Annotated in this window: 55 protein-coding genes and 11 tRNA genes (1 of these 66 only partly in view); 18 read left to right on the top strand and 48 right to left on the bottom strand. The window is 41.9% G+C overall.

The window, feature by feature from the left end; all coding sequences use genetic code 11:
- Positions 1-1,028: 1,028 nt before the first annotated feature.
- The 15 genes from I6E70_RS14485 to I6E70_RS14415 form a co-directional block, all read right to left on the bottom strand.
- A tRNA-Leu gene (locus I6E70_RS14485) sits at positions 1,029-1,115 on the bottom strand.
- A 38-nt stretch (positions 1,116-1,153) separates the two neighbouring features.
- Positions 1,154-1,227, bottom strand: a tRNA-Cys gene (locus tag I6E70_RS14480).
- Between the two features lie 19 nt (positions 1,228-1,246).
- Positions 1,247-1,322: transfer RNA gene (locus tag I6E70_RS14475), tRNA-Gly, on the bottom strand.
- 49 nt (positions 1,323-1,371) lie between these two features.
- Positions 1,372-1,458: transfer RNA gene (locus tag I6E70_RS14470), tRNA-Leu, on the bottom strand.
- Between the two features lie 38 nt (positions 1,459-1,496).
- Positions 1,497-1,570: transfer RNA gene (locus tag I6E70_RS14465), tRNA-Cys, on the bottom strand.
- Positions 1,571-1,589: 19 nt separating this feature from the next.
- A tRNA-Gly gene (locus tag I6E70_RS14460) sits at positions 1,590-1,665 on the bottom strand.
- A 49-nt stretch (positions 1,666-1,714) separates the two neighbouring features.
- Positions 1,715-1,801 (bottom strand) — tRNA-Leu (locus tag I6E70_RS14455).
- 39 nt (positions 1,802-1,840) lie between these two features.
- Positions 1,841-1,916, bottom strand: a tRNA-Gly gene (locus I6E70_RS14450).
- 64 nt (positions 1,917-1,980) lie between these two features.
- A tRNA-Leu gene (locus I6E70_RS14445) sits at positions 1,981-2,067 on the bottom strand.
- Positions 2,068-2,104: 37 nt separating this feature from the next.
- Positions 2,105-2,178, bottom strand: a tRNA-Cys gene (locus I6E70_RS14440).
- Between the two features lie 32 nt (positions 2,179-2,210).
- Positions 2,211-2,286, bottom strand: a tRNA-Gly gene (locus I6E70_RS14435).
- Between the two features lie 212 nt (positions 2,287-2,498).
- Complete coding sequence (gene pgsA, locus I6E70_RS14430) at positions 2,499-3,044, bottom strand: CDP-diacylglycerol--glycerol-3-phosphate 3-phosphatidyltransferase (protein WP_032827134.1); 546 nt, start codon at positions 3,042-3,044, stop codon at positions 2,499-2,501.
- Between the two features lie 42 nt (positions 3,045-3,086).
- The gene (uvrC, locus tag I6E70_RS14425; protein WP_021032122.1) at positions 3,087-4,910 is read right to left on the bottom strand and encodes an excinuclease ABC subunit UvrC; all 1,824 of its coding nucleotides are present in this window, start codon (positions 4,908-4,910) and stop codon (positions 3,087-3,089) included.
- Positions 4,911-4,919: 9 nt separating this feature from the next.
- On the bottom strand, positions 4,920-5,570 hold the full coding sequence (uvrY, locus tag I6E70_RS14420) for a UvrY/SirA/GacA family response regulator transcription factor (RefSeq protein WP_002963136.1): 651 nt from the start codon (positions 5,568-5,570) through the stop codon (positions 4,920-4,922).
- A 108-nt stretch (positions 5,571-5,678) separates the two neighbouring features.
- Positions 5,679-6,830, bottom strand: coding sequence for a dicarboxylate/amino acid:cation symporter (locus I6E70_RS14415; RefSeq protein ID WP_007587010.1), 1,152 nt, complete (start codon positions 6,828-6,830; stop codon positions 5,679-5,681).
- A gap of 362 nt (positions 6,831-7,192) precedes the next feature.
- On the opposite strand from I6E70_RS14415, the gene cysK reads away from it, so the two are divergent.
- Both cysK and I6E70_RS14405 read left to right on the top strand, forming a co-directional pair.
- A complete protein-coding gene (gene cysK, locus I6E70_RS14410; protein ID WP_002963138.1) occupies positions 7,193-8,161 on the top strand; it encodes a cysteine synthase A in 969 nt (322 codons plus the stop codon).
- Positions 8,162-8,303: 142 nt separating this feature from the next.
- On the top strand, positions 8,304-8,738 hold the full coding sequence (locus I6E70_RS14405) for a hypothetical protein (protein ID WP_007587009.1): 435 nt from the start codon (positions 8,304-8,306) through the stop codon (positions 8,736-8,738).
- Positions 8,739-8,814: 76 nt separating this feature from the next.
- Here I6E70_RS14405 and I6E70_RS14400 read toward each other — a convergent pair whose 3' ends face one another.
- Positions 8,815-11,091, bottom strand: a complete 2,277-nt coding sequence (locus I6E70_RS14400; RefSeq protein WP_197189005.1) for an acyl-CoA dehydrogenase — start codon at positions 11,089-11,091, stop codon at positions 8,815-8,817.
- A gap of 167 nt (positions 11,092-11,258) precedes the next feature.
- Between I6E70_RS14400 and I6E70_RS14395 the strand changes: the two genes are divergently transcribed.
- Positions 11,259-13,106, top strand: coding sequence for a M2 family metallopeptidase (locus I6E70_RS14395; protein ID WP_197189004.1), 1,848 nt, complete (start codon positions 11,259-11,261; stop codon positions 13,104-13,106).
- 78 nt (positions 13,107-13,184) lie between these two features.
- Here I6E70_RS14395 and I6E70_RS14390 read toward each other — a convergent pair whose 3' ends face one another.
- From I6E70_RS14390 to I6E70_RS14360, 7 genes are all read right to left on the bottom strand, one after another.
- Positions 13,185-13,979: a putative porin gene (locus I6E70_RS14390; RefSeq protein WP_101217164.1), complete on the bottom strand. Its 795-nt coding sequence runs from the start codon at positions 13,977-13,979 to the stop codon at positions 13,185-13,187.
- Positions 13,980-14,180: 201 nt separating this feature from the next.
- Entirely contained in the window at positions 14,181-14,555 is a 375-nt protein-coding gene (locus I6E70_RS14385) for a PH domain-containing protein (RefSeq protein WP_007377979.1), read from the bottom strand.
- On the bottom strand, positions 14,555-15,463 hold the full coding sequence (locus I6E70_RS14380; RefSeq protein WP_197189003.1) for an ABC transporter ATP-binding protein: 909 nt from the start codon (positions 15,461-15,463) through the stop codon (positions 14,555-14,557). The genes I6E70_RS14385 and I6E70_RS14380 overlap by 1 nt, the downstream gene beginning before the upstream one ends.
- Complete coding sequence (locus I6E70_RS14375; protein ID WP_165740937.1) at positions 15,460-16,287, bottom strand: ABC transporter permease; 828 nt, start codon at positions 16,285-16,287, stop codon at positions 15,460-15,462. The genes I6E70_RS14380 and I6E70_RS14375 overlap by 4 nt, the downstream gene beginning before the upstream one ends.
- Positions 16,288-16,430: 143 nt before the next feature.
- A complete protein-coding gene (locus I6E70_RS14370; RefSeq protein ID WP_197189002.1) occupies positions 16,431-17,612 on the bottom strand; it encodes a cystathionine beta-lyase in 1,182 nt (393 codons plus the stop codon).
- A gap of 9 nt (positions 17,613-17,621) precedes the next feature.
- A complete protein-coding gene (gene nudC / locus I6E70_RS14365) occupies positions 17,622-18,542 on the bottom strand; it encodes an NAD(+) diphosphatase (RefSeq protein ID WP_007586996.1) in 921 nt (306 codons plus the stop codon).
- 174 nt (positions 18,543-18,716) lie between these two features.
- On the bottom strand, positions 18,717-19,220 hold the full coding sequence (locus I6E70_RS14360) for a LabA-like NYN domain-containing protein (RefSeq protein WP_024594121.1): 504 nt from the start codon (positions 19,218-19,220) through the stop codon (positions 18,717-18,719).
- Positions 19,221-19,370: 150 nt separating this feature from the next.
- On the opposite strand from I6E70_RS14360, the gene I6E70_RS14355 reads away from it, so the two are divergent.
- Positions 19,371-19,994 (top strand): hypothetical protein, encoded by a 624-nt coding sequence (locus tag I6E70_RS14355; protein WP_010555313.1) that lies wholly within the window; start codon positions 19,371-19,373, stop codon positions 19,992-19,994.
- Positions 19,994-20,737, top strand: coding sequence for a DUF3307 domain-containing protein (locus I6E70_RS14350; protein WP_197189001.1), 744 nt, complete (start codon positions 19,994-19,996; stop codon positions 20,735-20,737). The genes I6E70_RS14355 and I6E70_RS14350 overlap by 1 nt, the downstream gene beginning before the upstream one ends.
- Before the next feature lie 127 nt (positions 20,738-20,864).
- Here the strand turns inward: I6E70_RS14350 and I6E70_RS14345 are convergent, their stop codons facing one another.
- On the bottom strand, positions 20,865-22,259 hold the full coding sequence (locus tag I6E70_RS14345; protein WP_007586988.1) for a DEAD/DEAH box helicase: 1,395 nt from the start codon (positions 22,257-22,259) through the stop codon (positions 20,865-20,867).
- Positions 22,260-22,459: 200 nt separating this feature from the next.
- Complete coding sequence (locus I6E70_RS14340; RefSeq protein ID WP_197189000.1) at positions 22,460-23,299, bottom strand: isopenicillin N synthase family dioxygenase; 840 nt, start codon at positions 23,297-23,299, stop codon at positions 22,460-22,462.
- Positions 23,300-23,566: 267 nt separating this feature from the next.
- Here I6E70_RS14340 and I6E70_RS14335 point away from each other — a divergent pair, with 267 nt between their 5' ends.
- A complete protein-coding gene (locus tag I6E70_RS14335) occupies positions 23,567-24,769 on the top strand; it encodes a bifunctional alpha/beta hydrolase/OsmC family protein (protein WP_007586983.1) in 1,203 nt (400 codons plus the stop codon).
- A 58-nt stretch (positions 24,770-24,827) separates the two neighbouring features.
- Here the strand turns inward: I6E70_RS14335 and I6E70_RS14330 are convergent, their stop codons facing one another.
- A complete protein-coding gene (locus tag I6E70_RS14330; RefSeq protein WP_024591306.1) occupies positions 24,828-25,595 on the bottom strand; it encodes an alpha/beta hydrolase in 768 nt (255 codons plus the stop codon).
- 129 nt (positions 25,596-25,724) lie between these two features.
- On the opposite strand from I6E70_RS14330, the gene I6E70_RS14325 reads away from it, so the two are divergent.
- Positions 25,725-26,048 (top strand): hypothetical protein, encoded by a 324-nt coding sequence (locus tag I6E70_RS14325; RefSeq protein ID WP_010555318.1) that lies wholly within the window; start codon positions 25,725-25,727, stop codon positions 26,046-26,048.
- 72 nt (positions 26,049-26,120) lie between these two features.
- Here the strand turns inward: I6E70_RS14325 and I6E70_RS14320 are convergent, their stop codons facing one another.
- From I6E70_RS14320 to aspS, 3 genes are all read right to left on the bottom strand, one after another.
- Entirely contained in the window at positions 26,121-26,717 is a 597-nt protein-coding gene (locus I6E70_RS14320) for a pentapeptide repeat-containing protein (protein WP_024591307.1), read from the bottom strand.
- A gap of 16 nt (positions 26,718-26,733) precedes the next feature.
- Positions 26,734-26,964 carry a hypothetical protein gene (locus tag I6E70_RS14315; RefSeq protein ID WP_007586979.1) on the bottom strand — a complete coding sequence of 77 codons (231 nt, stop codon included), beginning with the start codon at positions 26,962-26,964 and terminating at the stop codon, positions 26,734-26,736.
- A 119-nt stretch (positions 26,965-27,083) separates the two neighbouring features.
- The gene (aspS, locus tag I6E70_RS14310; protein ID WP_024591308.1) at positions 27,084-28,862 is read right to left on the bottom strand and encodes an aspartate--tRNA ligase; all 1,779 of its coding nucleotides are present in this window, start codon (positions 28,860-28,862) and stop codon (positions 27,084-27,086) included.
- 247 nt (positions 28,863-29,109) lie between these two features.
- Between aspS and I6E70_RS14305 the strand changes: the two genes are divergently transcribed.
- From I6E70_RS14305 to I6E70_RS14280, 6 genes are all read left to right on the top strand, one after another.
- Entirely contained in the window at positions 29,110-29,958 is an 849-nt protein-coding gene (locus tag I6E70_RS14305) for a DUF72 domain-containing protein (protein WP_024608392.1), read from the top strand.
- A 24-nt stretch (positions 29,959-29,982) separates the two neighbouring features.
- The gene (locus I6E70_RS14300) at positions 29,983-30,483 is read left to right on the top strand and encodes a M48 metallopeptidase family protein (RefSeq protein WP_197188999.1); all 501 of its coding nucleotides are present in this window, start codon (positions 29,983-29,985) and stop codon (positions 30,481-30,483) included.
- A 234-nt stretch (positions 30,484-30,717) separates the two neighbouring features.
- Positions 30,718-32,901: a YHYH protein gene (locus tag I6E70_RS14295; protein ID WP_197188998.1), complete on the top strand. Its 2,184-nt coding sequence runs from the start codon at positions 30,718-30,720 to the stop codon at positions 32,899-32,901.
- A gap of 37 nt (positions 32,902-32,938) precedes the next feature.
- Positions 32,939-33,445: a hypothetical protein gene (locus I6E70_RS14290; protein WP_197188997.1), complete on the top strand. Its 507-nt coding sequence runs from the start codon at positions 32,939-32,941 to the stop codon at positions 33,443-33,445.
- A gap of 221 nt (positions 33,446-33,666) precedes the next feature.
- Positions 33,667-35,025 carry an ATP-binding protein gene (locus tag I6E70_RS14285; protein WP_231620117.1) on the top strand — a complete coding sequence of 453 codons (1,359 nt, stop codon included), beginning with the start codon at positions 33,667-33,669 and terminating at the stop codon, positions 35,023-35,025.
- 4 nt (positions 35,026-35,029) lie between these two features.
- A complete protein-coding gene (locus tag I6E70_RS14280; RefSeq protein WP_197188995.1) occupies positions 35,030-35,707 on the top strand; it encodes a response regulator in 678 nt (225 codons plus the stop codon).
- A 152-nt stretch (positions 35,708-35,859) separates the two neighbouring features.
- Here the strand turns inward: I6E70_RS14280 and I6E70_RS14275 are convergent, their stop codons facing one another.
- Entirely contained in the window at positions 35,860-36,546 is a 687-nt protein-coding gene (locus tag I6E70_RS14275) for a DUF3334 family protein (protein ID WP_007586957.1), read from the bottom strand.
- A gap of 116 nt (positions 36,547-36,662) precedes the next feature.
- Between I6E70_RS14275 and cmoA the strand changes: the two genes are divergently transcribed.
- The 5 genes from cmoA to I6E70_RS14250 all read left to right on the top strand — a co-directional run bounded on the left by cmoA (position 36,663) and on the right by I6E70_RS14250 (position 41,010).
- On the top strand, positions 36,663-37,388 hold the full coding sequence (gene cmoA / locus I6E70_RS14270) for a carboxy-S-adenosyl-L-methionine synthase CmoA (RefSeq protein ID WP_007378000.1): 726 nt from the start codon (positions 36,663-36,665) through the stop codon (positions 37,386-37,388).
- Between the two features lie 12 nt (positions 37,389-37,400).
- Entirely contained in the window at positions 37,401-38,369 is a 969-nt protein-coding gene (gene cmoB, locus I6E70_RS14265; RefSeq protein ID WP_007586955.1) for a tRNA 5-methoxyuridine(34)/uridine 5-oxyacetic acid(34) synthase CmoB, read from the top strand.
- A gap of 190 nt (positions 38,370-38,559) precedes the next feature.
- Complete coding sequence (gene purM, locus I6E70_RS14260) at positions 38,560-39,612, top strand: phosphoribosylformylglycinamidine cyclo-ligase (RefSeq protein ID WP_002959993.1); 1,053 nt, start codon at positions 38,560-38,562, stop codon at positions 39,610-39,612.
- Positions 39,612-40,259, top strand: a complete 648-nt coding sequence (purN, locus tag I6E70_RS14255; protein ID WP_121954352.1) for a phosphoribosylglycinamide formyltransferase — start codon at positions 39,612-39,614, stop codon at positions 40,257-40,259. Before purM ends, purN begins: the two co-directional genes overlap by 1 nt.
- Before the next feature lie 16 nt (positions 40,260-40,275).
- Positions 40,276-41,010: a DUF3108 domain-containing protein gene (locus tag I6E70_RS14250; RefSeq protein WP_197189006.1), complete on the top strand. Its 735-nt coding sequence runs from the start codon at positions 40,276-40,278 to the stop codon at positions 41,008-41,010.
- A 31-nt stretch (positions 41,011-41,041) separates the two neighbouring features.
- Here the strand turns inward: I6E70_RS14250 and I6E70_RS14245 are convergent, their stop codons facing one another.
- From I6E70_RS14245 to I6E70_RS14165, 18 genes are all read right to left on the bottom strand, one after another.
- Entirely contained in the window at positions 41,042-41,806 is a 765-nt protein-coding gene (locus I6E70_RS14245) for a class II glutamine amidotransferase (protein ID WP_024591316.1), read from the bottom strand.
- Positions 41,807-41,975: 169 nt separating this feature from the next.
- Positions 41,976-42,929, bottom strand: coding sequence for a hypothetical protein (locus I6E70_RS14240; RefSeq protein WP_197188994.1), 954 nt, complete (start codon positions 42,927-42,929; stop codon positions 41,976-41,978).
- Positions 42,902-43,606: a hypothetical protein gene (locus I6E70_RS14235; RefSeq protein WP_197188993.1), complete on the bottom strand. Its 705-nt coding sequence runs from the start codon at positions 43,604-43,606 to the stop codon at positions 42,902-42,904. Before I6E70_RS14235 ends, I6E70_RS14240 begins: the two co-directional genes overlap by 28 nt.
- On the bottom strand, positions 43,603-44,088 hold the full coding sequence (locus I6E70_RS14230; RefSeq protein WP_002960001.1) for a baseplate complex protein: 486 nt from the start codon (positions 44,086-44,088) through the stop codon (positions 43,603-43,605). The genes I6E70_RS14235 and I6E70_RS14230 overlap by 4 nt, the downstream gene beginning before the upstream one ends.
- Positions 44,085-44,714 (bottom strand): hypothetical protein, encoded by a 630-nt coding sequence (locus I6E70_RS14225; RefSeq protein WP_197188992.1) that lies wholly within the window; start codon positions 44,712-44,714, stop codon positions 44,085-44,087. Before I6E70_RS14225 ends, I6E70_RS14230 begins: the two co-directional genes overlap by 4 nt.
- Complete coding sequence (locus I6E70_RS14220) at positions 44,707-44,994, bottom strand: hypothetical protein (RefSeq protein ID WP_197188991.1); 288 nt, start codon at positions 44,992-44,994, stop codon at positions 44,707-44,709. The genes I6E70_RS14225 and I6E70_RS14220 overlap by 8 nt, the downstream gene beginning before the upstream one ends.
- Positions 44,995-44,998: 4 nt before the next feature.
- Entirely contained in the window at positions 44,999-46,264 is a 1,266-nt protein-coding gene (locus tag I6E70_RS14215) for a reverse transcriptase/maturase family protein (protein WP_197188990.1), read from the bottom strand.
- Positions 46,261-46,614 (bottom strand): diversity-generating retroelement protein Avd, encoded by a 354-nt coding sequence (gene avd / locus I6E70_RS14210; protein WP_197188989.1) that lies wholly within the window; start codon positions 46,612-46,614, stop codon positions 46,261-46,263. Before avd ends, I6E70_RS14215 begins: the two co-directional genes overlap by 4 nt.
- A 55-nt stretch (positions 46,615-46,669) precedes the next feature.
- Positions 46,670-47,887: an SUMF1/EgtB/PvdO family nonheme iron enzyme gene (locus tag I6E70_RS14205; protein WP_197188988.1), complete on the bottom strand. Its 1,218-nt coding sequence runs from the start codon at positions 47,885-47,887 to the stop codon at positions 46,670-46,672.
- Positions 47,884-48,462, bottom strand: a complete 579-nt coding sequence (locus tag I6E70_RS14200; protein WP_002960013.1) for a phage tail-collar fiber domain-containing protein — start codon at positions 48,460-48,462, stop codon at positions 47,884-47,886. Before I6E70_RS14200 ends, I6E70_RS14205 begins: the two co-directional genes overlap by 4 nt.
- The gene (locus I6E70_RS14195; protein ID WP_197188987.1) at positions 48,459-49,169 is read right to left on the bottom strand and encodes a hypothetical protein; all 711 of its coding nucleotides are present in this window, start codon (positions 49,167-49,169) and stop codon (positions 48,459-48,461) included. The genes I6E70_RS14200 and I6E70_RS14195 overlap by 4 nt, the downstream gene beginning before the upstream one ends.
- A 1-nt stretch (position 49,170) precedes the next feature.
- On the bottom strand, positions 49,171-50,310 hold the full coding sequence (locus tag I6E70_RS14190; RefSeq protein WP_197188986.1) for a baseplate J/gp47 family protein: 1,140 nt from the start codon (positions 50,308-50,310) through the stop codon (positions 49,171-49,173).
- Complete coding sequence (locus tag I6E70_RS14185; RefSeq protein ID WP_197188985.1) at positions 50,300-50,626, bottom strand: DUF2590 family protein; 327 nt, start codon at positions 50,624-50,626, stop codon at positions 50,300-50,302. The genes I6E70_RS14190 and I6E70_RS14185 overlap by 11 nt, the downstream gene beginning before the upstream one ends.
- On the bottom strand, positions 50,626-53,922 hold the full coding sequence (locus tag I6E70_RS14180; protein WP_197188984.1) for a phage tail tape measure protein: 3,297 nt from the start codon (positions 53,920-53,922) through the stop codon (positions 50,626-50,628). The genes I6E70_RS14185 and I6E70_RS14180 overlap by 1 nt, the downstream gene beginning before the upstream one ends.
- Positions 53,923-53,926: 4 nt before the next feature.
- Entirely contained in the window at positions 53,927-54,094 is a 168-nt protein-coding gene (locus I6E70_RS20945) for a DUF6890 family protein (RefSeq protein ID WP_373372465.1), read from the bottom strand.
- Positions 54,091-54,378 (bottom strand): putative phage tail assembly chaperone, encoded by a 288-nt coding sequence (locus tag I6E70_RS14175; RefSeq protein WP_010553474.1) that lies wholly within the window; start codon positions 54,376-54,378, stop codon positions 54,091-54,093. The genes I6E70_RS20945 and I6E70_RS14175 overlap by 4 nt, the downstream gene beginning before the upstream one ends.
- A gap of 2 nt (positions 54,379-54,380) precedes the next feature.
- A complete protein-coding gene (locus I6E70_RS14170) occupies positions 54,381-55,001 on the bottom strand; it encodes a hypothetical protein (RefSeq protein WP_197188983.1) in 621 nt (206 codons plus the stop codon).
- Positions 55,001-55,109: the end of a phage protein gene (locus I6E70_RS14165; protein WP_002960021.1), read on the bottom strand. It continues 341 nt past the right edge of the window; the window shows 109 of its 450 coding nt (coding positions 342-450); the start codon falls outside the window, past its right edge; its stop codon occupies positions 55,001-55,003. The genes I6E70_RS14170 and I6E70_RS14165 overlap by 1 nt, the downstream gene beginning before the upstream one ends.

Genomic DNA, 55,109 nt, shown 5'->3' with positions numbered 1-55,109 from the left:
CAGAAAGCCTCATTCTAGAGCCACGAAGGGGGCGAAGTTTTCCTCGTTCAGTCAACCCAAGACCACAGCGGTACGCTAGAAATAAAAAAGCCGTTCACCTTAAGTGAACGGCATTAGAGCTACGGCTCGCTTTTTTAGTTCTAAAAATAAAAAGTCCTGACACATAGCACTCGATCATTTATAAATAAAAGCTGTTACGGACGATAAGAACTGTATAGACATTATCTGATTATCAGCCTAGATAAGACAACCTACAAAAACAGATGTTTAATGCCCACAGCTCTGCATTATGTATAAGCACTTTATTGTTTACCTATTTGAAGTTTTCACCATAACTCTAGACTTACTCTTACCCGCGATTTTTAACTTCCAATGAGCATGTGTTAGCAACCAATTCGACAACTATACCAACCTGCATAAATCTCTGAGCAATTTAACGAATTAAATTGCACTATAACGTCGTTAAAAATTTTTATTTAGAACACTAGATACAAAAATTTTTGCCTAAATCTAGCGTAATTTCCTTAACCTTAAATAGACCCCATATATAAGCAGATTGGTATTACTTTATGCTACCAGCACATAGGTGTTTGAACTTTGCTTTCAAGGTTGTTTGCTCTCGAGGTGTAGATTGCTTTACTGTTTTGAATTTTTTAAAGCTAATGGCCTACTTTACTGGTTGGTATCATAAGTCTATGACGCTTAGTTCAGTTCAAAGTGTATTCATTAGCATTAAGTACTGTGTGTCGCTAAAGATTGCATGGCTGGTTTATTTGAGGCGCTATAGTATTGGGTTTGGGAATATTACATTATGCTTACTCATATATATCTTTAATACGATAGATATACAAACTCTTAATGAACTATCACACAACGCTATTATTGGGTAGACCATGCATAAAATAGTGCATATCAAGATAATATAAATCATAGAAAACATAAAAATGATAAATCAGGATTTTTACCGGATATTTTATAGATATTAGAAGATTTATTAGATTTTTTAAGCAGAGCGCTTAATAAAGAGATGGTGCCCGAGGCCGGACTTGAACCGGCACGACTTGTTAGTCGAGGGATTTTAAATCCCTTGTGTCTACCAATTCCACCACTCGGGCATCGAGTTTGCTAATTAAAGCGTGTGGAGTAAATTATATGGAGGCGGAACCCGGAGTCGAACCGAGGTAAACGGATTTGCAATCCGGTGCATGGCCACTCTGCCATTCCGCCTAAATGTATCCAGATAATTTGGAGCGGTACACGAGGCTCGAACTCGTGACCTCGACCTTGGCAAGGTCGCGCTCTACCAACTGAGCTAGTACCGCAAAATACTGTTTTATCAACTTCAAATCATCTTGGTAAAATAATTTAAAGTGGTGCCCGAGGCCGGACTTGAACCGGCACGACTTGTTAGTCGAGGGATTTTAAATCCCTTGTGTCTACCAATTCCACCACTCGGGCATCGAGTTTGCTAATTAAAGCGTGTGGAGTAAATTATATGGAGGCGGAACCCGGAGTCGAACCGAGGTAAACGGATTTGCAATCCGGTGCATGGCCACTCTGCCATTCCGCCTAAATGTATCCAGATAATTTGGAGCGGTACACGAGGCTCGAACTCGTGACCTCGACCTTGGCAAGGTCGCGCTCTACCAACTGAGCTAGTACCGCAAAATACTGTTTTATCAACTTCAAATCATCTTGGTAAAATAATTTAAAGTGGTGCCCGAGGCCGGACTTGAACCGGCACGACTTGTTAGTCGAGGGATTTTAAATCCCTTGTGTCTACCAATTCCACCACTCGGGCATCGAGTTTGCTATTAAAAGCAAGTGGATAAAACTAATATGGAGCGGTACACGAGGCTCGAACTCGTGACCTCGACCTTGGCAAGGTCGCGCTCTACCAACTGAGCTAGTACCGCATCATATTAATTCTAAATTAACCATTTTAAAAATTACACTTGGTAATGTAATTAAACCACAAAGTGGTGCCCGAGGCCGGACTTGAACCGGCACGACTTGTTAGTCGAGGGATTTTAAATCCCTTGTGTCTACCAATTCCACCACTCGGGCATCGAGTTTGCTAATTAAAGCGTGTGGAGTGTTGAAATGGAGGCGGAACCCGGAGTCGAACCGAGGTAAACGGATTTGCAATCCGGTGCATGGCCACTCTGCCATTCCGCCCCAATACTGGAGTAATAACCTTGAGATAAACTTGGAGCGGTACACGAGGCTCGAACTCGTGACCTCGACCTTGGCAAGGTCGCGCTCTACCAACTGAGCTAGTACCGCATTTTATTTATCAGTTATTTGAATTAACACATGATGATTTATGTGAACATTCAGGTAACTGATTAATTACCGTTTTGTTTATCTCGGGGGCTATGCCCTCTCAACACGGACGCATTCTACAGAGATTATTAAACGCGTCAATACAAAAAATGCTAGTTTTGAACTGTTTGCTTGTTTTTTATCTAAAACGGTGCGTTATTATACATTTAGAGTTAATTTTTAGTCAATTCACCCCATGCTGCACGTAAATATTGCATCATAGAACTCAAGGTTAAAAAGGTCGCAATGTACAGTAGTCCAAAACTTAAATAGTTCATCCACGTATCATATTGCCAAATCAAACCGATAATGGCTAACATTTGTGCAGCCGTCTTTATTTTACCCATATTTGATACAGCTACATTACCACGCTTACCCTGCTCTGCCATCCATTCACGAAGTGCAGATATGATAATTTCACGGCTTATTATAATAAGAGCAGGTATTGTCATATACATTGACTGGTACTGATCAGATAACGCTACAAGTGCAGCACATACCATTACTTTGTCAGCAACAGGATCTAAAAAAGCACCAAAAGGAGTTGATTGCTCAAGCTTTCTTGCCAAATAACCGTCTAATATATCGGTGATCGATGCAAGCCAAAAAATAAAGGCGGCAGCAAAAAAAGCCCAGCTATAAGGCAAATAAAATATCACCAAAAAAACGGGGATAAGAAAAAGTCTAAATGTTGTGAGTGTGTTTGGAATATTCCACATAACTACTTGGATATGTCTTTTTTGCTATATTCGCATGTAGGGCTAGCCCTTGTCATGCAAATGGTTAAATATCTTCTCAGCCATGTCAGGGCTGATCCCAGGAACTTTCTTTAACTGTTCTATATTAGCAGCTTTTACACCCTGCATGCCCCCTAAATATTTTAATAATGTTTGGCGACGCTTAGAACCTACTCCATTTATTTCTTCTAGTAGTGATTGTGTACGTTGTTTTTGTCGTTTATTACGATGCCCTGCAATAGCAAAACGGTGAGACTCATCACGTATATGCTGAATCAAATGAAGCGCAGGCGCATCTGAATCCATCGGAATGGTTTTGCGTCCACCATCAATCAATAGTGTTTCAAGACCGGGTTTACGACTCGTTCCTTTTGCAACACCGACTAATAAAGGCATTTTAGTGTGCGGCCAATTAGAAAAGTACTGTTCAGCGCGTCCTAACTGCCCCTTACCGCCATCAATAAAGATAACGTCTGGAATTTTGTCTTCGTCTACTAACTTGTTATAGCGCTTGTTAAGTGCAAATTCCATTGCAGCATAATCATCGCCACCTGTAATACCTGTTACGTTGTAGCGCCTATACTCTTTCGTATTTGGGCCTTGTGAGTCAAATACAACACAACTTGCAACGGTGTTCTCCCCCATGGTGTGGCTTATATCAAAACACTCCATTCGGGTAATATCGTCAAGTCGCAGTGTTGCTTTTAATTGTGCATAACGTTTATTAATAGAGTCTTGGGTACTTTGTTTAACCGCAATACTGTTTAATGCATTTTTATTGGCCAGTTGTAAGTATTGCGCACGCTCACCACGAGTGACCACTTTAAGGATTACTTTGCGCTCACTTATTTGTGTAAGCGCTTCGCCGAGTGCCCCGCTCTCTTCTATTTCAAACGGTAATATGATTTCTTTTGCAATACGCCCTGTTGCTCCTGGCGCTAAATAGTACTGTCCTAAAAATGAAGTCAATATTTCTTGCTCACTCGAATCTTTAGGTACTTTTGGAAAATAGGTTTTACTACCCAGTACTTTATGATCGCGGATCATTAATAAATGAATGCCGTTTAACCCGTTTAAATGCGCAAAACCGACAACATCCATTTCTGCAAAGTTGCCAGAAATAGACTGTTGCTCCTGCATTTTACGAAGTAGCATTATTTGGTCGCGAACTTTTGCCGCCAATTCAAAGTTTAATTGCAGGCTGGCTGCTTCCATTTTTTTTATTAAATCAGCAATAACTTCGTGAGATTTACCCGTTAAAAATTTACGAACATAGTCAACTTGCTCACTGTAATCATCATCAGTTACTTTATTTACACATGGAGCTGAGCAACGTTTAAGTTGATATTGCAGACACGGGCGACTTCTTGCGCGGTAATAAGCATCTTCACATTGACGAACAGGAAATATTTTTTGCATTAAGCGCAAGCTTTCAGATACCGCTCCTGCGCTTGGGAAAGGCCCAAAGTACTCACCTTTAATTTTACGACTGCCACGATGAAATGCTAAACGAGGGTGTTTATGGCTAGTGAGTAAAATATAGGGGTACGACTTATCGTCGCGTAATAATATGTTGTACCGAGGCTGATATTTTTTTATTAGATTATTTTCAAGCAGCAGCGCTTCGGTTTCAGTATTGGTGAGGGTGACTTCAATGTTACAAATATTACTCACTAAAACGCGTGTTTTGCTATCGGTAATGTTACTTCTAAAGTAACTGCTCACACGCTTTTTTAGATGCTTTGCTTTACCAACATAAATAACTTGGTTGTCACTATCAAGCATGCGGTATACGCCCGGCTCACTTGATAGCGTTTTGAGAAAATGTACGTGATCGAATTCAGACATAAATTATAGTTAGTACGAAACGTCTATATCAATCATTTTATGACGAATAGCTAAATGGGTAAGCTCAACATCACCACCTACATTTAACTTTTCAAACATACGGTAACGATAGCTATTTACTGTTTTAGAGCTTAGATTTAAGCGTTCAGCTATATTTTGTGCTTTTTCACCTTTGGTGATCATAAGCATAATTTGCAGTTCGCGCTCAGATAAACTCTGAAAAGGGTTTTCATCTGTGCGGCCTGTCACTTGTGCAAGCGCTATCTGCTGTGCAATTTCAGGTGCAATGTAACGCTGACCAGCATGAACACAACGAATGGCACGAACCATTTCGTCAGAGCCTGCACCTTTAGTTAAAAAGCCATGTGCACCAATTTGCATTACCTTGCTCGGAAACGGGTCTTCACAATTAACAGTAAGCACAATAATTTTTACATCTGGGCAGTAACGACAAATCTTTTTAGTCGCTTCTAATCCGCCCATGCCTGGCATATTCATATCCATTAATACTATGTTTGGCGCATGCTGACGACAAAACTGTACAGCCTCTTCGCCAGTTTTAGCTTCGCCAATTACTTTAAACCCTCGTACGTCATCAAGAATACGCTTGATTCCTGTTCGTACAAGTTCATGGTCATCAACTAAAAGTACATTAATCAATGGAACATCCTCACTTACCTAACAACATGCAATTTAATTAAATTAATTTGCCACAGTAACATACATAAAGCGAAACAATAATTAATATTATTGCCTCGCTCTAATAGTTTAAGATGACGATTTTTCGCTAAATCTGTCAACCCATAACGCAATGATACCATCACCCGTTACATTACACGCAGTACCAAAGCTATCTTGTGCTAAATAAAGTGCAATCATTAATGCAACAGCACCTTCATTAAACCCAAGCATGCTTGTTAATAAACCAAGCGCCGACATGACTGCACCACCTGGCGCACCCGGTGCTGCAATCATTACTACACCTAACATCATAATAAACGGTAGCATACCCATTAATGAAGGAACTTCCATGCTTGGCGATAAAAACATAACAGCCATTGCACAGGTTACTATAGTGATAGTTGAGCCAGATAAGTGAATAGTCGCGCAAAGTGGCACTGTAAAGTTAGCTACATCTTCTTTAACGTTATTTGCTTTACTTGATTGAAGCGATACTGGAATCGTTGCTGCACTTGACATAGTACCTAACGCTGTAAAGTAAGCTGGTAGCATATTTTTAACTAATTCGATTGGATTACGTTTTAACAATATACCTGTCGCTATATATAAAACGCTTAACCATAACCAATGCATAACAAGCGCTGCAATTAGTACTACACCAAATGTTTGCAACGTATCTACCACAGTGCCTGCCACCGTCATTTCGGCAAATACGCCAGCAATGTAAAATGGTAAAGCAGGGATAATTACTTTCGATAATAACCCGTCCACTACATCACGACCCTGATCAGACACCTTTTTAAGCGTATCAAGTTCTAGTTGGCTCATGCCTATACCAAATACAAAAGCAGTCACTAATGCGGTCATTACACCCATCAGAGGTGGAATTTCTAAATCAATAAAACTACCTATTTCAGTAGCAACTTCTGCTTCAAATGTAATGCCACCACTTAAAAAAGGGATAACAGCACTTACTAATAAAAATGCAAGCGTACCTGCAATAATGGTAGAGCTGTAAGCAAACCCTACTGTTTTACCAAGTAAGTGACCAGACCCTTTTGGTAGGCCAGCAATACCCGATGCAATAAAAAATAAAATGATAAGAGGGATGGTAAAGGAGATAATTTGACCAATCAGCTCTTTTACTGTAAATAAAAGTTCAACACCAGTTATAGGTACATATAGTCCGACTAAGATACCGGCCACAATACCGGCAATTAATTTTAAGATTAACTTCATTGTGATTGCTTAATTGAATTTAGATACGTGTTTTTATCATGTTTTAGACGCATTGTGTGATAAAACTATTCAAGTTACATTCATATGCACAAATAACGAACAAATACAGCTTGATCCAATGCTCTTTCGAACATTTTTTGACTAAACGAGTTTTTACTCTTTAAATTTCAAATTAAGCCCGCACCTATAATAACTAAAGCACCGTTAATAATTGATTTTTATTTCGGCTGGTTATAAGCCCAATAGATATATGTTATAGCCAAACTTTACTTTAGTTTTTTTAAACTCACAGTAAAGTGTGTTTATATAGTTAGTAGCAAAGGCTATTAACACGTTGATCAGATTGCATCCAAAGGAACATTATGTCTACTATTTTTGAAGATAACTCACTAAGCATCGGTAATACACCGCTGGTAAAACTTAACCGTGTTACAGGTGGGAATGTATACGCTAAAGTTGAATCTCGTAATCCAAGCTTTAGTATCAAATGCCGCATTGGTGCATCGATGATTTGGGAAGCTGAAAAGTCAGGTCAGCTTGTTGAAGGTAAAGAACTTATAGAGCCAACATCGGGGAACACCGGTATTGCACTTGCATTTGTTGCAGCAGCACGTGGTTACAAGTTAACGCTTACTATGCCAAACACCATGAGCCTAGAACGTCGCAAGCTATTAAAAGCATTAGGTGCAAATCTAGTACTTACCGACGGTGCTAAAGGTATGAATGGCGCAATTGAAAAAGCAAAAGAAATTCAAGCAACAGCACCTGATAAGTATATTTTATTACAACAATTCGAAAACCCTGCAAACCCAAAAATTCACTTTGAAACAACAGGCCCTGAAATTTACGATGCGCTTGACGGCAAAGTAGACTTTTTTGTAGCAGGTGTAGGTACTGGTGGTACTATTACAGGTGTTAGCCGCTACCTTAAAACAGAAAAAGGTTTAAACGTTAAGTCTATTGCTGTTGAGCCAACTAACTCTCCTGTTATTAGCCAAACGCTTGCCGGTGAAGAAATTAAACCTGGCCCTCATAAAATCCAAGGTATTGGTGCAGGCTTTATCCCTGGCAACTTAGATATGGACTTAATTGATGGTGCCGAGCTTGTATCTAACGAAGACGCAATTGCAATGGCGCATCAGTTAATGAAAAAAGAAGGTATTTTAGTCGGTATTTCGTCAGGTGCCGCGGTTGTTGCAGCTAAGCGAATTGCTGAAAAACCTGAAAACGCAGATAAAAATATTGTTGTTATCCTACCTAGTGCAACTGAGCGTTACTTATCAAGCCCAATGTTTGATGAAGAATTTAGTGAGCAAGAGCTAGTACAATAAGTAATTTTAAGATTTTTAAAAGGATGCTTTAGGCATCCTTTTTTATTATTTATTATCCAATTTTCTATTTATTGCCCCCCATACCTTTACATCTTCCTAGATAAACCACACACTTTAAAAAAACTAATTAATAATAACTAATATGAAAAAAATCACGAGTTTATTAAGTTTGGTTATCTGTTTATTTTTATCAGCCTGTGGAGACGATACCAAAACACTTGGCGACACTCCTGGCGATACAGCAACCGCTTATTTTGATGCGCTTTATAACCAGCAAGACCTTCAAAAAGCCAGCACCATGGCAACACCCAATCTTACGCGCATCATGAAATCCTACGGCACTGCAAAACAGTTTTCCCGTAACTTAGTAAATATGCAATATGATGAAGTAACTATTGAAGTTGATATGACCAATATGAGCATCCGTGAACAATACGGTGATAACGCCAAAATAAACCTTATTTTTACCGGCTATTTAAATGGTGATAAAATTGACGAAATGCGCAGTGTAAAAATGCTTCGTAAAAAGGGCAAATGGTACATAGATAAAATAGTTGCCGACCCTTACGCTCGTTAAAATAAATGAATTAAACATAAAAAGGCCTTACATTTGTAAGGCCTTTTTCGCTTTAGTTAGTATTTAAAATACTGCGCTACAGCTCACCTGGTTGAAAATTATCAACTGCAATGGCTTTCTTTCGTAACTTATTAGCGTGATGCATTGCATCAGCATCCGTTTGCTCTAACAACTTATTTTCAAGCGCATAATTTATAGCACCTTCAATATCAAGCGTTGCAGGCACACTGCCCTTACGCTGCCATTGTTTTAGATCTTTAAACTGCGCTTGCATATCATGCATAGCTAAAAATGCGCTTTCCATGACCCCTGTACCTGCATTTTCATCTACATAACATAAATGCGTTAAGCGGTTTCTAAATACACCCGGTTGAGTCATACGCTCACAAATACTTTGTGCTATTTCATCACTTGGTCTGTGGTAATGATTTCCAAGCGGGAATACGATACGTTTAAAGGTAAAATTAACAACCGGATTTGAAAAGTTTTTAAAGAAGCCATTAAACGCTTGGCCAATTTCAAATAATGAGTTCTCAATAGCATATTTTACAAATGGTAAATCAGCTTGTTGGCGCCCTTCGTCTTCATAACGTTTTAAAACAGTTGATGCTAAGTACAAATGACTTAATACATCACCCAAACGTGCCGATATCATTTCTTTTCGTTTAAGCTCACCGCCAAGCATTAACATAGCCACGTCTGTGCAAATAGCTAAGCCTCGGCTCATTCTGCTCAGTTGCTTATAATAAACAGCCGTTTCACCACCTACAGGCGCTTTAGCAAAATAACTACGTGTTAAGCCATGCACAAATGCCATACCTGCATTACTTGCTGCAAATATTATATGGTTCATTAATAAACCATCAAATTGTTCCAGTGCTGCGTCGTCATCTTCCATTGCAGCGGCTTCCATTTCTTTTAAAACAAATGGATGACAGCGTGTTGCACCTTGGCCAAATATCATTAAGTTACGCGTTAAAATATTCGCGCCTTCAACCGTAATTGATACTGGAATACCCATATAGCCATGCGCCAAATAGTTATTAGGCCCTACTTGAATTCCTTTACCTGAATGAATATCCATTGCATCGTTCATTACCGTACGACCCATTTCAGTCATATGGTATTTAGCAATCGCGGTTACAACCGACGGGCTTAATTTTAAATCAATCGCACCTGCGGTCATTAATCGGCACGACTCAAGTGTGTAAGTTAAACCACCAATACGTGCAAGTGCCTCTTGCACACCTTCAAACTGCCCTATAGATACACCAAACTGCTGGCGTACCATGGCATATGCCGATGTCATTTTTGAAGCTAAATGTCCAGTTGCTGCACTCAATGCTGGTAGTGATATACCACGCCCTGCACTTAAACACTCAACAAGCATTCTCCAGCCACGCCCTGCACACTCTTGTCCACCAATGATCCAGTCCAGTGGTATAAATACATCTTTACCGTAAGTGGTACCATTCATAAAGGCCATATTAAGCGGATAATGACGCTCACCCGTTTCAACACCCGGATGATCGGTTGGTATTAGTGCACATGTAATGCCTAGCTCTTTCTTATCACCTAATAAAGCATCAGGGTCATACATTTTAAATGCTAAGCCGAGTACAGTAGCCACGGGTGCAAGCGTAATGTAACGCTTTGACCAATTTAAACGCAGGCCCATTACTTGCTCGCCATTGTGCTCACCCATACACACCACGCCCGAATCAGGAATGCTGCCAGCATCAGAGCCCGCCTCTGGTCCCGTTAATGCAAAACAAGGAACATCTGTACCATTAGCTAAACTTGGCAGCCAACGATCTTGCTGCTCTTTAGTACCATAGTGAAGAAGTAACTCGCCCGGACCTAAGCTATTAGGCACCATAACAGTGACTGCGGCTGTTAAGCTTTTAGTCGAAATTTTTGACACTATCGTTGAATTAGCAATTGCCGAGAACTCACGACCGCCAAATTTTTCAGGAATGATCAGCGCAAAAAAACCTTCTGTTTTTAGGTAATCCCACACTTCTTTTGGTAAGTCTTTGTCTTTTTGTACAATTTGATAATCATCAAGCATCGCCAATAAGGTTTCTACTTGGTTAGCCATAAATGCGTTTTCTTTATCGCTAAGCTCTGGTTTAGGAAAGCGGTGCAGTTTTTGCCAGTCTGGGTTACCACTAAATAACTCACCATCCCACCAAACATCACCTGCTTCCATCGCCTCTCGCTCTGTTTGCGATAATGGCGGAAGCACCTTTTTGAACATTTTAAACGTAGGACGACTAATCAAGTTTAGGCGAATATCTTTAACCGCAAAAATAACCACCACCACGACCAGCAATATTATAAATATTAACATGCGCACATTCCTTACACATTGAATGAAAATAGTAACTTAATTATGACCCATCTTAATTTAAATACAATCATTGCACGACGAGTCGTGAGCCTTAACGCATTCATTTTATTGTTTTAAACATCACTGCTATTATCAACGTTTTAATAACAATAAATTAAAGGAATAGCATGACCCCCTTTCGATTTAAACTAAGTATGAGCGCCTTAATGGTAGCAAGCACTCTTGCTTTAACGGCCTGCGATGCGCAAGTAACGATAGACACTACCGATTCAGCACACACTAAAAAAGCTGTAACAGCTAAAGATGCAAATACATTTATAACAAACACAGAAAAAGAACTAAGTGCACTTTATTTAGAATCGAGCCGCGCAGAATGGATTTACGCAAACTTTATTACTCATGATACGTCGGCTCTATCGGCTGAAGTTAACCGTAAAATGACCGAAACAGTCGTGCGTTTAGCAAATGAAGCTGCAAAATACGACGAACTAGAGCTTGATTACGATGCTCGCCGTAAGCTTGATAAACTAAAACTAGCACTTACACTTCCTGCCCCACAAGACGCTGATAAAACAGCGCAACTTTCACAAATTGTCGCAAAGCTTGGCGGGCTATACGGTAAAGGTAAATACTGTAAAGAAGACGGCACCTGTTTAAGCCTTGGCGACATGACTTCAAAAATGGCCACCAGCCGAGATTACAACGAACTACTTGATTTATGGCAAGGCTGGCGTCAAATATCAAAACCAATGCGCTCACTTTACGAGCAACAAGTAGTGCTGACCAACGAAGGTGCAAAGGAGCTTGGTTATGCCGATACGGGCGCTATGTGGCGCAGTAAATACGATATGCCTGCTGATGACTTCACCACCGAGCTTGACCGTATTTGGGGCCAAGTTAAACCACTGTATAACTCGCTACATTGCCATGTTCGCGCAAAGTTAGGTGAAAAGTACGGCACCGACAAAGTACCTCAAGATCAGCCAATACCAGCGCACTTACTTGGTAATATGTGGGCGCAAGCATGGGGTAATATTTACGATGTAGTTGCACCAGAAAACGCCGATCCGGGTTACGACGTAACCGAGTTATTAGCTCAAAATAATTACGACGAACTTAAAATGGTAAAAGGGGCTGAAAACTTTTTTACCTCAATGGGTTTTGACGCACTACCAGAGACATTTTACGAGCGTTCACTGTTTGTAAAACCAAAAGACAGAGATGTGCAGTGTCATGCATCAGCATGGAATATCGATAGCAAAGACGATTTACGCATTAAAATGTGTATTCAGCGCACAGGCGAAGAGTTTTCAGTTATTCACCATGAATTAGGTCATAACTTTTATCAACGCGCTTATAATAAACAACCTTTATTTTATCAAGAAAGTGCAAACGATGGTTTTCATGAAGCCATTGGAGACACCATTGCCTTATCGGTTACACCGGGTTACTTAAAAGAAATCGGCTTACTTGAACAAGTACCTGATGAATCTAAAGATATTGGTTTATTAATGAAAATGGCACTTGATAAAGTCGCCTTTGTGCCGTTTAGCTTAATGGTTGATCAGTGGCGCTGGCAGGTATTTTCAGGTGAAGTAACCCCAGAGAACTACAATAAAGCATGGTGGGAACTACGTGAAAAATACCAAGGAGTGCAAGCTCCTATCGCACGTAGCGAAAATGATTTTGATCCGGGTGCTAAGTACCACGTCCCGGGTAACACGCCTTATACACGTTACTTTTTAGCGCATATTTTGCAATTTGAGTTTCATCGCAGCTTATGTGAAATTGCCGGTAACGATAAAGCCATTCATCGCTGCTCTATTTATAACTCAAAAGAAGCAGGGGATAAGCTAAACGCTATGCTTGAAATGGGTTCGTCTCGCCCTTGGCAAGAGGCGCTTGAAACTGTAACAGGTAAGCCGCAAATGGATGCAACAGCAATGCTCGATTACTTTGCACCATTACAAACATATTTAGATAAACAAAACGAAGGCCGCAACTGCGGCTGGTAAATAGCGCTGAACAAAAAGCCCGCTAAATTTAGCGGGCTTTTTAATATTACTTTTGTATTAACTAAGTACGGGACTTAATTAAAACTGAAAACGCATGTTAGCAAAGTACGCATCGTTATCAGAATCATCAGCGTTGTTTTCGTAACCCACCTTTACACCAATATTTTTATTGATGAAGTGTTGAGCACCAAAGCTGTAAGTGTCTTGCTTGTTGTAGTTAGCAAATACAGATGTTGCCTTTGAAAAGTAGTAGTTAGTTTCTGCTACCCACTGGTTTTCTGCATCATCAATGCTTTCGTATTTACCTTCAAAAGTAAGGTAGTTACCTTGCTGTAAATCAATAAAGTATTTAGCAGCTACTGCACGGTAATCAAAATCGTCGTCTGATGTAAGTGTAACACCTACGTAATCTGTGCTGTTTAGCATGTAGTTGTAAGCTAAATCAAATAATGCGTAATCATCGCCGTCTTTGTTTTCAACTAGTGTTACTTTTGCAAGTAAATCAGGGTTGAAAAAGTAACCACCCGTCAGTTTATAAAGCTCACTGTTAGAACCTGAATCTAGGTCTGTATTCTCGTAAGATGCGCCAACAACAAATTCATTAATGAAGTATTCACCACCAACTGATGTTAAATCGCCAAAGTCGTCATCAGCGTAGCCACCATATACGTTAGTTTGTTTATTGATGTATTCAAACTGATCGTACGGACCTAAAGTTTTTTTAGGAGATAAGTAGTAAATAGAATCTACAGCAACGGTGTCGTTGTTATCGCTATTTTTATAGCTTAGGTTACTAATTGAATTGTAGCTGTCTGCAGCAGCCGCAGTGCTAGATAATAAAATGCTCGAAATAATAACTGCTAATTTTTTCATTGTAAGACTTCCCTATGTACATTGCTTTTTATGCTCTAGCTGTATTGCTAAAGTCGAGGCACATGCTAACGTTAGGAAACTGAATGAAAACTTAACTAACCAGTTGTATTTATTAAGTTAATTGTAAGGAAGTGTTGTAAACTGTAAAATTAAAGTAGTTGCAACATCTAGTCAACAACTACTTAAAACATGTACCGCAGCTTAAAGCGCGTGTTGGCTAATAATACGATAAACATCGTTAATATTATCGCCAGACTTAAACTCTTTACTAATTGGTGTTGGATCTGAGCCAACCCATATTTTTAGCTCGGCATCTAAGTCAAAATGGCCTGCACTTTCTTTACTAAACTTGGTAATTTTAGAGTAAGCAATACTCACCATTTCCATTTTAGAGCCGGTCATACCTTGCTTATCAATTAAGATTAAGCGCTTATTAGTAAAAATAAACATATCACGTACTACTTTATATGCTTTTTCTACTTGCTCGCCGTCAATTAATGTATTGGCGAGGATTTTCTCTAAATCAGAATCGTCAACTTCGCTTGCATTACCCATAAGTCCGCTAAGTAAACCCATTATACTTTCTCCTGTTTAAATATTTGATTCTCTAATGTGTGACCATTAACTAACTGCCTGTACTGCCAGTGTTGTTGATGACAAAAATTCAGTAGTGCAATATCAAGTGGATCGCTCGTTGGCTGATACTCAACAACATATTCTTTATGTTGGCTCATATACACCCGGCTCACCCCTGCAATTGCTTGAAGCCGTTGCTCAACATTTTGATAAGCTTCGCTTAGCATTAATGTATAAAAGTGTTTATCGGTATTGTTTGTTTTTGTTTGATGCTCGCTTAGTACGCCTTTATCTAAATGAAGCACCTGTGAGCATAGTCGTTCAAGCTCAGTTAAATCGTGAGAGCTTAAAATAAACGTAGCCTGTTCACTTAATTCAGATACTAGCTCGCGTACTTCTCTGGCATGAATCGGATCAAGCCCTGCGGTTGCTTCATCAAGCATTACAATTTGTGGCGCGCCAATAAGTGCTTGCGCTATCGTAACGCGCTTGCGCATACCGTGCGATAAATCCCCTGCACGCTGCTTTGCAATTTCTTTTAAGCCAACCAAGTCAAGTACACGTAGCGCCTCAGTTTGACTTTGCTTAGCACCCATACCTTGCAGTTTTGCATAAAAAGCGAGTTGCTTATCTATATTAAAACGAGGGTCAAGTTGCGCGTCTTGCGGTAATGCACTTACTTTATTAAATAAAGCAGCGCTCCCTGGTTTATGCCCTAATATTTCAAGGCTGCCTTTACTTGGCGCTATATAGCCGCACAACAAACTAAATAAGGTGGTTTTACCCGCACCATTTGGCCCAACAAGCGCCACTGGCGCACCTTTATTAATCTCAAAGTCCACATTATTAAGCGCAAGTTTTGCACCATACGATTTACTCAAACCGCTGGCTGTAATTAATGGTCTCATAGTGAGCTCCTTGCAAAAATACGTTGAGCAACGCTTAGTAACACCGCAGTTTGCACAAGGGGAATAGCCACAGCGCTTAATAATGGTAAATTTTGCCCCGCTAATAACTCTATTTGCACACCCGGAAATAAATAATCAAGCAAGCCTAATGCGGGTATTTGCCATTGCAATATACCAACTACAATACCGCCTGCTGCAAAATATAAAATTGCCAATACAATAGATAAACGCGATGAGCGAGCAAAGGTATTTATTAACGTCATAAGTGCTACAAATGGACATAAAGTAACAACCAATATTAAAAATATAGAAAGCGCACGGGCAAAACCACCAGCCAGTAAACTTGGATCTCTAAACCCTAGTACAGCAAGCGTAGCCACAAGAGTAATGCCCACTAAGCAGGCTAATACCGCTAATTGCCCTAAAAAACGACCAAACAGTATTTCAAAGCGAGTGGAGCGCAGTGATAAAAACCTTAGTGTGCCGCGCTCTCTATCGCCCACCGTTTGGTCGCTACAAATAAATAAACCAAAAACAGGAAAGCTATACAGGGCTATTAACCAGTACATAGCAAATTCGGCCTCAGGCCAATCAAGCAGCTTACTTAAACCAATGGAGCCTGATATATCACGGGCTATTTGCTCAAAATCGGGGGCACTTACAATGCCTACTGCCTGCCCTATTGGGTAGCGCAGTATTATTAGCCACACCAATGCAAAGGCTGCTAATGCAATAAGTCCACGTTTTGTTAAAAACATACGTACAAGCTCAAATCCCGCTATTTGCGTTAATCGCCCTACGTTTATCGGTAATGGTGTTGCCATTGACTATCCTTAATGACTTTTTATTTTCTGTGTATTTATCCACACTAAGTGTAAACACCTTGAATTACCAGCAAAAAAAAGCCCACCTATGGCGAGCTTTGTAACAATACATTTAAATGTAACAGCATAAATTGCGATATAAATTATAAATGCTGCTTATAAACCTCAAGTGCTTGGCTTAAATCGCTAATTAAATCTTCAACATCTTCAAGACCAATATGCAAGCGAATAACCGGGCCTAAATCCCAACCTGTATTTGAACGCAGCCCTTTCATAGTTAAATTAGCGGTTACTAAACTTTCAAAACCGCCCCACGAAAAGCCCATTTTAATATGCTCAAGGCTATCTAAAAATGCATCAATCGCTTTTTGATTACCGGTTTTCATGACAAATGAAAACAACCCATTACTGCCATCAAAATCACGTTTAAAAAACTCATGCCCTGGGCAGGTTTCAAATGCAGGGTGGCGAATATGATCAACAAGCTCATGTTGTTCAAGCCATTTAGCTACTTCTATTGCTGCTTTTTCATGTTGATTTAAACGCACACCCATTGTACGCAGGCCTCTAAGCGCTAAATACGCATCATCGGCACTGGTACATTGCCCTAGTAAGTACGAGTTTTCGCGCAAGGTTGGCCAGTACTTTTTATTAGCAACAGCCACCCCCATCATCACGTCCGAATGGCCGACAATATACTTCGTTGCAGCCTGAATACTAATATCAACACCGTGCTCTAGCGGACGATAATGCAAACCGTTGCCGTAGGTATTATCAAGTATGGTCATTACGTTATGCTCATTGGCTACTTTTACCATAACAGGCACATCTTGCACTTCCATCGTAATAGAACCTGGAGATTCTAAAAACAATACTTTGGTATTTGGCTGAATGTAGTCTTTAATACCTGCGCCAATGGTTGGCGGGTAGTAGGTTGTTGTAATGCCCAGCCCCACTAAAATTTTATCGCAAAAATCGCGAGTTGGTTCGTACACGTTATCAACCATTAAAATATGATCACCGGTTTTTAAAAACGATAAAAATACTTGGCTAATCGCCGCCGCGCCACAAGGGTATAGTGCACAGCCTTCGCCGCCTTCAAGTTCTGTAATCGCTTCTTGTAGCGCAAAGTGTGTTGTTGTTCCCCGGCGCCCATAAAATAACGTTTTATCGCCACGGGTTTTAGCTGCTTCTTTTAGATCTGCTACGGTATCAAATACAATGGTAGATGCACGCTGTACAACGGGATTTACTACGCCATGTGTATAGGCTTTTTTGCGCCCTGATGATACCAGCTGAGTGTTTTTATTACTTTTACTCGACATTGTTAATCCTTAAGGGTTTGTGCGCCAATGCTCAATTAAATAACGAGAGATAGAATCGGTTCTAGGCAGTTTTAAATGCTCCCCTTCTTCGTGCCAATTACCAAATTGCTCTAAGTCTTCACGACTAAACCATTTTGCATCGTCTAGCTCTTCTTTATCTACGTTAATTTCCTCAGATGTCGCCTCTGCAAAAAAACCAAGCATAATGGACGATGGGAACGGCCATGGCTGAGATGCAACATAACGTACGTTATCAACCTCTATACCTGCCTCTTCTTTAACTTCACGCGCAACAGCTTGTTCCAGTGTCTCCCCTGGGTCTACAAATCCAGCAAGCGACGAATACATACCAGTGGGCCACGCGGCTTGGCGACCTAATAAACAGCGTTCTACTCCGTCAGCAAAAACTTTAGTAACCACCATAATTACCGCAGGATCGGTGCGCGGGAATGTAGGATGCTTACAGTTTTCGTTTTCACACACTCTAGAGTGCCCGGCTTCCACTGAACGGTTTTTACTACCGCAGCGCCCACAAAAACGGTGCGTGGCATGCCAATAACATAACCCTCTCGCAAGGGCGGCTATTGAGGCATATTTAATGGTTACTTGAGGCCCATATTGGCGAATATCAAAAAACTGAGCGCCCTCTATTAAAGGCGTAAGTACGCTTTCATCCAGATCAGATACATCCAATGCAAACACACCATGTTTAGCATTATTTAAACCAACAAAAATAGCACTCGTTAAATCTAAATGCGCCACTTGTTGATACGTTAAATAGCTTACTTTAGGGGTATCTTTAATAAATAGGGTTTGATTATTTTTAACTAAAACCCATTTACTTTGCGCCGACATTTGCGCTTTAAGCCACGATGGGTCTTTACGAAAATTTGAGCCTCTATCTAGTGGCATGTTGCTATAATGAAGCATGTAAGTCCTTGGTAACTCGTTATGCTTTAAAATTACCATAATCATTTAGCAAACCCAATTGATTACAGTAATAAAAAAAGCCTATATAAGGCTTAATTCATCTATTACGGCTTTGTATTAAAATCTCTCATGTTGCAGGCACTTAGCTTGCACCTTTTTAACTATTTTTTGCTGTTAAAGGAGCAAGGTATTATCAATTAAATGAAATTGCTCAGCGCTTTGTTTTAATACCTCTGCAGTTAACCGGTCAGCACCGTATACATCGCACGGTACATTATATTGATTTTTTAAATGCCCAAGTAACAAAGCAAAGTCACCATCGCCAGAGAGCAAAATAACCTTATCAAGATTCTTACCCTGCTCTAACATGTCTATTGTTATGCCTACATCCCAGTCACCTTTTGCACTGCCATCACGACGTTGAATAAATGGCTTTAGCTTTACGTCAAAGCCAATCGCACGCAAAATATTTTGAAACTGATTTTGCTTTTCATCACCTCGATAAATAGCGTACGCAAAAGCACATTCAATATTGTATTGCGCCTGCATTACCCGCCAAAACGCATTGTAGTCAAAGTTTTTTCCGTAACTCTCGCGGCACGTGTAATAAATATTTTGCACATCAACAAAAATACCTACGCGTGGTTTCGTGCTTTGCTGCTCGTTTTGTAAAGTCATTTAGTGTCCTAGTGAGGATTAATAGCAATAAAAGTAACGTTATAAAATAAGTGTACCTTGCAATTTATATTTAAGTAACCTAAATTAGTTACATACCCTTATGTAACCAATATTGGTTACATATTAAAAAGTAACCATTTTGAGATTTTTATGATTGGTGTGATCAGCGGCGATATTATTAAATCGCAAACAATCCCTAAGCAGCAATACGATGCCATGCTTTATCAACTAGAGCAAAGTTTGCGAAACATTTCGGGGGAGCAAACACTTTGGAATATATACCGAGGCGATGCCTTTCAGTTACAAGTTAATAATCCTGAGCTCCTTTTTAAAAATGCCATACTTGTATATTTACACCTTAAATCGTCAGGTTATGAGCTGCGCCAAAGCTTGGCACTTGGGCAAATAGATAACCCACGCAGCGATATAAAAACAGCAACCGGTTCTGCTTTTACCCTTTCGGGGCAAGGCCTTGATAAAATAGGTAATCAACGCTTTGTTTTTAATATTAATGAGCAGCAGCTTGATGAAAGCTTAAATCTTAATTTAGCCTTTGCTGACGTATTACTCACTAAAATCACGCAAAAACAAGCAAATGCCCTGTATGTCTATTTAACATCATCAGACAACAGCCACGCGGCACTGGCTAAAGAGCTTAAAACAAGTCGCGAAAATGTAACAAAACTACTAAATTTAGCGCACTACCAACTTATAGAACGCTTTATTAAGCACACACAACACGTTATAAAAAATATAATTAAAGGAGGTGAATAATGGAGTTTTCACTTTTACTGGTCGCGCTTATTATTGGCCACTTACTCGCTGATTTTTACTGGCAACCTATGAGTTGGGTAAACGACAGAAATACCCGTCACTTTAAAGCCAGTAAGCTTTATTTTCATGTACTAGTGCATGGTGTAACAAGTGCACTCATTATTACCGTGTGGGAATACACATTCGGGTGGCAGCAACTAAGCAGTGTTTTAATTGCCACGGCGAGCATTATGCTGAGCCATTACTTTATTGATATAGCTAAATCGTATTCTAATAAAGGCGTGGTGCCTTTTTTACTAGATCAAATAGCGCACATACTCGTTATTATTGCGCTCAGTATTTGGCTAACTGATAACAGTAGCTTTATGGCTGCAATTAATAATATGCTCACTGATCCCAAAATACTGTGGGTGGTGTGTGGTTATTTAATTATTTTAAGTCCCAGCGCCGTATTTATAAGAATGATGTTAGAGCGTTTAACAAGTAACTTTTCAAGTACTGGTAGCTTACCGCTTGCAGGGCAAAGCATTGGTATGTTGGAACGCGTACTTATGCTGAGCTTTATATTACTTGACCAATTTGCAGGGCTTGGTTTTTTACTTGCGGCAAAGTCGGTATTTAGGTTTGGCGATTTAAGTGCAAGTAAAGATAAAAAACTCACCGAGTACGTTATGCTCGGCACACTACTTAGCGTAAGTGTTACTTTATTTGTCGGCTTGGGTATTAACTATTTAATCAGGTAGGCAATACAGTAAGTACAAATTACAGACAATAAAAAACGCGCTGCTTCTATTTATTCAAAAGAAGAGAGCGCGTTTTTTGTATCAGCCTTTAACCAAGTTCTAAATTAATTAAACGCCAATATGATCATTAATCGTTATTTGTGCGACGACGGCGTTGGCCACTACCGCCAACAGATTCACGCTTTGCCCATGGGTTTTGCGCATTATCATCTGTTTTAGCTGCTGGCTTTTTAGAACCACCACGACGAGGGCCGGTACCATTACCACCATTGTTCGGCTTTTTACTGTTAGGCTTGCTGCTATCAGATTTAGGCTTATTAAAAGGCTGCTTTTTCTTAGGCTTTTTAGACGGCAGTGGGCGAGCATCTAATGCGCGCTCTGCTACTGGGTTAATAGGCTCAAAACCGTCTTCTTCAGCACGTGGGATAAGCTCACCAATAAAGCGCTCAATACCGTATAAATCAACAGCATCTTCTGTTGTTACAAACGAAATCGCATGACCCGACGCACCGGCACGGCCTGTACGGCCAATACGGTGAACGTAATCTTCATATACATTTGGTAAGTCGTAGTTAACAACATGCGGTAATTCAACAATGTCTAAACCACGTGCAACAATGTCTGTTGCTACTAGTACGCGTACTTCACCACTTTTAAAACCATCAAGTGCTTTAACACGTGCGCCTTGTGATTTATTACCATGGATAGCCGCGCCTACAATGTCATCGCGCTCTAGTTGTTTAACTAAGCGGTTAGCACCGTGCTTTGTGCGGCTAAACACTAATACTTGTTGCCAATCGTTAGTACGAATTAAGTGGCTTAGCAATGCTGTTTTACGTGTTTTATCTACCGCGTAAACGCACTGAGTAACACTTTTAGCTGTAGTATTTTTTGCAGCAACTGAAATTTCAACTGGGTCATTAATTAACCCTTTTGCTAGTGCACGAATTTCATCTGAAAATGTAGCCGAAAACATCAAGTTTTGACGTTTAGCAGGCATTTTAGCAATTAAGCGTTTAATGTCATGAATAAAGCCCATGTCTAACATGCGGTCAGCTTCATCGAGTACAAGCACTTCAACGCTATCAAATTTAACTGCATTTTGATTATGTAAGTCGATTAAACGACCCGGCGTTGCTACTAAAATATCAACACCTTTACGAAGACGCTGCATTTGTGGGTTAATTTTAACGCCACCGTAAACTACAAATGAGCTCACATCCGAATGCTTAGCGTACTCTTCAACGTTTTCGCTTACTTGCAAAGCAAGCTCGCGTGTAGGCGTTAAAATAAGTGCACGTACGTGGTTACTTTTAGCTTTAGGGCCTGACGACAAACGCTCAATAAGTGGTAATGTAAAACCCGCTGTTTTACCTGTACCTGTTTGCGCTGCTGCCATAACATCACGGCGTTCAATAATTGCAGGAATTGCTTGAGCCTGAATCGGCGTTGGCGTTTCATAGCCCTTTTCTAAAACCGCATTAACCAAAGACTGTGATAAACCTAAACCTTCAAAACTCATATAAACTCTCTTTTAAATTAGGCTACATTAGCCAGTTGCGCGCATTATACCTGTAGTAGCTAAGAATGCATGCCATTATTTACGTTGCGAGCAATTGAGCATAGCTTAATAAAATTAAACCTGTGCTCAAGTTGCTTAAAAATGCAAAAAACGGCCATAAGCCGTTTTATATTTATACTTAATTACTCTAAGTATAAGAGTTACTTAACACCTAACTCACGCAGGCGTTCTTGCAAGTAGCTATCTGCCGTGTAGCGCTTTGAAAGCACAACATCTGGATGCGGGTGTAAAAATAACGGTAGTGATATACGCGATTTAGTAGATGCTTTACCCGTTGGGTTAATTACACGGTGAATTGTCGATGGGAAATACCCGCCCGACGCTTCTTGTAACATGTCGCCGATATTAATAATTAAGCTGCCAAAATCACATGGCACGTCTAACCAACCGCCATCTGTTTTTTGAACTTGTAAACCAGGCTCATTAGAAGCTGGTAATACAGTCAATAAGTTAATATCGCCATGGGCTGCTGCGCGAATAGCACCTGGCTCTTCATCACCCGTCATAGGCGGATAATGTAGGATACGTAACAATGTTTGCTCAGAGCCTGCAATCATGTCTTTTAGATCAATCGAAAACTTAGCACGTACATCAGCCGGAGATTCAGCCTGAACCCAACTTAATAACGTGCCAGCAAATTCACTTGCTAAACGGTAGTATTCACGTACATCAGCTTCAAGCTGGGCAGGAACGCGACCTTTAGGGTACACATGGAAGTACTCTTTAATGTCTTTTATTGTAAAGCCTTTCGCTACTTCAGATACTGAAGGCGGAAAGTAACCGTCTTGAGTGTCTTTAGAGAATAAAAAGTCGTGCTTTTGCTCTGAGTTAAAAAAGTCTTGCCAATTTTTGTAAATAGACTCAACTAAAGACTGTGGGATTGGGTGGTTTTTTAAAACGCCAAATCCAGTATTTCTTAACGATTCAACAAATTGTGCAGCCGCATCGGGAGCTTTATAATCAACAGTAGGTAATTGCATTGTACGTTCCAGTGAATAGGTTGTGTGAAGTGAGTTGCTTTTAATAGTGCTAAATTACTTATATAAAGTAGCAAAGCCTTCATTATAGCGCTATGCGAGGATAGACAAATGACCTCAAAAACATAAGGACATATGTCCGCAAAGCATAGTCACCGCCACTTGGCTTGATCAAGATCAACTTATAAAAAAACGTTGAATTTGCAAGGTTTAGTGCTTATATATGGTCTACTAATATAATATATTTTATTTGTGTAAATAAGGCTCCCCATGCGACAAAAAGTATCTTTTAAAAGCGGCGATTTAGAACTTGCCGGCCAACTTGAACTTCCCTCTGGTGACGTTAAGTTTTACGCGCTATTTGCACACTGCTTTACCTGCGGTAAAGACATTGCAGCAGCCACTCGTATTAGCCGAGCTTTAACACAACAAGGCATTGCCGTACTACGTTTCGACTTTACCGGTTTAGGTAATAGCGATGGCGACTTTGCTAACAGTAACTTTTCATCAAACATTCAAGATTTAGTATCTGCGGCAAATCATTTACGTGAGCATTTTGCGGCGCCGCAACTACTCATTGGCCACAGTTTAGGCGGGGCTGCCGTTCTTGCTGCTGCGGAGCATATTCCTGAAGTATCGGCTATTACAACCATTGGTGCACCGTCAGATGCGCAGCACGTAGCGCATAACTTTGAAGCACACCTTGATGAAATTAACGCAGCAGGTGAAGCTAAAGTAAACTTAGCCGGCCGTGAATTTACCATTAAAAAGCAATTTATTGACGATATAGCCAAGTACGATAAAAGCCACATAAGTAAACTTAAGCGCGCATTATTAGTAATGCACTCCCCTATTGATGCGACGGTAAATATTAGTGAAGCTGAAAAAATTTATGCATCAGCCAAGCATCCTAAAAGCTTTATTAGCCTAGATAACGCCGATCACCTTTTAACAAATAAAAACGATGCCGACTACGCAGCACAAATAATTGCAACGTGGGCAAACCGTTATGTTAAGTACGACAAAACTAAATACACGGCAAGTTTAACGGGTGGCAATGTACTCGTTGAAGAAAAAGACCATGTATTTACTCAGCACGTAAGTACAAAAGATCATACTTGGCTTGCAGATGAGCCAATAAAAGTAGGTGGTAAAAACTTAGGTCCCGATCCGTATCATCACTTATTAGCGGGGCTTGGTGCCTGTACGGCCATGACACTGCGTATGTACGCTACACGTAAAAACTTACCACTGGAGCATGTAAAAGTAGAGCTTGATCACACTCGCGATTACAACAAAGATTGCGACGATTGTGAGCAAACAGGTAACCTTGAAGCAATTACCCGTAAAATCACTTTACGTGGCGACTTAACAGAGCCACAACGCCAGCGTTTACTCGAAATAGCCGACAAATGCCCTGTGCATAAAACACTACATAATAACCCAGTTATTGTAAGTGAACTGGTAGAATAACTGCCGTAAAATTAATATAGCGCAGGTAACACTGCGCTGTGATTTAACTTTTATAAACCTAATTTTTACTATCTAAAAATCCCTCTACTTCTTTACTCATTCTGTCCACCAGCCATTTTGGCCCGCCATCGTACATATCGTTATGGCGAGATTTTTCTATTAGTGTTTGTGTAACAGGAAACTTATCCAGCTCTGAATCGTTTAACAACACATTCGCATCAGCTGGGTAATCACTACCGCGAAGTGTAAGTACGCGAATGTTTTTATTGCGCGGGATCAACATGCGGCGATGATCGAGCGTAATAATAGTGCTAACTTCGTTTGGATAAATAGAGCCATATAATGCGGAAATATCACCGCCATTAGAATGCCCAAATAAGGTGAGTTTTGTAAAGTCGTACGCTGGGTATTTACTCGATAGCTCATTAACTAAAAACTTAAGCGTTGCTACGCCACGATGCCAGTTTTCCATGCGAGTGGTTAAATAAGGCTGCTCACGATTAAGGTCAGGGTCGGTTTTTAATTTATGTGCAACGGCTACTGTTAAGTATCCACGCTGATTAAACACATTACTAGCAAACGTGTATTCGTTATGGCTAATCCCGTAGCCCGCATTAATAAACGCTACAGAGCATTTTACTTGAGCTGTACACTTAGCATTGTTACTTGGTAATGTAATATTGATAGGAATAGTGCGATTGCGGCTTTCATCAGTTATAACGCCATCGTTTGCATAGCTTGTTGCGCCTATTACTGATGTGCTTATAACTGATGTACTTAGAGCTAGTGCGCTTAATATAAAAAGCTTTTTAAGTGTTTTTTGCATATTTAAATTTATATAAATTATTGTTTTTAATTAAAAATAACTTTTACTTTATAGCTTTGCATTCTCTATTGTCAAACTATGCGATAATAGCCGCCATTGTTTAAATATATTTAGTAAAAGATCCAATAAATGAAATCATACAATAGCATTCAAGAACGTATAGAAATTTTAGAAGACAAACTAACGGCAATACATGACGAAATCGAAACACTAAAAGCACCTGCTAAAAACAACAATGAACGTATTATTTTCAAGTTTATTGAAACAGGCAGCACAGGTAAAACGAAGGATTTTGTTCGTGAGTTAGGTATTAAATCACCGCGTGACGGTTTGTTTTCGTCAGGTGACGTTACAAAACTAATTAAAGATGGCGCTGAAGATATTTCACCTGCGTTATTAGAAATCGCAAGACAGCTTGCCAGTGCACGTAATAAAAATGGCCCAAGCCGTTAATTACCCAGTCACGCACTATCTAGAAGCCCAGCCAAGCTGTCGCTTCTAGATATGTAATCATATTAAACTAAATTAATCACACAATTCTATATTAAGGCAGGTAAGCAAATTAAGTGCTTCGAAGCGATCAAACTTAGCATTCGCTAAAATATTATTATTCAAATCTATATTAAACGCTGTAGCACCTACAAAATCACATTTTGTTAAGTTAGTTTGAAAAAACTCACTATCGCGAAAATCTGTTCCTGTAAATTCGCTACCACTTAAGTCAGCGTGTCTAAAATCAACATTTTTGGCAAAGCAGTGTGTTAGTTTGAGGGCTTTAAGAGTTAATTCAAAAAAAGAACTATTACTGAGCTCGCAATAATTAAAACTCACCGGTGCGTTAATACTAAGCGCTGGCCAATCTACATCAGCCCATTGCAAACTATTTAATTTACAGTGGCTAAAACTTACATTTTCAAGCGAACTGTAGTTCCATTTTAGTGACGATAAATTACAGTTTTTAAAACTACATTCTATAAATCGGCAATTTTTAAACTGCCCGCCTGAAAAGTCGCAATCGATAAATATACATTCTTCAAACTCAGAGTTTTCAGTTAGCTGCTCTGCGTACTGCAAAGCATTAAATTGCTCATCAAAATACTGGTTATTGTTACTTAACAACACAATTCACCTATTAAATTTAACCCGTGTAGCCATTACTTTTAGGTAAATCTTTTTTAAGCGCAAGCACTGCAATAAAAATCAAAGCAAATAGTGGAAATAGCGCTAAACAGCCACCCACAAAAGCTAAAACACCCGGCATAGTACTTTTACGCTTACCTATTTTGTAGCTAATTACAGCAAAAATAGGAATACACAGCACAATAATAAAAACTAAAAACTCACCAAATAAGGTTGCATTGATCGACATAATAATTCCTTTTCATCTGTTCGTTTAAAATACACTCTGCAGCAAATTTAACCATAAAAAAACCCTTAAGCATATAACTTAAGGGTTTTTAAATTTAGCTCAAAAAAGCGAAACAAAGATTACTCTTCGTTAGGTATCGCTTTTTCTACAACACTAATTGCAAGCTCAGCTAACGAGTCAAGGTTAGGTTTGCTTGGCGCGTTGGTTAATAAACACGACGCTTGTGTTGTTTTAGGGAAAGCAATAACGTCACGAATGTTATCGGTACCACATAAAAGCATTGCTAAACGGTCAAGGCCAAATGCTAAACCAGCATGTGGTGGTGTGCCGTATTTAAGTGCATCAAGTAAAAAGCCAAACTTGTCTTGTTGCTCTTGCTCGTTAATACCTAAAATTCTAAATGCAGTTTCTTGCATATCTGCATTATGAATACGTACCGAACCGCCACCCACTTCGTAGCCGTTTAATACCATATCGTAGGCATCTGAAATAGCTGCTGCTGGGTTTGCTTCAAGCTCACTGGCGTTAATGTCTTTTGGTGCAGTGAATGGATGATGTACAGCATGTAATGTGCCTTCGTCATCTTCTTCAAACATTGGGAAGTCTACAACCCAAAGTGGTGCCCAGCTATTAAGGTTAGTGATTTCTAAATCAACACCAATCTTAACGCGCAGTGCGCCCATTGCTTCATTTACTGTGTTGCGCTTATCGGCACCAAATAAAATGATATCGCCAGACTGTGCATTAGTACGCTCAAGTAATTTAGTAATTACGTCTTCGCTTAAAAACTTAGCTACTGGTGATTGAACACCCTCAGCGCCTGCAGTGTGGTCGTTTACTTTCATCCACGCCATGCCTTTAGCGCCGTAAATACCAATAAACTTAGTGTAATCGTCAAGTTGTTTACGAGAAAGCTTAGCGCCACCCGGTACAGTTAACACAGCAACGCGACCTTTTTCGTCGTTAGCCGGACCTGAGAAAACATTAAACTCTACGTCTTTAACTAAATCTGCAACATCAACCAATTTCATTGGGTTACGTAAATCTGGCTTATCAGAACCGTAAAGGCTCATTGCCTCGCTGTAAGGCATGATTGGAAAATCGCCTAAATCAACGTTTAGTAATGTTTGCCACATCTCGCGGATCATTTTTTCAGTCATACCACGTACTTGATCAGAGCTCATGAACGAGGTTTCTATATCTATTTGGGTAAATTCTGGTTGGCGATCGGCGCGTAAATCTTCATCACGGAAACATTTAACAATTTGGTAGTAACGGTCAAAACCCGACATCATCAACAATTGCTTAAACAACTGTGGTGACTGTGGTAAAGCGTAAAAACTACCTTTGTGAACGCGGCTTGGTACTAAATAATCGCGCGCACCTTCTGGCGTTGCCTTAGTAAGTACAGGTGTTTCGATGTCTAAAAAGCCGTTTTCATCTAAAAAGCGACGAACAAAGCTGCTTGCTTTAGCACGTAATTTAATACGGTCACTCATTTCTAGACGACGTAGGTCTAGGTAGCGGTATTTTAAACGACGCTCTTCAGAGTTTACTTGGTTAAAATCAAGCGGTAATGGCTCTGAGCGGTTAATAATATTAAGCTCTTTACCTAAAATTTCGATCTCCCCTGTTGCCATGTCTTTATTTACTTGGCTGTCTGGGCGTGCGCGAACAATACCTTTTAACTGAACACAAAATTCTTGACGAAGTGTGTTAGCTGAACTCATTAACTCTTCAATGTCAGAGTCGAATACAACTTGTACTAAACCTTCTCTATCGCGTAAATCGACAAAGATAAGTCCACCAAGGTCACGTCGTTTGTTGATCCAGCCACATAGTTCAACTTCTTGATCTACGTGAGTTTTATTTAGCTGTCCGCAATATATAGAGCGCATAGTTTTCCTGTCAGATAAAAGGCTTAAACGGCTAAACTTATTTGTTTTAAGGCGTGTGATTTAAAAAACAGGTCACCACAATACAAATAAAGCCGCTAGCAATCTAAAAATAATCAAATTAAGCCCTGCATTATACTCAACTAACATTAAGATGCTAGGGCGTGTGCCGCTTTTGCCCCTGAATTTACAGCAGCTTGTTTTGTTATTTGCTACACTATCGCCACTTTATAATAAGGCGCTAGTTTGTATGTTATATATTGGATGCCCGCAGTGGTCGAGTAATGCATGGAAAGGCAATTTATTTTCAAGCCAATGTAAAAACGCCGATATGCTTAGCCAATACGCACAACACTTTAACTCTGTTGAAGGCAATACCAGCTTTTACGCTGATCCTGCGCCAAGCACCGTATTGCGCTGGGCAAACAGCGTACCCGACGATTTTAAATTTACTTTTAAGTTTAATCGTCGCTTTAGCCACGAGCTGCACCTAACTAATGTTCAAACCGAGCTTACTGATTGGCTTAACTTATTCTCCCCTATTTTAGAAAAAACTGGGCAAATCATGCTGCAATTACCTAAAGCATTTGGCCCTGGTGACTTACCCAAACTCGCCCAATTTATTAGCCTATTACCAAAAGAGGTTAATTACGGTGTAGAGGTACGTCATACTGCGTTTTTTCAAAAGGGTGAAGCCGAAATAGCACTTAATCAGTTATTAATGGCAAACAACATAAATCGCATATCGATGGATACTCGCGCCCTCTTTGCGGTAAAACCAACAACCGAAGCGCTAATAGATGCACAGCAAAAAAAGCCGCATTTACCCGTGCATGCCATTGCTACAAGCACACAACCCATGGCGCGCTTTGTTATCGCCGATTTACAAAACGACTATAAACCCTTTTATAAACCGTGGCTGAGTAAAGTAAAACAATGGCTTGATGAAGGAAAAACGCCTTATGTGTTTTTTCATACGGCAGATAACCGAGAAGCACCTTTATTAGCAAGGCAGTTTTGTAAGGACCTTGGTTATAATCACAAAGCATTAAACCCATTTACTGGCGAAAAAGAAGCCCACCAGCAAGCACTTTTCTAAAAGTAAAACGACAGAGAAATAATAATGAGTGAATACGCACGTTACTTTACCGGCTACCCAGCTAACATTGTTGAGCAAGTATTAAACCTTATAAATAACAAAAAGGTATGTGATTACTTACTTAAAAAGTACCCGCAAGCACACACTATTACCAGCGATAAACTACTTTATAGTTATGCAACCGAGCTTAAAAAACAGTATTTTAAAAACGCACCACCGTTTGGTCGCGCAGCATTTAAAAAGCAAGGCGATATGGTCACCAACGCACTCGGTACACATACGTATCGAATGCAAGGTAAAACCCGCAAACACGATTTAGCGATAAACAGCGACTTGCTGCGCGCTCCCGAGCCGTTATTAAAAGCGTTAGTGGTACATGAGCTCGCCCACTTTAAAGAAAAAGACCATAACAAAGGCTTTTATCAACTTTGCTGCCATATGGAACCGAGTTACCACCAGCTAGAGTTAGATTTAAGAATTTTTTGTGTGGTAGTCGCAATGGGTGAAAATCCTTATTTAAAATAAGGATTTTAGCGTTATTTAACTGAGTGAAAATAACGCCATGCTTAAGTTAATATTTCCTTTCATAACCAAGCGCCCATATCCAATCTCTTCTCTTATCCAAGTAAGCAGCTCACAACTTAACGCCAGCCCTTAATAAAAACAAAAAAGTTTAAAACTACATAATTGCCCTACATTTGAGAACTACACTCTTAATAGCTAATTCTTTCTATGTACTCTTAATCTTTGGAGTTTTAAATGATGAAAAATACCCATGCCATTTTACTCAGTGCCCTGTGCTGTGTAACCTTAAGTGCCTGCAACGAGCTAAACAGCCAATCACTTGAACAATCAAACCTCAATGATTTTACTCTAACCAGCTCAAAGGTAAGCGATGGCGGTAACTTGCCTATTACTTATACGTGCGATGGGCAAAGCATTAGCCCCCCACTTAACTGGAGTGGTGCACCTAAGGCAACCAAATATTATGCATTAATTATGGATCATAAAGCGCCAGAGGGAATGCATTGGTATTGGACCATGTACAACATTTCCGCCGATAAAACACAAATTAAAGCGGGCGAAACTCTCGGTGAAGTAGGCTCTAATAGCGTAAACGATTTAAACCAATATGCGCCGCCTTGCTCTAAAGGCCCAGGTGAAAAAAGCTATACTTATACTGTGTACGCGTTATCTGCACCGGTTACCTTTAATAGTGATACAAAAGTAGATCGCTCAGCATTACTCGCCGCTGTAAAAAATATTACTCTCGATACTGCAAGTATGACGGTCAAATACTCGCGAAGCGCCAGTAGCGCCGAGCACAAACCGGATTCAAAACCAAAGCCAAACGAGCAACCAAAGCCTGATAAATCATATTTAACCGCTAACGTAAAATCACCTCGCTGCGATGCTATTACACAATCAGTAAATAATGCAGGGTTTGATAAAAGCGTATCTGTTACGTGCGATGAACAATATGCTTATATTGCCTCATCTACTTATCCTGTTCATGAAGTAATGACTGGTATTACAGGTACTAACGAGCAAATACCTATTCCAGCTAAAGACTACGCCGCACCTATAAAGCTAAATCCTAAAAAAGCAAAAACAATAACAACAATTGATGCAGCCGTAGGTGTTGCCGTTAATGGCGTACCAATATACGACTATTCTTCGCAAGGTGAGTTGGACGTAAATAGCTACGATGAAAAACACGACACTTTAGCACTCGGACAGTTAGATATATGTGGCGGACACGCAGGACGAGGTGATGACTACCATTATCATGTATCGCCAACGTGTATGATAGACACAATGAAAAACCAATCAAGCGATGCCATTATTGGTTGGGCTTACGATGGTTACCCGCTGTATGGCAGTAAAAACCCAGACGGCAGTGCAATTGCCAAAGGTGACCTTGATATATGTAACGGACAAACCGACGACACATTTGCCTATCGCTACCAAACATCAGCTACACCGCCGTATATTATTCAGTGCTTAGTAGGTGAAGTAGATATCGCAAAATTACCAAGAGTGTCACCACTGAGTGGCGATACTCAAGGTATAAGAGCCGATCTGCGCCCGCCACAAGGAGGCGTTGAAAACTTAACGCACACAATCTCTGAAAACGGCAGCCGTACAATGAGCTACTCATACAAAGGTGAAAACTACTTTACTACCTACAGCCCTGCATCACAGGGAAAAGACTGCTATAGCTTTAAACAAAAAACTATCAGTAATGGTGGCAAAGTTCAAACAGGTACATTTTGTAGAGGTCCGCAACCAAATCACCTTACTCCTACAGTCACTAAGCAAAATACAAATTCTGCCATTACAGGCAAGCATAACTTAAAGCTAGAAGCATGGGCTGATAACTGGTTTACAGCCTACATAGGCAAGCAGTTACTTGTTGAAGATTCTGTGCCTATAACCACAGAGCGTTCATTTAATGCCGAAAGCATTACGTTTTCTGCAAACTACCCTATTGAGCTTAATTTAATAATTAAAGACTTTAAGCAAAACGACACTGGGCTTGAATACATCGGTGCTAAAAATCAGCAAATGGGTGATGGCGGTTTCATTATGCAACTTACCGACACCGATACAAATAAAGTAGTTGCCGTAAGCGATCAAAGCTTTAAATGCGAAATACTTCACAAAGCGCCGCTTAACAAATTATGCGAAAGCGAATCAAACCCTGTCGCAGGCGAAGGCGTTTGTACGTTTATGTCAAAAGAAGCGCCAACTAACTGGCTGCAAAGTAACTTTGATAACGCAAACTGGGCTAATGCAGTAGAGCACAACTTTGCTGATGTAGGACCAAAAGACGGTTACGACGACATTAACTGGGATAAAAACGCAAAATTCATATGGGGCGAAGACTTAGAAACCGACAACACCCTTATTTGTAAAGCAACTATTGAGCAACCTCAATAAACAAAAAGGTCAACCGCCTCAATAAAAGGTAGTAATTATGTATTTTTTAAAAAAATTAAAATGGCTAATGCTAGCGTGTATTTTAACAAGTATGAGCGCTCAAGTGAGCGCCCATGTATTAAAAAACACAACAGCCCAAGTAATTTTAAGAGACGGGCAAGTTGAGGTTAAAGTATTAACTAATGCTGAGCATTTAATTTCAGCGCTGCAAAGCGAGCAAGCATGGCTTATGGGCGATATTGATAAGCTTATGCCTACAAACTTAAGTGCAGAGCAACAAGAAGAGTTTGTAAAAAATGCACTTAAACAAAAAACGAGCTTACGTGTAAATCAGCAAGTTATCGTGTTTGAACGCGTCGCTTTTACCACCAGCAACAACGAAGCGCACGACCTAGAAATTGTTTTTCAAGCGAAGCACACATTTACAACAGTAGATGAGCTTGCCATATCGTTCCCTAAAAGTTTAGGTGCAGTACACGCAAGCTTTGTAAAACCACAATATAAGTTACTGGGTGCTGGCGATACCGCAAAAATAAAGTTCTAGTCCAAATATCAACAGACCTAAAAAGCTTACTTAAAAAGGATTTTAGTAAGCAACTCCCTAAATACGATAATTGTAGGCACATAATCAATATGCAATACTGCTTGGTACGTTAACACATGATTTTTACTATTTGCCAATCAGTGAAATTAATACATAAATTCTTTTTAGCTTTTTTTATCACTAATATCGCCCTTGTTGGGCTTATGTTTGTGTTTATATACATGACCTTTTCGTCAGGGTTTAACGACTTTGTTGAACAAGAAGAAACAAAGCATGTCGCAATGGTTAAGCAGCAACTTATTGAGCTTTATAGCGAATTAGGTAGTTGGCAACCCATTACGCAAAACACACAATTATGGCGCTCTATTGTAGAGCCACAAAAAAATCCAGGCGAGCCTGAAACGAATAAACACACAAGCACCCCACCCAAACCAAATAGCAGCAATGCAACGCCCTCTTTATTGTGGGTACACTTACCTGCGGGTTCCCTTAAAACAGGGCAACGTATAAGTTTATATGATCAAAATAAAAAAATTGTTGTTGGTAGAGCTAATTTAAACGACAACCCACATATAGAGCCTATTTTATTAAACAATAACGTTATAGGTTGGATAGGTTTAGTCCCTTCAAAACTTGTGCAAAGTAGCCCAGCAAAAGCATTTTTAGCAGCGCAATTTCATAACTATTTTATGATCACATTACTCGTTATTGCGCTCGCATTTATTATGGCTATTGTGTTATCTCGCCATTTAATAAAACCAATAAAGCAAATAGTAACTGGCACCGATGAGTTAACAAACGGAAACTTTGCCAGCAGAATAACCTCCTCTAGTAAAGATGAGCTAGGTATCCTATCCAACAACTTTAATGCCTTAGCCCACACGCTTGAGCAAAACCAACAAATGCGGTTTCAATGGGTGTCGGACACATCCCACGAATTAAGAACCCCACTTACCGTACTACGCTCGCATTTACTAGCCGTACAAGATGGCGTATTTACAGCCGACACAAAGCGCATTAATTTACTCATAAACCAAGTAGATAATTTAAGTCACATTGTTGACGACCTAGCCCAACTAGCACAAACAGATAGCGTTAATTTAACCTATAACAATGAGCGTACTGATTTAATAAGCATTTTTGAGCAATCAATTGAAAACTACACCGCTCGCTTTAAAGAGCGTGAATTAAATGTAGATAGCAAAAGCTTAACTAAAGCCGGCAAATGTATAATAAATGGCGATAAAGAACGCCTTATACAATTATTTTCAAACCTGTTAGAAAATACCTGTAGATACACGCATAAAGGTGGACAAGTAATAATACTTGCCAACAAAACACCTAATAACATTGAGCTTATTTTACAAGACTCAGCCCCAGGTGTTTTACCAAACGACTTACAAAAATTGTTTGAGCGTTTTTATCGCGTTGAAAAATCTCGAAACCGAGAGCATGGCGGCTCGGGCTTAGGACTTGCACTTTGCAAACAAATAGTAGAGGCACATGGCGGTCAAATATCGTTGCACAACTCACCACTCGGTGGGCTAGAGGTAAAAATAACGCTGACACTTTTAGGTTAAAATAATGACATCACAAAAAATACTTATCGTTGAAGACGAAGAAAACATTGCAGAAGTACTTATTGCCTATGCTAAGCAACAAAATTACGAAACTGAGCACTTTAATAGTGGCAAAGGTGTAGTTAGTTTTGTAAAACAAAACGCTGTAGATTTAATACTTCTTGATTTAATGCTGCCAGATGTTGATGGCATAGAGCTATGTAAGCAAATTAGAGCCTTTTCAAGTGTGCCTATTATTATGCTTACCGCAAAAAGTGAAGAAATAGACCGCTTACTGGGTTTAGAGCTCGGCGCCGATGACTACATATGCAAACCTTTTAGCCCCAAAGAAGTTATAGCGCGTATAAAAGCCGTTCTAAGAAGAACCAGCCAGCCTAAAACCAACATCATCAATCATAATAATTTTCAATTACACAAAGACGATTACGAAGCGCGCTTAAACGGAGAAAGCATTGGCTTTACCGCCGTCGAGTTTAAAATATTTTTATTATTTATAAGCCACGTAGGTCGTGTTTTTACCCGCGAAGATATTATTAATAACGTATACAGCGACACAACCGACATATCCGATCGCAACATAGATACACACATTAAAAATATACGAAAAAAGATTAACGACATCCAAGCAGGACTAAACCCAATAGCAGCGGTTTATAGTGTGGGTTATAAGTTTAAAGAGTAGGTTTACTTATTCAAATAAAGCTAACATGACGAAAAAGCGCGATATCAGTCGCGCTTTTATTTTAATCACTAATCTGATCACTAACAGCTAAAGATTAATAGCTGAGTAGTCGTTGGGTTTCGTTTCACTCAACCAAACCTACGTAAATAGACTTAAAGCCCTAGGCCTGCCATAAAATCATCATCGGCATCGTCTTGCTCTACTGCTGTAGATGCTTTTTCTTTGTCCGCTTTTTTACGTGCTTCGTTTTCAATTATGTCGTCTGGGTCTAGTGCTTCTGCAATATCAAAGTCGTGTAATTTAATAAACTCTGTTTTATCCATCGCTAATTCCAAGTAAAAGATATTTTGTTTACTTGTAGTGAATGTTACGCGGCGGGCTTGCGGGCGATCCATCGTGGTATCTACCGATATTTGCACTTGCTTGTTTATTGCCATCATTTTTGGCTGGTTTTGCGTAATTGAAGTATGTAACTGCTCGCGCACTTTAGACGTAAAGTCGCCAACAATTTGATTCATCAACTCACCTAGTACGTTTGATACGTCGTCTGATAAATGGCTATGCGCTATTTCATCTTCTGGCATCCCCATGTTGCGCATGTAATCGCCATAAATTTCCATCGCCGCTTGCGAAGTAAAGTTGGTAATTACAAGCCCTGTAAAACCGCCGTCAAATAAAACAAAGCAGCCAATATCTGGTCGCATACATGTACGTGTTATTTTTTGCACCATGGCTGAGTAGCTAATACCATTACCGCTGGCTGATGTGAGTACGCCTGTCACTGAATGACAAAGGGTTGCTAATATATCGTCTGTGCTGATGACCTTACTTTTGCTCATTTAATCTTCTCTTTTATACTTATTATTCATAATTCTAGTCAAGCTACTGAATTTATCACTGACTATCCAGTATAAAATGTTAAAATAGCGCCATTATTTACAAAGAGACTGCCTTCGTGACCATAAAAGACAGTATTTATGCCTCTGAGCAACAAGTAAAAGATTTTAGCTTTGACCAAAATGTAGTCGAAGTTTTTCCAGATATGATCCAGCGCTCGGTACCGGGCTACGCAACGATTGTCAGTACAATGGGTAAACTTGCCGGTGAATACGCACAAAGTAACTCAAATCTTTATGATTTAGGCTGCTCACTTGGCGCAGTAACACTTAGCATGCGACGAAATATTCGCACCGATAACTGCCATATAATAGCGGTAGATAATTCTCAAGCTATGGTTGAGCGTTGTAAGGTACATTTACAAGGCTTTAAATCAGATGTGCCTGTTACTGTTACTTTGGGCGATATTAACGAGCTTGAGATTCAAAACGCCTCAGTAGTAGCAATGAACTTTACGTTGCAGTTTATTCCACATGCGCAGCGCCAAGCTGTGCTGGAAAAAATATACGCTAATTTAAAACCTGGCGGCGTATTACTGTTAAGCGAAAAAATTAAAGCTGAAAACGAGCAATGCGACAATTTATTGATTGATTTGCACCACGACTTTAAACGACACAATGGTTACTCTGAGCTTGAAATAAGCCAAAAGCGTACCGCCATCGAAAACGTTATGCGCCCAGATACACTAAGCGCTCACTTTACTCGCTTACAAGATATTGGTTTTAGCCAAACTCAAGTGTGGTATCAATGTTTTAATTTTTGCTCAATGGTAGCAATTAAATAAAGAGAGTCATCCATGTCTCAATGGTTTAACCAATTTTACGCATCTATCGCACAAAGCCCACTTAGTCATTGGCTAGAAACCTTGCCTGCACAATTAAAACATTGGCAAAACGAGGCTAGCCACGGTGATTTACCTAAATGGCAAAAAGTACTTAAAAACTTGCCAGAGGTGGCTACAACACACGTTGATATTTCTACTAAGGTAGAAATTGGCGCACCAGGGGAGATGAGTGATGGCGAGCAAAAGCAAGCCATGCATTTATTAAAACGCATGATGCCATGGCGCAAAGGCCCATTTAGTGTGCACGGTATTGAAATAGATACAGAGTGGCGCAGTGATTGGAAGTGGGACCGCCTGCTTCCTCATATTGAGCCACTAAAAGGCCGTACTGTTTTAGATATTGGTTGTGGCTCTGGTTATCATTTATGGCGTATGCGCGGTGAAGGTGCAGAATTTGTAGTGGGTATTGATCCGTCTGATTTATTTTTATGTCAGTTTCAGGCAATTAAACACTACAACCCAGACGAAAACGTGCATTTACTGCCACTAGGCGTTGAAGCATTACCCGAGCTTAAAGCGTTTGATACGGTTTTTTCGATGGGCGTACTTTATCATCGTCGCTCACCTATCGACTTTTTAGCGCAGTTAAAAGCGCAGCTTCGTCCAGGCGGCGAACTCGTACTGGAAACCCTAGTAATTGAAGGCGATGAAAATACAGTACTAGTCCCTACTGATCGCTACGCTAAAATGCGCAACGTGTGGTTTATACCAAGTACTGCAGCATTAAAACTGTGGATGGAACGCGTTGGCTTTAAAGATGTGCAAATAAAAGATTGCGCTATTACCACGCTTGAAGAACAACGCAAAACCGATTGGATGGAAAACGAATCGTTAATCGACTTTTTAGATCCAAACGATACAAGTAAAACAATTGAAGGCTACCCTGCTCCACTTAGAGCCATATTAACCGCAAAAGCATAGCTGTTAATTTAACGCCTTTAATACTAAAAAAACGCCTACGGGCGTTTTTTTGTTTATTTAAACAACAGACAGCGGACAAGTGTCCTTGTTAATTATTTCAAAATTACATTTGAGCTAGCCGCGACCTTGCAATTGTTGTAAAATACGCGCGTTTCTAAGCAACCCAAAACAACTATTTTGAGGAAAACCTGTGAGCGAACAAAAACAGTCTCTAAGCTATAAAGACGCGGGCGTAGATATCGACGCTGGTAATGCACTTGTTGAGCGTATTAAAGGCGTAGTTAAAAAAACTCGTCGTCCTGAAGTAATGGGCGGAATTGGTGGTTTTGGCGCACTTTGCGAAATTCCTGAAGGCTACAAGCAACCAGTATTAGTTGCAGGTACAGATGGCGTTGGTACTAAACTACGTTTAGCAATCGACTTAAAAAAACACGATACTGTTGGTATTGATTTAGTTGCAATGTGTGTAAACGACTTAATTGTTCAAGGTGCTGAACCCCTGTTTTTTCTAGATTACTATGCAACTGGTAAACTAGATGTAGACACAGCAGCTGACGTAGTTACAGGTATTGGCAAAGGTTGTGAAATTTCAGGTTGTGCCCTAATTGGTGGCGAAACAGCTGAAATGCCAGGTATGTATGATGGTGAAGACTACGACATGGCAGGCTTTTGTACCGGCGTTGTAGAAAAATCAAAAATTATTGATGGCACAAAAGTAGCGGCAGGCGATCAGCTTATTGCACTTGCTTCAAGCGGTCCTCATTCAAATGGCTTCTCTTTAATTCGTAAAGTACTTGAAGTGTCAAAAGCTGATACCAGCGCTGACTTTGAAGGTAAAACATTAGGCGAAACCTTACTTGAGCCTACACGTATTTACGTAAAGCCTTTACTTGAGTTATTTAAAAACGTTGACGTACATGCGCTTTCGCATATTACTGGCGGCGGTTTTTGGGAAAATATTCCACGCGTATTACCCGCTTCAGCAAAAGCTGTAGTTAAAGGTGATAGCTGGCAGTGGCCACCAATTTTTAATTGGTTACAAGAAAACGGCAATATTACTACACACGAAATGTACCGTACATTTAACTGTGGTGTAGGCATGGTTTTAGTAGTCCCTGCAGACAAACTTGAGCAAAGCTTAACAATGCTAAAAGACTTGGGCGAAAATGCATGGCACCTTGGTGAAATTCAAGATGCCGCAGCTGGCGAAGAGCAAGTTGAAATTGTAGGTGGTGCTAAGTAATGGCACCGACTCGTCTGGTAGTTTTAATCTCAGGTAGTGGCTCTAATTTACAAGCCATCATAGATGCCTGCGAACGTGGCGAGATAAACGGACATATAGCGGCTGTTATTAGTAATAAAGCAGACGCTTATGGCCTAGAGCGTGCAAAACAAGCAGGTATTGCTACAAAAGTGCTCAGTCATAAAGATTTTGACTCGCGCGAAGCGTACGATGCGCAATTAATGAACGTTATCGACTCTTTTATGCCAAATCTAGTTGTATTAGCTGGGTTTATGCGTATTCTTACTCCTGGCTTAGTGCAAAAATATGTTGGAAAAATGTTGAACATTCATCCATCTTTGTTGCCTAAGTATCAGGGGCTGAATACCCACCAAAGAGCAATTGATGCAAAAGACGATGTTCATGGCGTAAGTGTTCACTTTGTTACTGAAGAATTAGACGGCGGTCCCGTTATTCTTCAGGCGCAAATACCTGTACTCAAGGATGATACAGCAGAAACATTAGCAAAACGCGTGCATGAGCAAGAGCATATAATTTATCCTTTGGTGGTCAAGTGGTTCAGTGAACACAGACTTACTATGGAAGCAGATTATGCAGTTCTTGACAAAAAACAACTTCCTGCACACGGCGCGCACTACTCACAATAAAAAAATAAGTGCCCTGTTGTTATGTGCGGGCGCTTTACTTCCAACTAGCCTAATTGCAGGCGAATTGACCCAATATCAAGCTAACTACGATATTTTACGCAAAGGTAAAAATCATGGTGAGGCTGTTCGTGAGCTCAAAAAAATGGGCGATGATACTTATGAACTAACATACCACAGCAATATTGAGTGGATGATTTTCTCTGATTCTCGTGAAGAAACATCAAAGTTTACCTTTAAAGATGGCAAGGTTACCCCGCATCATTACAATATGATCCGCACCGGTACAGGCCCAGATAAAGATTATAAAATTGATTTTGATACAACAAATAAAGTAGTGACTAGCAGCGCTAGCGAATACCCACTTAAATGCGAATGGACTGATGAATTTCAGGATGCTATTTCGTACCAAGTGCAAGTGCGCGAAGGATTGAAAAAAGGCGAAACGAGCTTTTCATTCCCGCTTATAGACAAAAAAGGTAACCGCCGCGACTACAACTTTGAAGTATCTGGCACCGAGATGATTTCGTTGCCTATCGGTAATGTAGAAGCTATTAAAGTAAAGCGTTTATACGATAACGATAAACGCCAAGCAATTGCGTGGTTTGCGCCAGAAATGGATTACATGCTGGTACGTATGTGGAAAGGCGAAAAAGGTATGGAGCAGTTTGAAGTTCAAATGAATTCATTTACTGTTACTGCACCTACAGCTGTTGCGCCTGCTACAGCACAACAACCTCAAGAAGCTAACTAGCTTTAAATAAATCAGTAATAAAATAGGTGGGCTAAATTAGCTCACCCATTTTAAACAATGCAAATTCCCCCGGCTCCATTTTCTGCCAACGCTCATCATTCGTCAAAGGCCTTGTAGCTATAACTGTTACTACATCGTTTGGTGTAGTCTCTTGTTGAAAATCAACCACCATGTCGGCATCAATCAACGTTGCTTTACCAAATGGCGCACGGCGCGTTATGTAATGTAAGTTATTAGTGCAATACGCTAAAACAAACACCCCGTCGGTCAATAACATATTAAACACCCCTTTTTCACGAAGGGTATGCGAAAGCTTAGCGGCGTATCTAAAAACCGACGCCATATTACTTGGACGCTTTGGGTATTTTTCACGAATTTTATCAAGTAACCAACAAAAAGCGAGTTCGCTATCGGTGTTACCTACTGGGCGATAGTACTGCGGTTTTAAATCATGATAATTAGATAGCTGCCCGTTATGAGCGTAAGTAAGCTCGCGCCCCCATAACTCTCGCGTAAAAGGATGAGTATTTTCAAGGCATACTCTCCCGCGGTTACCTTGGCGAATATGGCTAATAACCGAGACACTTTTAATGGGGTATGCTTTGACGAGCTTTGCAATTTCAGATTGATAACTCGGCTCAGGATCTTTAAAGGTTCTACAGCCTTTACCTTCGTAAAATGTAATACCCCAACCATCTTTATGTGGTCCCGTGTTTCCGCCACGCTCTAAAAGGCCTGAAAAACTAAAACAAATATCGGTAGGCACATTGGCTGACATGCCAAGAAGTTCACACATAATAAAAACACCTCTTTTAATTCAACAAGTTAACCAAAGCATACATTTAAATATGATTTCATGGTCACAGTTTTGGTTTCACTTTGGCTTTTTCTTGCTGCAATTTCATTTATTTTACGGCTTTAATGGGGCTATTGTTAAGCACGATTGGGCTATAGGCAAGGGCTAACTACTCTACTATTGGCTCTAGTGTGCTTTTTAAGCTGCTGGCTGTTGATTTATGGCTGGTAAATTCGCCTTTGGTAATTGGCGGTCCCGCGCCCTGGTCTTTGTGGCCGTGGGTTTCTAGGCTTTGGTTTATATCTTTAACCAGGCTTATTAAATCTAGCAGTACTTGCGCTACGTTTACTGAGTTGTTGCCGAGCCACACGGTTTTGCCTTCTACCTTTGCTAGTTCGGTGGCTTTGGCGTGCAGGGTTTTTAGCGTGGTTAGGCTCATGTTTTCGGTGGCTTCAATGTCTACCTGCTTTTTACTGCCTAGCAATAACCCTTCAAGTGCGACTATTAATGCTTTTTCACCGACTACTGTTTTTAGGGCGCCCATTACTTCGGTTACTTGGTTGCCGTCTATTTTTAGCACGTCGTGCGTGGCTATGTTGGCGCTGCGCTCGTGGTAATTTTGCTCGCTGCTGCGTGCTGTTGTTTTGTTTGTGTCGCTGGTTTGGGTTATTTCGCCGTCCGTTGTAGTGTGCCAGTGGCCGGCGCGGCCTTGTATTTTGCTGCGGTTACTTTGCTGCAGCGTTACATCTGTTCGTTTGTGCTCGGGCACTAGGCCTTGCCATGGCAGTAAATTGGTGATCACGGCATGGCTGTTTAGGCCGTCTATATATTGTATTAAACAATGCATGCCTGGCGCTGGTTCGTTTAATAATCCGTGGTCGGATGCTTGCCCTGTGCCGAGTGTTACCTGTTGAAATACGGGCACGGCTAATGGCTCGCCTGTTAGCGGGTTTAATAGCTGTACGTCGGCGGCTTTTAACGGCCTAAATGCGGTGCTGATGGCTGCGCCGCTGCTTGGTAGGTCGTATATTTTTTCAATGCGCGCCAATTGCGGCAGGTGTTTACGCTCGCTTAGCTCTGGAAAGTAGCGCTGTATTAGGCGTTTAATGGCTTGTTTGACCATCGTATGTGCATCCTGTCGTTGATTAGGGTTGTTTCGGTTATGTGCCGGCCGTTTATTTGTATGCCTGGTCTTAATTTTGGGATGGCTATTAGCTCGCCGGTGGTTGAGCTTTTGGCTGTTATTGTGTGCTCTGGAAAGTCGTTTATTGCTGCGAGTGGCCAGCGCGAGTCATGCCAGCTGCCGACAAATATTTTACCATCGGGGCGTTGCTGAAATATAAAATCGCTAATACCCCACACTTTACCTATTTGCCTAAGCGCTTCTATACCTGTGCCGCTGTGATAAAACGCGGGCGTTATTTTATTTAAATATTCGGCGTTTTCAGGTGCCGCAAATTCAACGCCTAACCTTACTAGTTCATCTAGCACGGCCTTTATTGTTGCGTGACGAATAGCAAGCGGGGCGGGAAAGCTTAGCGCGCCTAGCAGTTCGCGGCAGGTTAAATACCAGCGGCCGTTGGCTTGGTGCTTTGATTCTATTACACCAAGGAAATACGGGATCATATTATCAAGTGTGTAACCTAGGTGCAGCTCGACCAACCCGCTTGGCTCTTGCTCTGCGACCACTTCAAATTTTGCGCGGCCTGTGCTGGCAATGTCTAGTTGCACGGTTTTGCTAACAATATTGGTTACTGCGTTGCCGCCAATTGTTAGCGTGTTAGAGAGGCGAGTACTCATGGTCCTTCGACCTCGTTAAATTTATTTTGCACGTCGTCGTTGCTGGTTGTTGCTTGCGGCTGGGCGCTTTCGGTTGCTTGTTCGTCTAGCTGCTGTTGCTCGCGCTCTGATACAGATTGCACTTCTACCAGTTTAAATGCTACTTGCCAGCCTTTTTTGTTTTCTATTTCGCTGGCGCTTATGTCGCCATCGAATTTTGCTTTACGTATTTTATATGCTGCGGCTAGCTCGTTATTTACTGTGTAAATAATACGTGCGCCGTTTTCGTCCAGCGCTTTTGCTTTGCTTATTAATAATGCCAGGCTAGCGCTTTCGTTAAATGGGATTTTAGTATTTACGGTTAGTGTGCCCGACTTTACGCCTTGGTCGCTACTTAGTGAAAAGCTGCCAAGGCCTGACATATCGCCACCGGCTAATTTTACGCCTGCGTTTACGCGGGTTTCGAACCCGGGCACGTTCCAACCGTCGAGTGCTATGCTCATAACACCTCTTTAATTTTATTTAGCTCAGCTGCTTGGCCTACAAATACGCACATTGCCCAATACATTTGGTCGCTGCCTTTGCGGGTGATTGCATCGGCTAGCTGCTTGGCACTGCCTGCAGTAATTAATTGCACATCTACGGCGCTGCTTTTTGCTGTGAACTGTGCTTGATTTAATCGCTGGTCGCGGGCGGTTTTTAGCTCTTCGGTTTGGGTTAATGCATCGTCGATAGTGGTTATTAACTGCTTGCCGCTGTCGTTTGCGGCCGTTAACTCAGCTGCCATTTGCTTTTTACGCAGTGGTAGCCAGTTTTGCAGGGCGCTTATTTGCCACTCTAAACTTTGGCCTTCGTACGTTGCTAGCTTACTTTGCTCTAGCGTGCTTTGGCTTTGGCCGTATTGCGCGCAGGCGATGAACTCGGCTATTGGGCAGTATTCATTTATTGTGCTGAGCGAGCTTGCCAGTGCGGCGGGGTCATTTGCGCTTACAGACAAAAGCAGCGCGTTATATTGTGCTGGCTTATCTGTGCGCGAGTCGTCTTTTATTGCTGATGCAAGCAGCTGCGCGCCCTCTTGCATTGAGCAAGGGGCGGCGGCTTGGTGGTAGCATAGCGCTATGTTATGCATTTTCTACTGTGCTTTCTGGCAGCGGGTAGCGCGCTTTAATTTCGGCCACTTTGTCGCGCCATTTTTGTAGCGACTCTGGCGTGCCTTCGAACTGCGCTTCCATGTATAGCGGGTCTGACTCTTTTGTGTATGCAGCTTGGCGCTTTTCTAGGTTTTGGCTTAGCTCAAACTGCTGCTGATTTAATACAGATTCAATTTGCTCTTGGTCCATGCCTAGCGATTGCATATATTCGCTGCTTGTATTGCTGTGGCTTGCGCCTTTGTAAATGTACGTAAACATAGTTTTACCTTTTAAATGGAGTGTTAAATAATTTTAACTTTATGCTGTGCGTGTCGGCATGGCTTGCATGGCCTAGCCACGATTGCACGCATTGGTTTATTTCGGCTAGTGACACTTTACCTTGCGAAAACTCTTTTCTAAATCTTTTTAGCTTGGTGCTTATTTTATTCACGCTGCTTTTTCTTAGTAGCCTGTGGTTTGCGTATATTCTATAGCCTAAAAAGTCGAGTGATCGGCCGTTCGTTTTTGCTATTGGGAACACCTGCGTTTTGCTGTTTGTTTTTAGCCGTAGGTTTTTATATAAAAACTCTTCGATTAAATTTCTCCACTCGTTAAGCTGCGACTTACTCTTATGTATTATTACAAAGTCGTCCATATAGCGAATATATCGCTTTGCTTTTAGCGTGTGCTTTGCAAAGTGATCTAGCTCGTGAAGGTAGATGTTTGCAAATATTTGGCTCGTTAAATTTCCGAGCGGTATACCTACGCCCACTGCGTCGCTTGGGCTGTTGTCGATAATGTAAAAAAGCAGGCTTTTTGTTTTTTGGCATTTTAACTTGGCGTCCAATATATTTTTTAATGCCTGGTGATCAATGCTTGAAAAATACTTGCTTATGTCGGCTTTTAGCGCATACGCTTTGCCGCTTTCGCTTTCCACCTGCTTAATAAATAGCTGCGCTCTGTCGGCTCCGGCATGTGCGCCCTTGCCTGTTCTGCATGCGTAAGAATCGTGTATGTATCGTTTGTCGAATAACGGCTCAATTACATTGTAAATTGCTCGATGTATAACACGGTCTTTAAAGTGCGGCGCTGAAATTAGCCTGCGCTTTGGCTCAAATACATAAAAATGCCTGTACGGTAATACGTTGTACATTTCCCACATTAGCTCGTTTTGTATTTGCACTATGTTTTCTTCGAGGTTATTGAAGAATGCAAGCGCCGATGCTGATGTTGTTTTTCCTTTTCGGCATTGGTATGCCGCGTTTAATATATTTTCGAACTGGTATATTTGCTCGTACGTGCAGCCTGTTGACGCGTCGACAGGCTTTATTGCTTTTTCAGCTATAGCTGGGGCAGCTGCATCCTTTTCAAAGTTGCACTGGCAGCCCCCCTTAAGGGTACTGCTTCTGGCATAATCAAGAGCGGGACGAAAACCGATATTACTGTTCGCATTCGAACGCGCATTGTTCAGATTGAGCGCGCCCAGCCCAGCGTTCGAGCCATTGTTCCAGTTGCCGCCACGTAGCGGGAATCGATTCCGTGCATTCATAATGCAACTACCTGTTTGTTTCTGATGGACTTAATCCAACCGCCTAGCATTTTGCCGATTTCTACTAATCGCTCTATCCATAATTGATATTTTTTTACGTCTATATAGCGCAAGTCTTTTGCCAAGCGAACTTGGCGCTTTAGTATTGCTAGCTCAATGTCTAACTCTGTTAGCGTTGTTTTTTTATGATAACGCTTAAATGCAGTAACTATTAAACGCTGCAGCTGCAGCATAGACTTGCGTATTTCTGCTGCTAGCACGTGCGTTTCGTGCTTTGGGAATTGCTTTATTGCTTGATACCCGTACATCAACATGTCTCTGCATTTTTCTTCGATTGTTAGAGCGGTCAAATTTCCTCCTTGTTATGCCCGCGCTATCGCGCGGGGTTCAAATTTCAATAACCAATTACGCAAAGAAAGCGGGACGAAAACCGAAACTACTGCTCGCAAGCGAACGCGCATTGCTCAGAATGAGAGCGCCCAGCCCAGCGCTCGAGCCACTGATCCAGTGGCCGCCACGCAGCGGGAATCGATTGCCATAATTTCGACAGTAGATGTAGCCGCCAACCGTAGTTGTTGATTCTGACTCGATTAACAGGCGGCGTAACAGCTCAATTTTGTTGTAGTCGAGCGCCTTTTCGATTGCTGCAAAGTGGCTGTTTGTTAAATAAGGGTTGTCGTTTGCGTCATTGCCTACTGGGCCGTTGCGATTTGTAACGCTGTTGCTTAGCTTTGGAGATCCAGCGTTGCCGGCGCCTTCTGTGCTTGCCGTTGGCGAGTCGAAAAACGCCGTGTGCTTGTTCCAGTTTTCTTCAATTACTGCTGGGTTGTTGTCAAGCGTAGTAATGATCTGCCCTTCGTCTAGCATCATTTGGTCTAACCATTCCCACACATTACCCACTAGGTCTTGAATGCCCCATTCTGTGTGGTCGTGCGACCATGTTGCAGGGCCTTTGCCGGTGTCGGTTCTTGCTGCTCCTGATGCGTCGCCTGGTAAGCCGTTGTCGCTACGGCGTGCTGTTTCTAATTTGTTTTCGTGGCTGCGGCCGTAGTTTGTATTGCCGCGCGGCACTGTGCCATTTGCATAAGACCACAGCGCTATTGCTGCCCATTCGTGAATGCTCATCATGTGCCAGCCAGCGCCTTTGTTATTGCATAGTGCTTTTGCCTGGTCGTAATTAACCGATGTGCGAGGCTGCACACCACCGATAACACTGCAGCCGCCATTTGCTCCGGCTGATGCTAGGTATTTACCAATGTACACTTCGCCCAACTGAACACCGTTGCGCATAAACATGGTTGGAATGCCTGTGCCTAGGTTTAAGTCTATGCTGTATTTTTCTTGGATTGCAGCGGCTAACTCTTCATATGTGAACGGGGCAATTGGCACCATCACATTTGGGTTGCCCTGTTCGTCGATGATCACTTTATTGCGGCCACCGGATGCGTGTTCGATTGCCTTGCGGTAACCGTCTGATGCAACGACTGCCATTTCGTTTGCCTTGGCCTTTACGAACTGGTCTAGCTGCGTTGTTTTGCTGTCGATTTCTGCTGCTTTGCCTTCGATTGCTGTTGTTAGCTGGTCGGCTGCGGTTACTAGCTGGTTTATTTGCGTTACGCTCATGATAGTTCCTTGCTGAAATTGCTGAAGTTTTTATTTAAAAAGTAATTGCGCACAGTGCGGCGCATGTTGTTTATTTGTGCCGTTGCATTGCTGGTTGCTAACAGTGTTAGCGCGTCAATTTGCGGGCTGTAGTCGAACATCCACGATTGCGCTGGAATGGTAATGCGCGCTAGGGCTGCGGCTGCCGCAAACTTTAAAACAAACGAGCGGTTGTGCACGTTGTTTACACCTTGACGCTTGCGCTGCAGTGGTAAGTAATCTACTGCTAGCAGCGTGCCGTTGCGCGTAACTAGGCCTATCCAGTTGTAGTCAAAGTCGCCTATATCTTGCTCTAACACTACTGCCCACGCGACTGTGTTTGCATCTACATACCCTGACGTATCTATGTTGCGACGATAAACTATTTGTGCGCCGCCCGGCATTTTTTCGTTTGGGTTGCGGGTTGCTTGCTCGTTTAGCCCGGGTATATTTGCAAATACTAGCTCTGTTACTTCAAGCCCTTTGTTTTGCAGCGTTGCTGTTGTTATGTATGCCTTGCCAGCATTGGTCATTATGCCGGTTATTGCCTGATTCATAGTTGCTCCTTGGCGGTGCTTATGCCGCCGTCTTTGCTTAAAAACCCATAATGCTGGTGCGCGGTAATGTTGTGCTGCACATCAATGCTTGTTGCTTGGTGGCGCGTGTTGCTTGTTAGTGCGTCTAGCCCTAAAAAGCTATGAACTACGCCGTGATCAATGCCAGTTATTGCGTTTATTTTTGTTGCTGAGTTAACGTAGTTGTTATCCCATTGCACATGCGTTAGGCCGAGGCTTAGCGATACTGCTGCCAAGTTATGCACTGTTAGTTCGTATCGGCGGCATGTTCGGCCGTACAGCTGTATTAGCTCTGGCAACAGTTCGTATGCGCTTGCTAGCGTTGAGTCGGTCATGTCTATTGCAATAATATCCCAGTCGCGCCCCTCTATTCGCTCGCGCACATTTATGACCTGGAGATCCAGCCGGTTAAAAATATCTTTTATGGTTGCTATTTCTCCGGCGTCAATTGTATTGACCAGGGCGTGCTGTACGCGCTTGCGGTAGAGATCCAGCGGCTCACTATTTAACCGCTGCGTTAACCGTTCCCACGCTAGCAGGCCGAGAATTGGCTCTTCGTTTTGCAGCTCGTCTTTTTGCTGCACAGCCCACATAACGTAATTGCGCGACTTGCTCCAATACCCTGTAGCCGCTTTTACAAGCTTTTCGGCGTAGCCTTTATTTAGCCATGTTGCTATTTGATTAGCCATTTTAGCCCTTGGTTACTGTGAGTGATGAAAGCACGGGTAGCCAGTTAGCGGCGGTTATGTCGTCAATGTCGAACTTGATTGATTGCAGTTCACTAAATTGCGCGTGGCACTCTGCAACCAGCTGGCTAACACTGAACACGCATTGATGCGCTACGCGGGTGGGTGCGTATGCTGCATTTTGCCTGAACGCTGCTTGTATAAATGTTGTTAACTCGCTTTGTATGTCTTCGCTTTGCGAGTGTAGCTTGTATGTTGCTGTTACATTAAACCCAGTGGTTGCCATTGCATACACTATGAAGTCGTCGCCTAAGCCGTGATGCCCTGCAGTTCTTATGTGCTGATTAATTGCCCCCAGCAAAGCGGTTGGCACTGCGCCTATGTCTAGATATATGTAGGCGTTTGCTGTGCCTGGGCCGCGCGGCGCTCCGGTTTGAATATAGATGTTATCTATTGGCACGCCAAAGCTTGCAATTATTTGTTTGTACACTGCGTTAATGTGCCAGCGAGCGGCGGTTCCGAACACGTTGCGTATGCGCAAGCGGTAATGCTCCGTGCTTTCTGTGTTTGCCCCGGGCTTTATTAGCCAGTCTTTGTTGTTGGTTACTGTTACGCCTTCTTGCTGATCAATAAAGTAGCGGTATGCGTTTGCTGGCAAGTTATATGCTGCGCCCTCTTCTTGCGCTTGCGCTAATGCGTACGCCGTGCTTTGACCTGCTGCAAAATGCACATCTTGCATTAGCGTTAATTTATATGCTTGTTCGCCTAGCACGTCGGTAGCAATTTGCGCACCGGCAGTAATTGAGCTTTCGCCCGCGGTGTCTTGGCGCGTGAACGTGAGTATGCCTTGCGCTTTTACGCCCGCTTGAATAAATACGTTGCGAGCTGGGCCATGCTTTTCTATTAGCGCGTCGCGGCTGGCGGTCATTATAAATAGATTTGGCATAAGCTGCTGCGCAACCCAGTTTAATAGCTGCACTAACGGCTTGGTTATTAGCGCTTCAACGGTTCGCCAGAACGGGCTAAACGGTGAGTTATTAGCAACTTGTATGTTCTGCTCTTTTAGCTGGGCCTGCCATTGCTTCGCTGCTGATTGCTCGTCCATTGGCAAGCCTGCATTTTGCATCATTGTTTTAAAGTTCATTGCTGCTCCCATACTGTCGCGTTTGTGCGTTAATGCTTAGCGTGCCATCGTCGTTGCGGTGCACTTTTATTGTGCCTGGCTTTACGCGATTGTCTTGCTCGGTTAGTAATTCGAGTTCGGTTAATATTGGCTCTATGGCGTTTTTGTTGCGCAGGCCAACAAGCTTGGTTAGCAAACCGCTTTCTAAAATGCGGTGCTTTATATCCTGACTTATTACGTCGGATTTTTTAAACGTACTGGGACTTAGCGAGTCGTTAAGCATAAAGTCGCCGTCTTGTACTTCTAGGTCTATGTGTAGTGCTATATCAAATTTCATTAACCTGCTAGCTCCATCATTTGCTCAAAGCTTTGCGCTAAGTCGTCCGATTTAAAGTTTACGTTTTCAATGCTTATATGCTTGCTGCTATCGCTGCTATTGCTGTTGTTATTTGTGTTGCTGCTGTTGTTGGTTAGGCTTTGCAAGTAAGCCGACGTTTGTAGCTTGGGCTTATATGCAGTGGCCTGTTGTTCTGCGCTAATTTGCTGTGCTTTTTCGGCGCTGTTGCTGGCTGTGTTAGTAATTATCTGATCTGTTTTTACGCTGGGCAATGCTGGCTCTGGCGCCGCGCCTTGATTAACGCTTACCAGCTGCGCTTGCTTAGCGTTATAAACAGGGGAATTTGCCGAGTTAGTAATATTGTTATTTGCAACCGTAACTGCTTTGTTTTGCTCGCTTGGGAATGCATTGTTTATTAATGCCTGGCTGCGGGCTTGCGCCTGTAAATTTAACGGTGCGGTGCTGTCGGTTGGCACTGCAGGTAAGCGCTGGCTAGTAAATTTAAATGCATCGTTTGCGGCTTCACGCTCGGTCATTGCTTTTGGTTGGGCAGCTATGTCCGCTGACGCTAAGCTGTTTTGCGTAGCGTTATTTACACTGCTATTTACCGCTGCTAATGCCTTCGTGCTAGTTGCGCTGTTAGTTACCGTTGCCGCATTGTTTTGCATGGCGTTAGTTGCGTTGTTGATTGCCGTTGCCGCATTGTTTTGCGTGGCGCTAGTTGCGTTGTCGATTGCCGTTGCCGCATTGTTTTGCGCGGCATTAGTTGCGCTGTTTACTGCCGTTGCCGCATTGTTTTGCGTGGCGTTCACTGCGCTGCTAGTTACTGCGCTGTTATTTACTGCGTTGTTTTGCTCGCTTGGGAATGCATTATTTATTAATGTCTGGCTGCGGGCTTGCGCCTGTAAATTTAACGGTGCGGTGCTGTCGGTTGGCACTGCAGGTAAGCGCTGGCTAGTAAATTTAAATGCATCGTTTGCGGCTTCACGCTCGGTCATTACTTTTGGTTGCGCTGAATAAGCAGGGTCGTTTGCTGCTGCTGGGCCTGCTAATGCCTGCGTGCGCGGCTCTTCGGTTTCAACAATTGCTGTTACTTTAGGCGCTGCATAATTTATAGGACTGTTTGGCGCTATGTATTGCGAACTTGCTTGCTGAGCTGGCGCGCTTGCTTTACTGATAACGCTTTGCCCGTAGTCGCGGCTGTAAGCTTGGTCGGCACTTTGCATAACCATTGTTTGCGGCTGAACTGCTTGGGTTACCTGCTCAACTTTGTTTGATACTTTTGCTGGCTCGTCGTCTGAGAAAAACGAGATAACCGAGTTTAATACGCCGTTGTCGGCGATGGCTGAAATAAAGCTACTTACGCCGTCAAATATTCCACTGATGCCGCTGGCTATGCCGCCGAAAAAGTCGCCCAAAAAGCCGAACGTTTCGGTTAAATAATTTATTAGCGATTCAATTATGTCGACTGCGCTTTGCCAAATTCCGGTGAAAAACCCTGATACAGAACTCCCCATGCCTGAGAAAAACCCGGTGATGGCGCCGCCAAAGCTGGACAGTAAATTACCCACATACGAAAACGCTGAGCCTATGGCGTTAACCATGCCCATAACCACGCTGCTGATTGCTGAAAATGCGGGTGCAAAAAAATCGTACACTCCTACGGCTATTGTTTTTATTAGCCGCCACACCAATTGCAGTGGCAGCGTTAGTAGATCGAACGCAACTTTAAGGTATTTAAACACGGTTGAACTTTCCGCCCACTCATTAAATGCGGCGGTTATGTCGTCAAAATAATAGATAAGTGCGGCAACAGCGGCGATTAATGCAACAGCTGCTATAACAATCCACGTTAATGGGTTTGCCCAAAGTGCTGCGTTAAATAGCCAGGTGGCCGCTTGGCCTGCAAGCATAACCGCTTTAAATGTACCCATGGCAATAGCGGCCGCACCCATGGTAGCTATAAGCGATAAGAACCCTGCAACACGCAGTGCGATTAATGCGCCCTGCCATAGCTTAGTTACTATTAGCTGTGCATTGGTTAGCGTTATGCCAATGCCTGTTGCAAAGTTATATAGCCCCATGGCAAAGGTGGCTATGCCGAATGCGGTCATTAGCGCAACTACGCCCACTACTGCGGTTGCGATCACGCTTGATAAAAATGGGAACTCTTCGGTTAGCGAAACGATGCCCGCAAACATTGACGCAAGCACTTCTACAAATGGCTCTACCACTGGCAACAAGCGGTTACCCATTGCTGTGGCTGCGGCATTAAATGAACCGCCCATTCTATCCCATGGGCTTGCAATGATGTTTGCCATTTCTGCCGCTTTGGAGTTGTCTTGCACGCCTTCGAAAACAGCAATGCCGTCTTTTAATTTGTCTACTTTGGTGCTTAGTACGTCGACTGCTTTTGCGCCCTGCTTGCCAAATATTTGCGTTAGCACATCGCCACGCGCTACAGAACCCAGCGATGAAAGTCGGTTATTAATGCGCCCTAGCACTACGTCTATTGCAAGCATGTCGCCGTTGTCGTCGGTTAATTGAATGCCTAGCGACTGCTGCGCCTTGCCAATGCCCTGCAATAACGATGCGGCTTGCGTGCCCGCAACCGAACCCGACTTAGCAACTAGCTGTAACTCGCCCACTAGGGCAAATTGCTGGGCTGAGCTTAGGCCAATATTTGTTGCAGTTGCGCCAAGGTTTGAAAACGCCGCTTGCATTTCTGCACCGGTGGTTTTGTAAAGCTGTACTGCGGTGGCGGTTTGGCCTGCTATTTGGTTTACCCAATTAGACTTGCCCATTTTGTTGGCTGTTTTTTCAAATATGCCATACATGGTGCCCATGTAGCTGGTAATGGTGGCTGCGTCGGCTTTGGTTGCTACCGCTAGTATGTTTGATGTTTTAGTAAATTCTGATAGCTCATCGCCCGTTAGTCCGGCAATGGCTGATTGAATATCGTATGCACTGCGCACAAACTCGGCAGAGTTGCCACCAAATTGAAAGCCAAATTCGTATGATGTTTTAGTTAGTTTTTGCAATGCGTCGTCGGCAACGCCCAATGATTGCACTTCGCCCAAGGCGGCAACGTGATCAATTGCGGGAGCTAGTGATTTAGCTAGTGCGTAACCACCACCAACGGCCGTGGCTGCGCCGCGCATCATTTGATCTTGCGCGGCGGCTGTTTGCTGGCTCAGCTGATTAATTTTAGCCATGACTTTATTAACCGGACCCGTCACCTTGTCGATGATGCCGATTGAATAATTAAGCTTGTCTAACTTGCTGAGCGTGGCCATTACATTACTCGCTTAGTGCTTGGCATATGCCGTTATTTACAGCAACTACAAAGTTTTCTTGCTGCTGCGTTTCGAGGTATAGCGCTTGCGCTAGGCTCTCTTGGGTTGCGGTAACCGCGCCAAAATACTTGGCGTGGTATGCCTGTAGCTGATCTAACCGAGACTTGCCTATTTGCTTGGCTCGGTCTTCGATTTTTTTACGGTGAAATTAAACTCCGGTTGGTATTCTTCAACAATTGCACCCACTAAAAATAATGCGGCGCCTGGCTGTTGCACTAGCTCTTTTAGTTTTTTAGCGTCTTCTTGCACTACTGTGTTTAATACAAAGTTAGTGGCTGGCTGCACTTTGTTGTTTGGCTGCGTAGAGTTAATGTATTTGTTGTAGTCGGCTGCGTTTACGTTAAATGTAATTTCGCCTACCGGTGTTTCTAATGTGATTTTTTTCTCGAACGCCATGATTATTTACTCGCTTTAATGTCGGATTGATTTAGTAATGTGTATGTAAAATACGGGCCGTACTTGGCTGCTGATTGGTCACACAAATTAATGAACTCGTCAAAGTCATTTGGGTTAGCTAGCACTTGGCAACCTGCAGACCATTTATCAACTTGGGTTGATGTGGTTTTGCTGTTTGCTCGGTGGCAGTTAATACCAAAGTAACCCTGCTGTAGCTCGGCTTGTGGTGTGACTTCCGTGTCTAACTCGGTGTTTTTGTCGTTGTCGCGCAGGACAACAACAGGTTTGTGCTGCACTAGGGCGCGGTATTTGCCCTGGTGATAACCCAACTTCCATACGCTTTTATGCTGCCCTGCAATTAGGACCGCTGTGCCGCTTACGTTCATTGGATTTTGACGCCAGTAAATACCGGCGTCGGTGGTTGCTTTGTACTGCTTTAATTGCCACTCGCCGCCTTGCTGATACAGCACGCAAATAACATCGTTAAAGGTATTGGCGCGCGTGTTGTTGTGGCGAATACCTATAATGTTTAGGTTTAATTCTCCCTCGAACACGCGGTAGCCGCAGGCCTTTAAAGTGCTAAGCAATGTTGCGGCAGTTAGTTTGCGAATGGCTTTGGTCATTACAAGTCTCTCACTTCATCTGATGTTAGGTACGGCACGCCGTTGATTTTTACAAAGTCGGGACTGGTGATCGGACACTTAATTGATGTTGTGTCTTCTTCGCCGCCG

It is taken from the genome of Pseudoalteromonas sp. NGC95 (assembly GCF_015864705.1).
GTDB lineage: Bacteria > Pseudomonadota > Gammaproteobacteria > Enterobacterales > Alteromonadaceae > Pseudoalteromonas > Pseudoalteromonas arctica.
This window is presented reverse-complemented; position numbering and strand designations above follow the sequence as displayed.

Excerpts from the sequence above, each read along its gene's own strand:
- I6E70_RS14385 (WP_007377979.1), bottom strand. The coding sequence starts at position 14,555 with ATGGGTTTACTTAGCGGACTTATGGGTAATGCAAGCGAAGTTGACGAT.
- nudC (WP_007586996.1), bottom strand. The coding sequence starts at position 18,542 with ATGCTTCATTATAGCAACATGCCACTAGATAGAGGCTCAAATTTTCGT.
- I6E70_RS14390 (WP_101217164.1), bottom strand. The coding sequence starts at position 13,979 with ATGAAAAAATTAGCAGTTATTATTTCGAGCATTTTATTATCTAGCACT.
- I6E70_RS14335 (WP_007586983.1), top strand. The coding sequence starts at position 23,567 with ATGCGACAAAAAGTATCTTTTAAAAGCGGCGATTTAGAACTTGCCGGC.
- I6E70_RS14185 (WP_197188985.1), bottom strand. The coding sequence starts at position 50,626 with ATGAAATTTGATATAGCACTACACATAGACCTAGAAGTACAAGACGGC.
- I6E70_RS14225 (WP_197188992.1), bottom strand. The coding sequence starts at position 44,714 with ATGCATAACATAGCGCTATGCTACCACCAAGCCGCCGCCCCTTGCTCA.
- I6E70_RS14355 (WP_010555313.1), top strand. The coding sequence starts at position 19,371 with ATGATTGGTGTGATCAGCGGCGATATTATTAAATCGCAAACAATCCCT.
- cmoB (WP_007586955.1), top strand. The coding sequence starts at position 37,401 with ATGTCTCAATGGTTTAACCAATTTTACGCATCTATCGCACAAAGCCCA.
- I6E70_RS14285 (WP_231620117.1), top strand. The coding sequence starts at position 33,667 with ATGACCTTTTCGTCAGGGTTTAACGACTTTGTTGAACAAGAAGAAACA.
- I6E70_RS14190 (WP_197188986.1), bottom strand. The coding sequence starts at position 50,310 with ATGAACTTTAAAACAATGATGCAAAATGCAGGCTTGCCAATGGACGAG.
- I6E70_RS14235 (WP_197188993.1), bottom strand. The coding sequence starts at position 43,606 with ATGAGTACTCGCCTCTCTAACACGCTAACAATTGGCGGCAACGCAGTA.
- I6E70_RS14220 (WP_197188991.1), bottom strand. The coding sequence starts at position 44,994 with ATGTTTACGTACATTTACAAAGGCGCAAGCCACAGCAATACAAGCAGC.
- I6E70_RS14280 (WP_197188995.1), top strand. The coding sequence starts at position 35,030 with ATGACATCACAAAAAATACTTATCGTTGAAGACGAAGAAAACATTGCA.
- I6E70_RS14315 (WP_007586979.1), bottom strand. The coding sequence starts at position 26,964 with ATGTCGATCAATGCAACCTTATTTGGTGAGTTTTTAGTTTTTATTATT.
- I6E70_RS14195 (WP_197188987.1), bottom strand. The coding sequence starts at position 49,169 with ATGGCTAATCAAATAGCAACATGGCTAAATAAAGGCTACGCCGAAAAG.
- I6E70_RS14400 (WP_197189005.1), bottom strand. The coding sequence starts at position 11,091 with ATGTTAATATTTATAATATTGCTGGTCGTGGTGGTGGTTATTTTTGCG.
- I6E70_RS14275 (WP_007586957.1), bottom strand. The coding sequence starts at position 36,546 with ATGAGCAAAAGTAAGGTCATCAGCACAGACGATATATTAGCAACCCTT.
- aspS (WP_024591308.1), bottom strand. The coding sequence starts at position 28,862 with ATGCGCTCTATATATTGCGGACAGCTAAATAAAACTCACGTAGATCAA.
- purN (WP_121954352.1), top strand. The coding sequence starts at position 39,612 with ATGGCACCGACTCGTCTGGTAGTTTTAATCTCAGGTAGTGGCTCTAAT.
- uvrC (WP_021032122.1), bottom strand. The coding sequence starts at position 4,910 with ATGTCTGAATTCGATCACGTACATTTTCTCAAAACGCTATCAAGTGAG.
- I6E70_RS14295 (WP_197188998.1), top strand. The coding sequence starts at position 30,718 with ATGATGAAAAATACCCATGCCATTTTACTCAGTGCCCTGTGCTGTGTA.
- pgsA (WP_032827134.1), bottom strand. The coding sequence starts at position 3,044 with ATGTGGAATATTCCAAACACACTCACAACATTTAGACTTTTTCTTATC.
- I6E70_RS14345 (WP_007586988.1), bottom strand. The coding sequence starts at position 22,259 with ATGAGTTTTGAAGGTTTAGGTTTATCACAGTCTTTGGTTAATGCGGTT.
- I6E70_RS14245 (WP_024591316.1), bottom strand. The coding sequence starts at position 41,806 with ATGTGTGAACTTCTTGGCATGTCAGCCAATGTGCCTACCGATATTTGT.
- I6E70_RS14215 (WP_197188990.1), bottom strand. The coding sequence starts at position 46,264 with ATGAATGCACGGAATCGATTCCCGCTACGTGGCGGCAACTGGAACAAT.
- I6E70_RS14290 (WP_197188997.1), top strand. The coding sequence starts at position 32,939 with ATGTATTTTTTAAAAAAATTAAAATGGCTAATGCTAGCGTGTATTTTA.
- I6E70_RS14340 (WP_197189000.1), bottom strand. The coding sequence starts at position 23,299 with ATGCAATTACCTACTGTTGATTATAAAGCTCCCGATGCGGCTGCACAA.
- I6E70_RS14240 (WP_197188994.1), bottom strand. The coding sequence starts at position 42,929 with ATGGTCAAACAAGCCATTAAACGCCTAATACAGCGCTACTTTCCAGAG.
- I6E70_RS14350 (WP_197189001.1), top strand. The coding sequence starts at position 19,994 with ATGGAGTTTTCACTTTTACTGGTCGCGCTTATTATTGGCCACTTACTC.
- I6E70_RS14170 (WP_197188983.1), bottom strand. The coding sequence starts at position 55,001 with ATGACCAAAGCCATTCGCAAACTAACTGCCGCAACATTGCTTAGCACT.
- I6E70_RS14205 (WP_197188988.1), bottom strand. The coding sequence starts at position 47,887 with ATGAGCGTAACGCAAATAAACCAGCTAGTAACCGCAGCCGACCAGCTA.
- I6E70_RS14300 (WP_197188999.1), top strand. The coding sequence starts at position 29,983 with ATGAGTGAATACGCACGTTACTTTACCGGCTACCCAGCTAACATTGTT.
- I6E70_RS14325 (WP_010555318.1), top strand. The coding sequence starts at position 25,725 with ATGAAATCATACAATAGCATTCAAGAACGTATAGAAATTTTAGAAGAC.
- I6E70_RS14405 (WP_007587009.1), top strand. The coding sequence starts at position 8,304 with ATGAAAAAAATCACGAGTTTATTAAGTTTGGTTATCTGTTTATTTTTA.
- I6E70_RS14360 (WP_024594121.1), bottom strand. The coding sequence starts at position 19,220 with ATGACTTTACAAAACGAGCAGCAAAGCACGAAACCACGCGTAGGTATT.
- I6E70_RS14200 (WP_002960013.1), bottom strand. The coding sequence starts at position 48,462 with ATGAATCAGGCAATAACCGGCATAATGACCAATGCTGGCAAGGCATAC.
- I6E70_RS14370 (WP_197189002.1), bottom strand. The coding sequence starts at position 17,612 with ATGTCGAGTAAAAGTAATAAAAACACTCAGCTGGTATCATCAGGGCGC.
- I6E70_RS14330 (WP_024591306.1), bottom strand. The coding sequence starts at position 25,595 with ATGCAAAAAACACTTAAAAAGCTTTTTATATTAAGCGCACTAGCTCTA.
- I6E70_RS14305 (WP_024608392.1), top strand. The coding sequence starts at position 29,110 with ATGTTATATATTGGATGCCCGCAGTGGTCGAGTAATGCATGGAAAGGC.
- I6E70_RS14415 (WP_007587010.1), bottom strand. The coding sequence starts at position 6,830 with ATGAAGTTAATCTTAAAATTAATTGCCGGTATTGTGGCCGGTATCTTA.
- I6E70_RS14180 (WP_197188984.1), bottom strand. The coding sequence starts at position 53,922 with ATGGCCACGCTCAGCAAGTTAGACAAGCTTAATTATTCAATCGGCATC.
- I6E70_RS14380 (WP_197189003.1), bottom strand. The coding sequence starts at position 15,463 with ATGAGACCATTAATTACAGCCAGCGGTTTGAGTAAATCGTATGGTGCA.
- cysK (WP_002963138.1), top strand. The coding sequence starts at position 7,193 with ATGTCTACTATTTTTGAAGATAACTCACTAAGCATCGGTAATACACCG.
- I6E70_RS14175 (WP_010553474.1), bottom strand. The coding sequence starts at position 54,378 with ATGGCGTTCGAGAAAAAAATCACATTAGAAACACCGGTAGGCGAAATT.
- I6E70_RS14230 (WP_002960001.1), bottom strand. The coding sequence starts at position 44,088 with ATGAGCATAGCACTCGACGGTTGGAACGTGCCCGGGTTCGAAACCCGC.
- I6E70_RS14375 (WP_165740937.1), bottom strand. The coding sequence starts at position 16,287 with ATGGCAACACCATTACCGATAAACGTAGGGCGATTAACGCAAATAGCG.
- I6E70_RS14395 (WP_197189004.1), top strand. The coding sequence starts at position 11,259 with ATGACCCCCTTTCGATTTAAACTAAGTATGAGCGCCTTAATGGTAGCA.